Below are 45,566 nucleotides of genomic sequence, written 5' to 3'. Positions count from 1 at the left end.
CACGCGCGCCGCCGCGGCGCGGGTGGTCGACGCCGTCCTGCATCACGGCCGCTCCCTGCGCGCCGAACTCGGCCCGGCGCTGGCGGGGATCGCCGATCCCCGCGACCGCGCGCTCGTGGAGGCGATGGTGTTTGCCGTGCTGCGTGCGCCCGCGCGTCCGGCGACGGCGCTGGAGGCCTGGATGCCGCGCGCATTGCCGCGCCGCGACTCGCGCGTGCGCGCGCTGCTGATGGTGGGCCTGGCGCAGCTGGACCCGCTGGGCCTGCCCGCGCATGCGGCGGTCGCCGCCACGGTCGACGCCGCGCGCGCGCTCGATGCGCCGCATCACGCCAGGCTGGTCAATGCGCTTCTGCGGCGTGCAGTGCGCGAGGGCCTGCCGGAGACCGACCCCGGCGCGCACTGGCCGCCGTGGCTGCGCACGCGCCTGGCCGCCGACTGGCCCGGCGAGGCCGACGCGATCGTCGCCGCGCACGCGCAGCCGCCGCCGCTGTGGCTGCGCGTCAATCGCCTGCGCGGCACGCGCGAGGCGTATCGGCAGCGCCTGTCGGAGGCGGGGCTCGAGGCCCATGCCGACCTCGATGCACCCGATGCCCTGCGCCTGGACACGCCCGTGCCGGTGGCCACGCTGCCGGGCTTCCCCGAGGGCGACGTCTCGGTGCAGGACGCCTCCGCGCAGGCCGTGGCCGACGCGCTCGCCCCGCCGCCGGCCGCGCGCATCCTCGATGCCTGCGCCGCGCCGGGCGGCAAGGCCGCGCACCTGCTCGAGCGTGACGCCGGCGCGCACGTCACCGCGCTGGACATCGATCCCGCGCGCCTGGCGCAGGTGGACGCCTCGCTGCGCCGCCTGCGGCTGCGCGAACGGGCGGAACTGCACGCCGCCGACGCCGCGGACCTCGATGCCTGGTGGGACGGCACGCGCTTTGACGCCGTGCTGCTCGATGCGCCGTGCTCGGCCACCGGCATCGTGCGCCGGCAGCCGGACGTCGTGCTGCATCGTCGCGAATCCGACCTCGTCGCGCTCGTCGCCCTGCAGGCGCGCCTGCTCGACGCGCTGTGGACGACGCTCGCGCCGGGCGGGGTGCTCGTCTACGCCACCTGCTCGGTGCTGCGCGAGGAGAACGAGCGCCAGGTCGATGCCTTTCTCCTGCGCACGCCGGACGCGGTCGCCGAGCCGCTGGATGCGCGCTTCGGCCGCGAAAGCGGAGCCGGCCGCCAGGTGCTGCCCGGCGAGCGCGGGCGCGACGGGTTCTTCTACGCGCGGCTGCGCAAGGCGTAGCGGCCAGGCGCGGCGCGCCATCGCACGCGGGACACGGGCTGCCGCGACGCGACGGCGTGCGACCGCAAGGCCGCCTGCATTGCGTGTCCCTCCGGGTGTGGCACCCACGGCTGCCCGCGGCGTCGACGCCGGGCCTGGGCCGTCGGGCGCGTCGCTATCATCGCGCGATGCTTCCCACCGCACCGTCCCGCGAGCGCTGGCTGTTCTGGCTCGTCGCCGTCCTCGTGCTGGCCACCGGCCTGGGCCTGCGTGATCCCTGGCCCGCCGACGAGCCGCGCTTCGCGCTGGTGGCGAGGCAGATGGTCGAAAGCGGGCAGTGGCTTTTCCCGATGCGCGGCGACGAGCTGTACTCGGACAAGCCGCCGCTCTTCATGTGGCTGCAGGCCATCGCCATCGCGCTCACCGGCCACCTGCGCGTGGGCTTCCTGCTGCCCTCGCTGCTGGCATCGCTGGGCACGCTGTGGCTGGTGCGCGACCTCGGCACGCGGCTGTTCTCGCGCGAGGCCGGCGCGCACGCGGGCTGGGCGCTGCTGTTCGCCGTGCAGTTCACCTTCCAGGCGCGGCGGGCGCAGATCGATCCGGTGCTCGTCTTCTTCGTCACGCTCTCGGCCTATGGCCTGCTGCGCCACGTGCTGCGCGGGCCGGACTGGCGCCTGTGGATGCTGGGCTGGTTCGCCGCCGGGCTGGGCGTGATCAGCAAGGGCGTGGGCGTGATCGCGCTGCTGGTGCTGGTGCCGGCGGGCGTCGCGATCGTGCGTGGCTGGCCGGGCGCGGGCGGCATGCACTGGCGCGACGCGCGCGCCTGGCTCGGCCCCGTCGCGCTGTTCGTGCCGGTGCTGGCCTGGCTCGTGCCCATGCTGCTCGCGGTGCGCGCCAGCGCCGATCCGGCCCTGCAGGCCTATGCCGACGACATCCTGCTGCGGCAGACCGCCAAGCGCTATGCCGACCCCTGGCACCACCACCAGCCGGCCTGGTACTTCCTCGAAGTCATCGCCACGCAGTGGCTGCCGACGTCGCTGGCACTGCTCTGGGCCTGGCGGCCCTGGCGCGATGCGCTGCGCGCCCGTGACGCCCGCCTGCTCGTGCTGCTCGGCAGCGTGGTGCTGATCGTGCTGTTCTTCAGCCTGAGCGCGGGCAAGCGCGAGGTCTACATCCTGCCCGCGCTGCCGCTGCTGTGCCTCGCACTGGGCCCGTGGCTGCCGGCGATCCTCGAGCGGCGCAGCGCGCGCGCGCTGGCTTTGGGCTTGGCCGCGCTGCTGGCCGGCGCGTGCCTGCTGGCCGGCGCGCTGCTGTTGCTGGGCGAGCCGGGCTTCGAGCGCCGCCTGGCCGAGGCGCGCGGGCTCGCGGACGCCGATGCGCTGGGCGCGCTCCTGCTGGCGATCGGAAGCGGTGGCGCCGGCCTGCTGGCGCTATGCGGGCCGCGCCGCGGTGTCGCCGCGCTCGCAGGCACCCTCGCGACGTTCTGGGTGCTGGTCGGACTGGTCGGCGCGCCGTTGCTCAACGACGCCAGCTCCGCGCGTGGGCTGATGCAGCGCGTCGGCCGGCACCTGCCGCCGGGCGACGAACTCGCGCTGGTCGCCTGGAAGGAACAGCTCGCGCTCATGGCCGACCGCCCTGTGCGCACGTTCGGCTTCCGCCGCGAGCCGGCATCGCAGTGGCGCGACGCACTGGCCTGGCAGGCGGCCGATCCGGCGCGGCGCTGGATCCTGGTGGAGGACGTGGCCATGCCCGCCTGCGTCGATCGCCGCCTGGCGCTGGACATGGGGCGCAGCAACCGCCGCGGCTGGTGGCTGCTGCCGGCGCGGGCGGTGCGCTGCGGACCGGCGGCCGCTCTCCGCTAGACTGGCGACCGCCGCCTCAACGCACCGGTCGACCGCATGGACGAGACCCCCTGGCTGAGCCTGCTGCTGCCGGTCTACAACGTCGATGGCTACGTCGAGGACTGCGTGTCCTCGATCCTCGCCCAAGAGGCCGCGGGCATCGAGATCCTCCTGCTCGACGATGCCTCCACCGACAGCTCCGCGCAGGCCATCGAGCGCTGCGTGGCCGCCGATCCCGGTCGGGTGCGCGCGTTCCGTCATCCGCACAACCGTGGCCTGTCGGCTGCGCGCAACACGCTGCTGGAGCAGGCGCGCGGTCGCCATGTCTGGTTCGTCGACTCCGACGACCTGGTCCTGCCCGGCGCGCTCGCCGCGTTGCGCGCCGTGATCGATGCCGGCCAGCCGGACCTGGTGCTCTGCGATTTCGCGGTCGTGCGCGAACGGTTCGGCCTCAAGCACCGGCTGCGCGGCGAGCTGCACCGCCGCACCTTCCGCGGGCCGGCGGGGCGCGTGCTCGACGATCGCTCGACGCTGGTCGAAGGCCTGCTGCTCGGCGGTCAGCTGCACACGTGGTCGAAGATCGCGCGGCGCGAGGTCTGGGCCGCGGCACCCTTTCCCGAGGGGCGCTACTACGAGGACATCGCGGTGATAGCGCCGCTGGTGGCGGCCACCCGCAGCTGGACCTACCTGCCGCGTCCGATGGTGGGCTACCGCCAGCGCGAGGGCAGCATCATGCGCACCGTCGCGCCGGGGCGGCACCTGCACCTGCAGCGCTCGATCGCCGAGCTGCACGACGGGCTGATGGCGATGCGCGCGCAGCTCACGCCCGCCGCACTGTTCGCGATCGACTACTTCTGCCTGCGCACGTACGCGTCCACCGCGCGTCGGCTGGTTCGCGCGCGCGACGCCGCCGCCGGCACGCACGAGGACTGGCGCCAGGGCCTGCTCGGGCTGTTCCCGGGCGGCGTGGACGGCGTGATCAACGGCTGCCGTCGGCGCGGATGGCCATTGCGCGCCTGGCGCGCGCGCTACTACCTGCGCCGCGCCGGCTGGACCGGGGCGTGACCGCGGCCCCGCGGCCGCGCGTCCTGCATTTCGTCACCGGCGGGTTCTCCGGCGGCGCCACGCAGGTGGCGATCGCGCTGGTCAATGCCGCACGCGAGGGCGGGCGCATGGAGCCGCTGCTGGTGCTGCGCCGCAAGCGGCGCACCGATCCGGCGCGCATCGACGAGCTGCGCGCGGCCGGCGTGCCATTGGAAGTCGTTCCGGGCTGGTCGCATGCGGCGACCATCTTCGCGCTCGCGCGCCTGTGCCGGCGCTGGAAGCCCGACGTGCTGGTGGCGCACGGCTTCTCCGAACATCTCTGGGGGCGCTACGCCGGCCTGCTCGCGCGCGTGCCCGCGCTGGTGCACGTGGAGCACAACACGCGCGAGCGCTACACGCGCTGGCGTCTCGCGCAGACGCGCTGGCTGTCGCGGCGCACCGCGCGCGTCGTCGGCTGCTCGGAGGGCGTGCGGCAGGTGCTGCTCGACATGGGCATGCCGGCCGCGCGCACGATCGCCATCTCCAACGGCATCCGCACCGCGCCCTTCGCGGACGCGCCGCTGCACCCGCTGGCCGGGCGCGAGGCCGGCATCGTCATGGTGGCGCGCCTGTCGCGGCAGAAGGACCACGCCACCCTGCTGCACGCGCTCGCGCTGCTGCGCGAGCGTGGCCTGACGCCACCGCTGCTGCTGGCCGGCGCGGGCAAGTCCATGCATCGTCGGCCGCTGGAGCGGCTGGTCGAGCAGCTCGGCCTGCAGGCGCAGGTGCGCTTCCTCGGCCTGCACCGCGACGTGCCCGGCCTGCTGCTGCGTCATCGCATCGGCGTGCTGAGCACGCATTACGAAGGCATGCCGCTGGCGCTGATCGAGGCCATGGCCGCCGGCTGCGCGGTGGTCGGCACTGCGGTGCCGGGCGTGCGGGAAGTGATCCGCGACGGCGAGGACGGCCTGCTGGTGCCGGAGAACGATGCGCACGCCCTGGCCGACGCGCTCGAGCGCCTGCTGCGCGACGACGCCCTCGCCGCGCGCCTGGGCGCGGCCGCGCATGCCCGCGCGACCACGCACTTCAGCCGCGAGCGCATGAACGCCGACTACGAACGCCTGCTGCTCGACGTCGCGGCCGAGGCCGCGGGCCCGACCTCAGCCGCGTAGCGGACGCCGCGCGATCTCGGCCGCCAGCAGCGCGTGCAGCGCCTGCGCCTTCGCGAGCGGAAGGAAGGGAATGCGCAGCGGCGGCGAGCCCATCGCGCCGCCGGCGGTATCGAGCAGCAGCGAAGCGGTGCCGCAGTGGCGGTCCAGCGGCGAGCGCTGCAGCGCGAGCACGTGCACCTTGGCGATCTCGGCGAAGCGCCAGCGACGCGACCACCAGCCGTCGCGCACCGCCACCAGCACGTCGTTGCGCGCATGCGCCGCCGCGGCGATGCGTCGCCGCGCGAGCCAGGCCGCCCAGGGCAGCCAGAGCAGCGCCAGCAGCCCCGGCGGGCCGAAGCGCACCGTCAGCACGACGCTGGCGAGCGTTGCGAAGGCGACGTCCGACAGCATCAGGCGCCACCACGCGCCGCGCGGAAAGGGGATCCAGTCCAGCGTCGACCAGCCCCCGCGCGGCAGCAGGTGCTCGACCAGCGCATCGCAGGCGGCCGGCGTCGCCACCGGCGCGAGCTCGTGGACGGGCCGCTGGCCCGAGGACGGGTCGGCGCCGGTGGCGATGTCGACCTGCAGCGTGCGTCGGCGGAACAGGCGATGCAGCACGCCCTCGCGCAGCGTCCAGGCCTGGATGCGCCGGCGCGGCACGCTGGTGCGCCAGCGCGCGGCCAGCCCGCGCTCGACGGTGAGGCGGCGGCCCTGCTCGGTCAGCGTGAAGTCCCAGCACTGCAGCAGCGCCAGCGCGACCGACAGCAGGCGCAGCGCCAGGGCGGCCAGCCCGAGCAATGCGAGCGCCGCGACGACGTAGTCGGTGCGGTCGAAGCCGTGGGCGCCGCCGTAGCCGACAAGCCGCTCGCCGGCCGCGCTCATCATGCTCTGCATGAAGCCCGGCCCCTTGTCCTGCGGCCCGACCTGCATGAGGCCGGCGAAACCGGCCGCGACCACGACCAGCCCGCGGTTGGAGATCAGGCCCAGCCGTACGACCTCGCCGGGCGGCAGGTGGAGCAGGCGCTGCGGCTCGGGCACGGCGTCCACGGCGTCGATGCCGGCGGCGCCGGGCGCAGGCTGGCCGCGGCGGCGCACCAGGGCTTCGAGCGCCAGTGCATCGTCGAGCGCGAGCACGCGCATCTCGGCCTCGGGCCGCTTGCCGCCGGCCGATTCGAGCTTGACCTCGGCCACGCGGAACAGGCGGTGCAGCAGCGACTGCTGCAGGGCCACGTTGTGGATGCGCGCGAACGGGATGATGCGCGCACTGCGCTCCAGCAGCCCGCTGCGCACCACGATGCGGTCGTCCTGCACCGCGTAGCGGTAGGTGAAGTAGCGCCAGATGGAAGTGACGACCAGCACGCCGACGCCGATCAGCGGCCAGAGCTCGTTGCGGTCGCCCTGGCCGAAGAAGACCAGCGCGATCAGCGGCAGGATGAACTGCTTGAGCTGCTGCAGCAGCACGAACAGCCAGGACATCGGGTGCAGCCGGCGCTCGGCCGTGCCCGTGCCGGGCAGCGCGGCGGGATCAGTCGTCGACATCGTGGATCTGCCGCGAGAGCGTGTCGCGCAGGCGTTCGGCATCGCCCGCGTCCAGGTGCGGCACGGTGACCGTGGACAGGCGCGTGCCGGCGGTGTGCACCACCAGCGTGGCGAGGTCGCGCCCGCGCTGCAGCGGGCCGCGGCGGATGTCGAGGTGCTGCACGCGCGAGGCGGGTACGCGCGTCTCGCTCTGCCAGAGCGTGCCGCGGCGCACCGCCAGCCCCTCGCCGTCCAGCCGCCAGGCGAAGCAGGCGTGCTGGCGCGCGCCCCGCCAGGCACCGAAGGCCAGCGCGGCCAGCAGTGCCGCCGCGCCCGCGGCCATCCCCGGCAGGAGGTCGGTGGCGGTGGCGAGGATCGCCGCCGCCGGCACCGCCGGCAGGCCGAGCGAGGCCGTGCCCAGCATCATCAGCGCGCGCGCGCGGCGGGGCAGCGGCTGCCAGCCGGCCTCGGGCGGCATGGGGGCGGGCGGGGCGCCGTCCAGCGCGTCGGTCTGCATGCGGGATCCTTCAGTAGCAGTCGGGCCAGTAGGGATTCTGCCCGTCGGGCTGGATGGAGAAGCGCTTGTACGTCCACTGGTACTGCGCCGGGTCGCGGCGCGCCACGTGCTCCACGGCGCGGTTGAGCGCGGTGGCCGCGGCCACCGGGTCGGCGTCGGCCACGCCCTCCGGCGCGGGCTCCACGTGCAGGGCGAAGCGCGGGCCGGTGGGGGTATCGGCGATGCGCTCGCACCAGGCCACCAGCACGGTCGCGCCGGTGCGCGCGGCCAGCCGGCCGAGCAGGCTCATGGTGAGCGCGGGGCGGCCGAAGAACGGGGCGAAGTCGCCGTCGCCCTGCTTGGGCTGCTGGTCGGGCAGGATGCCGACCACCCCGCCGCGCTGCAGCCACTTGAGCAGCTGCCGCACGCCGGCGGCCTCGGCGCGGATCTGCGTGACGCGCCCGGCCCGGTCCTGCGTGGCGCGCACGCGGTTGAGGAAGGCATCGCCGACTTTCGATTCCGGTGGCGCGTAGAGGATCGCGATGTCGGTGCGCGAGGCCAGCCACTGGTTGAGGAGCTCCCAGTTGCCGTGGTGGGGCGCGGCGACGATGACCCCGCGCCCGGCCGCGATCGCCTCGTCGAGCCGCCCGGCGCCGATCACCTCGTCGATCGCCGCGAGGTTCTCCGACGAGGGCCGCGTCCACAGCCGCAGGGTTTCCAGGGTCTGCCGCGCGGCGCTGCGCAGGATGGCGCGTAGGGTCTCGTCGCGCTCGGCGGGGAGCAGGTCGGGGTAGGCCAGCTCGAGGTTGCGGCGCGCCACGCGGGCCATGCGCCCGTTGCGGCGCAGTGCGCGCGCGGCCAGCAGGTCGGCGATGGCACGCAGCCAGGGCCAGGGCAGCCGCGTGGCGACGGCGGCGAGCATCACGAGCAGGCGGGCGAGCAGGGCGTGCATCGCGGCAGTCTAGCCGCAGGGCTCTGCTAGGCTCGCCGACATGCCCTGCGCCCGCCGTCCATGCTCGCCCTGATCCAGCGCGTCACGACCGCGCGGGTCGACGTGGCCGGCGAAACCGTGGGCGCGATCGGCCCCGGCCTGCTGGCCCTGGTGGGCATCGAGCCGGCGGACGGCGAGCCCCAGGTGGCGCGCATGGCGCAGCGCCTGCTGGGCTACCGCGTGTTCGACGACGGCCAGGGGCGGATGAACCTCTCCCTGGCGCAGACCGGCGGCGGGCTGCTGCTGGTCAGCCAGTTCACCCTGGCCGCGGACACGTCGAGCGGCATGCGCGCCGGCTTCCAGACCGCGGCGCCGCCGGAGCGGGCTGAACCGCTTTTCAACCGCCTCGTCGAGGCCTGCCGCGCGGCGCATCCGGCGGTGGAAACGGGCCGTTTCGGCGCCCATATGGTGGTCAGCCTGGCCAACGACGGCCCGGTGACCTTCCTGCTGCGGGCCTGACCCGCCCGGCCCCCGCCCGGTCGCGACCGGCCGTGAGAGGGTCGCTGGTATAATAGAAGGTTCCCTTGATCCCCTTTTACCGGTGGCATAGCCCATGGCCAACGAACGTCAGACCCAGGTGTCGGACATCAAGCAACTCATCAGCAAGGGTCTGGAGCAGGGCTACCTCACCTATGCCGAGGTGAACGACCACCTGCCCGACGACGTCGTCGATCCCGAACAGATCGAAGACATCATCGGCATGATCAACGGCATGGGCATCCAGGTGCACGAGATCGCGCCGGATGCCGAGACCCTGCTGCTGGCCGGCGAGGCCAGCGGCAACCGCGAGGTCGACGAGACCGCCGCGGAGGAAGCCGCCGCCGCCCTGACCTCCCTCGACACCGAGGGTGGCCGCACCACCGACCCGGTGCGCATGTACATGCGCGAGATGGGCACGGTGGAGCTGCTCACCCGCGAGGGCGAGATCGCGATCGCCAAGCGCATCGAGGAGGGCCTGTCGCAGGTCCAGGCCTCGCTCGCCTCCTTCCCGGGCACGATCGCGCAGATCCTGGCCGACTACGAACTGCACAAGGCCGGCAAGAAGCGCCTGGCTGAAGTGGTGGTCGGCTTCAACGACCTCGTCGAGGAAGCCCCGCCGGAAGTGCCGGTGGTGGACGTCGACGCCGTGGCCGACGAGGAGGACGAGGAGGTCGAGGGCGAGGACGACGTCGCCGAGGAGGCCGGCCCGACCGGCCCGGATCCGGCCGAGGTCGCCAACCGTATGGGCGCGCTGGGCGAGCTCTACGCCAAGTTCGAGAAGAGCCACGCCAAGAACGGCCCCGACCACAAGATCACCAAGAAGCTGCGCGAGGAGATGGCGGAGATCTTCGTCACCCTCAAGCTGCCGCTGAACCTCACCGACGCGCTGGTGCGCAACCTGCGCGAGTCGGTGGCCAAGGTGAAGGAGCACGAGCGCCGCATCCTCGACCTGTCCGTGCGCGTGGCCAAGATGCCGCGCAAGGACTTCATCCGCGCCTGGGAAGGCAACCAGACCAACCTGGAGTGGGTGGACGAGCTGCTCAAGCGCAAGCAGAAGTGGTCCTCGGGCCTGCGCGAGGTCAAGGACCGCATCGTCTTCGAGCAGCAGGCCACGATCGACGAAGAGCAGCGCATGAAGATCACGCTGGCCGATCTCAAGGAGATCAGCCGCGCGATGGCCTACGGCGAGGCGAAGGCGCGCAAGGCGAAGAAGGAGATGGTCGAGGCCAACCTGCGCCTGGTGATCTCCATCGCCAAGAAGTACACCAACCGTGGCCTGCAGTTCCTCGACCTCATCCAGGAAGGCAACATCGGCCTGATGAAGGCGGTCGACAAGTTCGAGTACCGCCGCGGCTACAAGTTCTCGACCTACGCCACGTGGTGGATCCGCCAGGCCATCACGCGCTCGATCGCCGACCAGGCGCGCACCATCCGCATCCCGGTGCACATGATCGAGACGATCAACAAGCTCAACCGCATCTCCCGCCAGATGCTCCAGCAGTACGGCCGCGAGCCGACGCCGGAGGAGCTGGCCAAGGAGATGGACATGCCGGAGGACAAGATCCGGAAGGTCATGAAGATCGCCAAGGAGCCCATCTCGATGGAGACTCCGATCGGCGACGACGAGGACTCGCACCTCGGCGACTTCATCGAGGACACGAACGTGATGTCCCCGATCGACGCGACCACCGACATCAACCTCTCGGAGACGGTGCGCGACGTGCTCGCCAGCCTCACCCCGCGCGAGGCCAAGGTGCTGCGCATGCGCTTCGGCATCGACATGAACACCGACCACACGCTGGAAGAGGTCGGCAAGCAGTTCGACGTCACCCGCGAGCGCATCCGCCAGATCGAGGCCAAGGCGCTGCGCAAGCTGCGCCATCCCTCGCGCAGCGAGCAGCTGCGCTCGTTCCTCGACATCGACTGAGCGCCCGCGCCCTCGCGCAACGCACGGGCCCGCCTTCATGGCGGGCCCGTCGTTTGTGCAGTCGCTACAATCGCCCCGCTGCGGGCCTATAGCTCAACGGTTAGAGCAGGGGACTCATAATCCCTTGGTTCCAGGTTCGAATCCTGGTGGGCCCAGGCCGCTCCGCGGCGATGCGCTCCTGCATCGGGGGCGCGCCCCATGGCGGCGGTGCGCCGCCCGGGCGATCCGGTGGCATCGTCGCGACGCGGGCGGCGATGCCCGGGAGGGAATGCAGGCGCGTGCGGGGTTAGGCTCTGGCATGACCCCCCGCCGGGATTGCCGTGGCCCTGTCGCAAGCCGCCAAGCCGGACTGTCCGTCCGCACACCCAGGGCCGCTGCCGCGGCGGCTTGCCGGCCACGGACCGGCTTTCGCGCAGGCGCTGCGATGAAACCACGCGTGCTCTGCCTCAACGCCGGCTCGTCGAGCCTCAAGTTCGCGCTGTTCGAGGGCAGCCTGCAGCTGCTGAAAGGCAGTGTCGCGGGCCTGCCCGATGCCCCCCGCCTGGTCCGCGACGACGCGCGCGGGGCCGTCGAGCCGGCGCTGCTGCAGGGCCCGATGGAGGCGCGTGCCGCCGCGGACGTGGTGCTGGCCTGCCTGGCCGACGAGGGGCTGCTCGATACGCTCGATGCCGTCGCCCATCGCATCGTCCATGGCGGCGAGCGCTTCACCGGGGCCGCGCGCCTGGACGCCGCGGTCCTCGATGCGTTGCAGGCGCTGGCGCCGCTGGCGCCGCTGCACCAGCCCGCCAGCCTCGACATCGCCCGCACCACCGCCGCGCGCCTGCCGCGGGTGGCGCAGGTGGGCTGCTTCGACACCGCCTTCCACGCCACGCGGCCACGGCTCGACCGGATGTATGCGCTGCCGCGCGCGCTCACGCGCTCGGGGGTGATCGGCTACGGCTTTCATGGGCTCTCGTATGCGCACATCGCGCGCGAGCTTCGCCGCATCGACCAGGCGCGCGCGGGCGGACGCGCGGTGGTGGCGCACCTGGGCAGCGGCGCCAGCCTGTGCGCGATGCACGAAGGCCGCAGCGTCGCCACCACCATGGGGTTCTCCGCGCTCGACGGCCTGCCGATGGCCACGCGCTGCGGTGCGATCGACCCGGGCGTGCTGCTGCACCTCATGCAGGCCCGCGGCTTCGACGCCGGCGCTCTGGCCAGGCTGCTGCATCGCGAATCCGGGCTGCTCGGCGTCTCGGGGCTGTCGGGCGACATGCGCGTGCTGCTTGCCAGCGACGATCCGGCCGCGCGCGAGGCGGTCGACCTGTTCGTCTACCGCAGCGGCCAGGCGATCGCCGCCATGGCCGCGACGCTCGGCGGCCTGGATACGCTGGTGTTCACCGCCGGCGTCGGCGAGCACGCGCCCGCGATACGCGAACGCATCGGTATCGCCAGCGCGTGGATGGGCGTGGCAATCGATGGCGAGCGCAATGCGCGGGGCGATGCGCTGATCTCGTCGCCGCGCTCGGCGGTCGGCGTGCGCGTTATCGCGGCCGACGAGGAGCGTGAGATGGCGCTCGAAACCCGTGCGCTGCTGTCAGGCCCGGGTGCCTGAAGGCTGCGGGCCGACCCGGCTACGGCGCCAGAACAGGCGCAGCCGCAGCTGCTTCTCGATCTCGATGACCACGAGGAACAGGGCGCCCAGCGCGAGCACGCGCGCACCGTCCTGCAGGGGAACGGCGACGGTGCCGAACACGCGCTGCAGCGCCGGCAGGTAGGTGATCGCCAGCTGCGCGGCGGTCACCGCGACCACCGTCAGCCACACCACCCGCGTGCCGCGCACCGCGCGCCAGGTCAGGGACGTGCCGTGGATGTTGCGCACGTAGAACAGGTGCGCGATCTCCAGCACCACCAGCATGTTCAGTGCGAGCGTGCGCGCGAGCTCGACCCGGTGCCCGCGCGCGAGCGCATCGTGGAAGACCCAGGACACGATCGCCAGGAACAGCGTCGCCGCCAGCAGGATGTGCCAGGCCAGTTCGGCGCTCACCAGCGGTGCGTCGCGTGCCCGCGGCGGCCGGCGCATGCTGCCCGGCTCGGTGGGCTCGAAGGCCAGTGCCAACCCCAGCGTGATCGCGGTGACGAGGTTGACCCAGAGGATCTGCACCGGCGTGACCGGCAGCGCCCAGCCCGCCAGCAGCGCGAAGACGATGGTCATGGCCTCGCCCGCGTTGGTGGGCAGCGTCCAGCTCACGACCTTGCGGATGTTGTCGTAGACGGTGCGGCCTTCGCGCACGGCGGCGGCGATGGTGGCGAAGTTGTCGTCGGCCAGCACGAGGTCGGCGGCCTCCTTCGCGGCCTCGCTGCCCTTGCGGCCCATCGCGATGCCGACGTCGGCGCGCTTGAGGGCCGGCGCGTCGTTGACGCCGTCGCCCGTCATCGCGACGGTCAGGCCATGCGCCTGCAGGGCGCCCACCAGGCGCAGCTTGTGTTCGGGGCTGGTGCGCGCGAACACGTGGCAGTCGAGCACGGCCCGGGCCAGGGCATCGTCATCGAGCGCGTCGAGGTCCTGCCCGGTGAGCACCGGGCCATCGGGCAGCCCGACCCGGTGGCCGATCGCCGCGGCGGTCCGCGCGTGGTCGCCGGTGATCATCTTCACCTGGATGCCGGCACGCCGGCACTCCTCGACGGCCGCCACGGCTTCCTCGCGCGGCGGGTCGATCAGGCCGACCAGCCCGAGCAGCACCAGCCCGCCATCCACGTCGGCATGTGCAAGCGCCGCGTCCGCGGCCTGGTGGTGCCGGGTGGCGATGGCGAGCACCCGCTGGCCGTCCCCGGCGATGGCATCGGCCTGCGCGTGCCACCACGCGGCGTCCAGCGGCAGGTCGCCGTTCGCGCCGCGTTGCCATGCGCACATGGCCAGAACCCGCTCGGGTGCGCCCTTGACGAACACGTGCCGCTGCGCGGCCTCGCCGGCATCGTCGGCGTGCAGCGTGGCCATGTAGCGGTGGCGCGCGTCGAAGGGCAGGGTGTGCAGGCGCGGCCAATGGCCGTCATGCCCGACGCGGGCGGCGAAGGCCAGCAGCGCGCCCTCCATCGGGTCGCCCTCCACGCACCAGTCGCCCTCGCGCTCGCACAGGGCCGCGTCGTTGCACAGGGCGGCCGCGCGCGCGAGCTCGCGCAGCACCGGCTGGCCGGCAGGATCGACGTCGCGGTCGCCATCGAGCAGCGTGCCCGCCGGGCCATAGCCCAGGCCCTCCACGCGATAGCGCGCGTCCGCGGTGAGGGCGGTCGCCACCGCCATCTCGTTGCGGGTGAGGGTGCCGGTCTTGTCGGTGCAGATCACCGAGACCGCGCCCACCGTCTCGATCGCCGGCAGCCGCCGCACGATGGCATTGCGCCGCGCCATCGCCTGCACGCCGATCGCCAGCGCGATCGTCAACACCGCCGGCAGGCCTTCCGGGATGGCCGCGACGGACAAGCCCACGACCGCCATGAACATGGTGGGGAAGGGCTCGCCACGCGCCAGGACGCCATAGGCGAGCAGTACGCCGGCGGCCAGCAGGATCAGGCCGGTGAGCCAGCGCGCGAATCGGTCCATCTGCCGCAGCAGCGGCGTCTGCAGCTGCTCCACGCCCGCGAGCAGGCCGCTGATGCGCCCCACCTCGGTGGCCGCGCCGGTGGCCACGACCACGCCCGTGGCCTGGCCCGCGGCGACCAGCGTGCCGCCGAACGCCATGCCGCTGCGATCGCCCAGCGGCGCATCGGCGGCCACCGCGGCGACGTCCTTTTCCACCGGCACCGACTCGCCGGTCAGCACCGCTTCCTGGATCGCCAGCCCGAACGCCGCGAGCAGGCGCAGGTCGGCGGGCACCCGGTCGCCCGCCTCCAGCAGCACGACGTCGCCCGGCACCAGATCGCCGGCGTCCACCGTGCAACGCTGCCCGTCGCGCAGCACGTGCGCCTGCGGCGCGAGCATGGCGCGGATGGCGTCCATCGCGCGCTCGGCCTTGCCTTCCTGCAGGAAGCCGACGATCGCATTGGCGACCACGACCGCGAGGATCACGCCGGTGTCGATCCAGTGCCCCAGCAGCGCGGTCACCGCCGCCGAGCCGATCAGCACGTAGATCAGCACGTTGTGGAACTGCAGTGCGAAGCGCCGCAGCGGGCCGCGCCGTGGCGCCTCGGGAAGCCGGTTGGGGCCGTGCCGTGCGCGCCGCGCGCGGGCTTGCGCCGCGTCCAGGCCAGCCGGCGTGGTCTCCAGGCGCTGCAGCACGTCGCCGACAGGGCAGGCGTGCCAGGGCACCGGTGGCGTGTCGGCTGGGCCGGGGGCTGTCGGTCGCATGCGTCCTGGTCCTCAGGCCCGGCCCAGGATCGCGGCCGGATCCCCGGCAGCGTCCACCGCGGCGAGCTCCGCGGGAGTCAGCAGGGCCTCGCGCGGCAGTGCCAGTACGCGTGCGGCCGCATCCAGCGCATGCGCCCAGGTGCAGCGGTTGGCGAACATCAGGCCGTCGACGTCGAGCGTGCCGCCCCGGTTGATGTAGCCCAGCGCGACCGTGCGCGCCGGGCCTTCGTCGATACGCCGCAGCGCGCCCAGCAGCGGTTCGGGCCGCGTATGCACGAGCAGCACGCGCGGCAGCCCCGGCGGGAAGTGCGCGGCGACGGTGGCGTCATCGTGCACGTAAGACGCCTCGCCCGCGTCGCGGGGCGTGCGGAAGCGGGCGGGTTCGGCCAGAACGGTAAGCAGCGCATCGACGCCGCGCTCCGTCAGCCGCGCGTGCGCCCGCTGCATCGCATGCAGCTGGTAGGTGCCGAGCGCGACCAGCTGCACCCGCGCGCGGCGCGCGTCGCCGGCCAGGTGCGCAGCGCCCTCGCGCGACAGCCGGCGCGCGCCGGCGGCATTGAGCACGTGCGGCACGGGCCGCTTGGGCACGACCATCGCGACGATGCGCCCGTGGCTGCCGTAGACCTGCGCGAGCGCGGCGGCGGCGGCATTGGCATCCGGGGGGAAGACCACGCCCGCCACGTCGGCCATCTCGCCGAGCATCGCCTCGGCCAGCGCGGGATCCTGGTGCGACTGCTCGTTCTTCGCGTTCTCCCACGTATGCGACGTCAGCACGACCGGCACGCCGAGCCATCCGGGCGGCCGACCCGCCTCGCGCAGGTGTCGCGCGAAGATGAGCTCCTGCCGAATGGCGCCCAGCATCTTCGGGGCGAATGCCTCGTAGGTGACCACGAGGTTGAGCCCGCCCTTGTTGGCCAGTGCGGCGCAGACCACGGCCTCCTCGTTGAGCGCGGTGATCACGCCGCCGGTGACGCTCTCGGCGACGCCCGGCTCGGGCACGTGCACGCGGTGCATGAGCCGATCGAGCGTGCGGTCGAGCCGGTTGCTGCGCAGCTCGTCGGGATTGCCCACGCGCGGACGCAGCTGCGGGTTGGCGTCGACGATCGCCACGAACTGCTCGTCGAGCGCCTGCATCGGCGAGGCCTCGCCGCCCGGGGGGCGCTCGGCGGCCGGCGGTACCTGCGGAAGGGGGACGTCGCGCGTGGCGAGCGGATGGTCGCGTTCCAGCGGGCGGCCGTCGTCGGCATGCGTCGCGAGTGCGGCCACCGCTTCGGCAAGCTCGGCCGGCGGCACGTGCAGCGCCGCGCAGCCGGCATTGAACTGCGCGCGGGCGTCGGCGTCGAAGGCCGGGTTTCCCGCCAGCGGCAGGTTGTGCGCGGCATTGGTGCCGGCGCCGGGAAAGCCGTAGCCCTTGACGGTGCTGGCGATGCCGTACGGCAGAGGCGGCGGCCCACCGTCGGCGGCGGCGCGCTGCAGGCGCTCCTCCATCGCATGGATGCCCCAGGCGATCGACGCGGGATCGCGGCCGTCGAGGTCGATCGGATCGAAGCCGTTGAGCCGGAGGTGCGCGTCGAGCCAGCGCCCGCCGCCCTGCTGGTCGATCTGGCAGCGCTGCTCGATGCGGCGGCCGTTGAGGATCATGATGGGTGCCACCAGCCCGCAGTCCTGCGCACGCCACCAGCGCGGTGCCCAGTCGCCTCCGCGCTGCTCCTCGAAGGCGCCGTCGCTCAGGAAGGCGACCAGCCGCTCGCCCGGCAACGGCGCATGCACGTACTGCAGCTCGGCGAACCCCAGGTAGCCGCCCTCCAGCACCCCGCCCGCGGTGTGCTCGTTGACGTGCGAGCCCAGCGGCGAGGCCGGCGTCCCGTCGGGCCGCACGTCATAGCGGTAGAAGTCGGACACGAAGCGAGACAGGCCGGCGTCGTCGACGCCGTAGCGTTCGGCGTGCGCGGCATGCAGGTTGCTCACCAGCAGGTTCAGCGCGTCCACCGCGGCCACGCAATGGCCCTGGCCCATCATCCACGCACGCGTGCGCCCGTCGAGCGCGTTCGCGAGCAGGTAACCGGCGTATGCGGGAACCATGTTGAGCGCGCCCCCGGTATGGCCCTCGGGCGTGCGCTTGAAGTCCGCGGCATCGAGCGGCGCCCCGTCGGTGCGCACGCGGCGTGCGTACGTCATGTGGACGACGAGCCACAGCCCCGCGCTGGCAAGGCGGTCCGCAGCCGCCAGCCGCGTGTAGCCGGTGGCCGCATCGGGCAGCCGGCCGGCGGTCACGAGCGATTGGATCCAGGCATGCACGCGAAGCTGGGTGAGCGACGCATGGCGGATCACGCCATGGCCCGCCGCCCAGCGGGCGAACGCCGGATCGGCATCGCGCAGCCCTGCCGCCTCGGCCTCGATGCGCGTGATGTCGTGGGTCGACACGGTTTCGTAGGCCACTGTCCAGGCTCCCGCGAAGGCTTCGTGCAGCGTAGCGCCGCACCGGTTGCCGGCAGGTGGCGACCGCGTCGCCTGAACCGGGCAGGCATGGGCCGGGCCGGCCGTGCGGCCGCCGCGCGGCAAGGCGGTAAAGTACACCGGTGCGACCGGTAGCCTTCCTCCTGCGGCTTGTGCTGTGCCTGGCCTTCCTCGCGAACGGCGCGGCATCGGCTGCCGGGTTCGCGCATGCCGCGGCCGGTGCCATGTCACCCGTCATGGAAGGCTGCCACGATGCCGACCGGGCGCTGTCTGCGCCCGGCACGGACCGCAACGAAGCCGCCGCGGACGAGGATGGCGCGCCGGCCCTGCCCGGTTGCTGCAGCGCGGATGCCTGTGCCTGCGGCTGCGTGCCGCAAGCGGCCGTCCGGCCGCCGGTGGCCGCCCCGCTGGCCGGATGCGCGCCTGGATGCGGTCCTGCGGCGGTCGGCGCGGAGGCCTGGCCCTCGCCGCGCCTGCCCCACCGGCTGCGACCTCCCATCGGCTGAGGCTGTGCCGTGTCCGTGGACGCCCGCCGTCCGCGCCCGCCATCGCCCACCCCGGAGCCTTCCATGTCATCCCGCTTCTCCCGCGCCCCGCATCCCGGCGTGGCCCTCCCCTCGCGGCGCCGCTTCGTGCAGGGCCTGGCCGCCGGCGGCGCCGTCGCCGCACTCGGCCTGCCTTCCCTCGCCCAGCCCCGCCGCGGCGACGCACCGGTGCTGCGTGGCACCGACTTCGACCTGGTGATCGGCGAGACGCCGGTGAACTTCACCGGGCGCGTACGGCCGGCCGTCACCGTCAACGGCAGCCTTCCCGCACCGACCCTTCGCTGGAAGGAAGGCACCACCGTGGAGCTGCGCGTGCGCAATGCACTGCCGCGCGGGTCGATCCACGGCGACCAGGCGTCGATCCACTGGCATGGCATCCTGCTGCCCGCGAACATGGACGGCGTGCCGGGCATCTCGTTCGACGGCATCGCACGCGGGGAGACGTACCGCTACCGCTTCGACGTCGTGCAGTCCGGCACCTACTGGTACCACTCGCACTCGGCCTTCCAGGAACAGGCCGGCCTCTACGGCGCGCTCATCGTCGACCCTGCCGGCAGCGAGCCCTTCGCCTACGACCGCGAGCACGTCGTGCTGCTCAGCGACTGGACCGACCTCGATCCGGCGCGGTTGTTCGCCCGGCTCAAGAAGATGTCGGACCACGACAACCTCTACAAGCGCACCGTCGCCGATTTCATGCGCGATGCGCAGCGCCACGGCCTCGCCGCGACGCTCGCCGACCGGAAGATGTGGGGGCAGATGCGGATGACGCCGACCGACCTGTCCGACGTCAACGCGAACACCTACACCTACCTGATGAACGGGACGACCACGCCCGGCAACTGGACGGGCCTGTTCCGTACCGGCGAGAAGGTGCGGCTGCGCTTCATCAACGGCTCGGCCATGACGTACTTCGACGTGCGCATCCCGGGGCTGAAGATGACGGTGGTCGCGGCCGATGGGCTGCCCGTGCATCCGGTCACCGTGGACGAGTTCCGCATCGCCACTGCGGAGACGTTCGACGTCATCGTCGAGCCCAGCGGGCAGGACGCGTTCGCGATCTTCGCGCAGGACTCGGGCCGCACCGGTTACGTCTCGGGGACGCTGGCCGTGCGCGAGGGTCTGCGCGCGCCCGTTCCGCCGCTGGACCCGCGGCCCATCCTCACCATGCGCGACATGGCGATGGACCACGGCGCGCACGGCGGCCACGGGGCGATGGAGCACGTGCCGGCCTCGGGGTCGAACGCGCACGCGGGGCATGACATGGCGCCCGCGGACCATGCCGCGCACGGCGACATCGGCAGCGCCGGCATGGACCACGCCGGCATGGGCCATGGCACGCAGGCGGCGGCGGCCGATCCGCATGCGCGCCACGCCACGGCCGGCGCGGCCCACGGCGCACCGGCGGCCATGCAGGCGCATCCGGCGAGCGAGCGTGGCAATCCGCTGGTGGAAAGCCAGGCCATGACGCCCGCCTCGCGCCTGGACGATCCCGGCAACGGCATGGGCACGGACGGTCGCAAGGCCCTGAGCTACTCGATGCTGCGCAGCCTGTTCGCCGACCCGGACGGCCGCGAGCCGGGCCGCACGCTGGAGATGCACCTCACCGGGCACATGGAGAAGTTCGCCTGGTCCTTCGACGGTATCAAGCATTCGGGCTCGGGCCCGATCCGCCTGAAATACGGTGAGCGCATGCGCATCACGCTGGTCAACGACACGATGATGTCCCACCCCATCCACCTGCACGGGATGTGGAGCGACCTCGAGGACGACGAGGGCAACTTCCAGGTGCGCAAGCACACGATCGACATGCCGCCCGGCAGCAAGCGCAGTTACCGCGTGCGCGCCGATGCGCTCGGACGCTGGGCCTTCCACTGCCACCTGCTCTACCACATGGAGTCGGGAATGATGCGCGACGTGGAGGTGCACGAATGAGCGCGCGCCTGCTGTTGCTTCCGATCGCGCTGATGGCCGTTCCGGCGTTCGCGCAGCACGCCGCGCATGGCGCCGATGCCGGCGCAGGGGCGGTGCACGCACAGCCTTCGCCTGCCGGCGCGGCAGCCCAGTGCGCGCAGCACTCCGCACCGGCCGGCGCGGCCCATCCCGGGCATGCAGCCTGCCCGCGCATGGCGCGGCACGGATCCGCGCACGGCGCGCACGCGCACGATCCAGCGGCCCATCCGGGACCAGGCGCCGCCGGCGTTTGCGCGCAGCATGCCGGGCATCGCACGGAGAGCGCCGAGCGGCATTCCCATGCGCATGGCGCCGCCCATGCCGATGCGTCCGGCGACGGGCAGGCCGCCCATCATGCGCACGGCCCCGGCGCGCAGGCACCGCATGCCGCGCACGCCGGCCACTGCCCGCACCATGACGCGGATGAAAACGCGGATGCGGATGCGCATCCTCACGCCTCGCACGCCTCGCACGCCTCGCACGCCTCGCACGCGAGTCACGGTGGTCACGCCGATCAAGCCGATCACACCTCGCACGTGGGTCGCGCCGATCACGCCTCGCACGCCTCGCACGCGAGTCACGCGAGTCACGAGGGTCACGCCGATCACGCCCCGCACGCGGATCACGCCGATCACGCGGATCACGCCGATAACGCCGATCACGCCGCGCATGGTCCGCACGCGGAGCACGGCGCCCATGCGCATGCCGTCGGCCCCGTGCATCCCGGCCACCCGGGCCACGCGCACCACACCGGAAGCGGCGCGGAGCATGCGCCCGCACACGCCGGGACGTCGGGGCATGACGGCGCCGTTTCGCCGCAGGCGGGCCAGGGCGGTCATGCCGGGCATGCCGCAGGTGGCATGCCCCATGGGCACGCGCTGCCGGCGGCGGAGAAACCTTCGCCGCATGCCCAGGGCACGCCGTCCCACGCCGGGCACGCAGCCGCGCAGGAGCAGGGCGCGCACGCCGGCCACGCCATGCACGGCACGCCAGCGTCCGGCGCCGCGGCCCCTGGGCAGGGCACGTCCGTCGATCTGCCCGCCGATGCCGCCCCGCGTACGCCGGTTCCCGCCCTCACCGCCGCAGACCGCGCCGCCGCGTTCCCCGCGGTGCGGCATGGGCACGCCTCGCACGACCGCAGCCTGCATGCCTACTGGCTGGCCGACCGCCTGGAATGGCGGGACGACGGCTCGGGCCCGGCCTGGGAGGGCCTGGCATGGATCGGCGGCGACCTCGACCGCCTCTGGCTGCGCAGCGAAGGCGAGGCGGGCGACGACGGGATCGAACATGGCGAAGTGGAGGTCTTCTACGGCCGCAGCCTGACGCCCTGGTGGGACCTGCTCGCCGGCCTGCGCCACGACATCGGCGAAGGCCCGTCGCGCACCTGGCTCGCGCTGGGCGTCCAGGGCCTTGCGCCCTACAAGTTCGAGGTCGACGCCACGCTCTACCTCGGCCGCGGTGGCCGCAGCGCGGCGGTGCTCGAGGCCGAGTACGACACGCTGCTCACCGGCCGGCTCGTGCTGCAGTGGCAGGCGGCCGCGAGCCTGCATGGCCGCGATGACGCCGCGGCCGGCATCGGGTCCGGGCTGTCGACCGTCGAGGCCGGCGCGCGCCTGCGTTACGAGATCACGCGACGTTTCGCGCCCTACGTGGGCGTGCAGTTCGAGCGCGCCTTCGGCGACACCGCGCAGCTGCGGCGCGCGCACGGCGAAGCGGACTCGGGCCGGCGCGTGGTGGCCGGCGTCCGCTTCTGGTTCTGAGCGCGCCACGCCCGTCCTGCCGGCCAGGCACTGCCGGCAAGGCGGCCGCGGCGCATACTGCCCGCCCGGTGCCGGGCCTGTTGTCCCGCACCGCGGCGCGCGCGTTTCCTATCGAGGTGAAGCCATGAACCGTTACCACTGGATACTCGCCCTCGCCGGCATGGCGACCAGCGTCGGCGCCTGCGCCAGGACGCCGGAGCCGCCGCGTCCGGTTGCCGCCGCCAGCCGCGCCGCGCCGCAGCCCGCTTCCGCGGCGACATCCCCGCTCGCGCCGGCCGCGGTGCCCGCCGCCGCTGCGGCCACGCCGCTGCCGAAGGTGCTCGTGCACCGCAGCCCGTCCTGCGGCTGTTGCGGTGGCTGGGTGGAGCACATGCGCCGGCACGGCTTCGAGGTCGAGGTGAACATGACCGACGACCTGGAGCCGATCAAGAAGCGCCTCGGCGTGCCGCTCGGCAAGGGCTCCTGCCATACCGCGGAGGTCGGCGGGCTCGTGGTCGAGGGACATGTGCCCGCCGGCGACATCCGGCGCCTTCTCGCGATGCGCGACGGCTCGCGCGGACTGGTGCTGCCGGGCATGCCCCTGGGCTCGCCGGGCATGGAGTCGCCTGATGGCAGCGTCCAGCGCTATACGGTGGAGAAGGTCGGTGCCGACGGCCGCACCACGCCTTTCGCCACGCACGGCGACTGAGTCCGGCGCGCGCCGATGAAGGGTTCAGGCGCGGCCCCGGGCGGCCGCGCGCGGGCTGGCCGTTCTTCACGCGGTCTGTCACCCTCCGGCTCCAGCGTTGCGCGCTCGCGCCCGCCCTCCAGTCCAGGCCTGCCCGCATGCTGATCTACGACCGACGCCGCTGCCGACCTCCCGCGGACCACGAGATGCGTCGCCGCCTGTCCATCGCGCAGCGCGCACGCCTGGGTGAGCTCGAGCGCGAGGGCTGGCGGTTGCTGTTCGTGCGTGGCGAACACGCGGTCGCCTTCGTCGCACACGAGCAGCGCGGCTACGGCATGCTCCCCCGCGAGGGTCGCCTGCTGGCGGTGCGGTCGCTGCCGGTGCGCACGGAGGATGCATCGGCGTCCTCGGGCGTGGACGAGCCGGCACCGGCCCACGCGGCCGGCGCCTGAACGGCCGCCAGCGGCCTTCGCTCCGCCTCCACGGCCGCTGCGGATCCTTGCCCGCGACGACCGCTCCGGCGTCCCCATCATCCAGAGGATCCAACCCATGAGCATGCAGAAGGTGCTGTTCGCCCTCGCCATCGCGCTGAGCCTCGGCGCCTGCAACCGCGACCAGGCCTCCGACTCCGCACGCGAGGCCGCCGAGGCCGCGGGCGAGGCGCAGGAAGCCGCCAGCAACGCCGCCGCCACGGGCGATGCGGCCGCTGCCGACACCGCTCAGGCTGCGGCCGACGCTGCCTCCGCCGCCGCCGATGCCGCCGCCACTGCGGCTGCCGCCACGCCGGCGGGCCAGGGCGAGACCGGCCGCGACGACCTCGCCGATGCCGCCGAGCAGGCCGCCGATGCGGCCGAGCAGGCGCAGGAGTCGGCCGAGGAGGCCAATGCCGCGGCCGACGGCAAGAACAACACGAACGGCCAGTAAGCCGCTCGCGTGTCGACGAAGCCGCCGGCCCGCGCCGGCGGCTTTTTCGTGTGCGCTCGCCGGCGGGCGCAGGCATGCGCCGGCGCGATTTCGCCCCGCGCCAGCAACCACGCGAGGGGCGGTACGGTCCGCCCGTGCCTCGGTGCGCGCTGCGCGATCCTCGCGAAGGCAGGGCATGAGGCGAGTCCCGCAGCCGCGGATGGGCACGGATTCGCAGGGATGACGGCCTCTGCCGGATGCAACCCGGTGACCCGCCGCGTTCGACGCCGTCCGCACGCCATGCGGCCGTCAACGATGGCGACCGTGCACGCGCCGAGGCGGCCGCGCGCGGGCTCGGCTATCGTGTCGGCCGACCACGAGGAACCCGCATGGCCCGTTTCCTGCGCGCTCTGCTGGCCACCGCGCTGCTGTTCGCGGCGCAGTGCGCCCTTGCCGCGCCCCTCACCGTCTTCGCCGCGGCCAGCCTCAAGGAATCGCTGGACGAGGCCGCACGCGCCTACCGGCGCGAGACGGGAACGCCGGTGCGCGTCTCGTGTGCCGCGAGCTCGGCGCTCGCGCGCCAGCTCGCGCAGGGTGCGCCGGCCGACGTCGTGCTGCTTGCCGATCGCGACTGGATGGATCATCTGGGCGAACGCGGCCTGCTGCGCGGCCGCACGCGCCATGACCTGCTCGGCAATGCGCTGGTGCTCATCGCCCCGCGCGATGCGCGGCCGGCGCGCCTGAGCCTCGCGCAGCCGTCCACGGTGCTGGCCGCGCTGGGCGACGGGCGCCTTGCGCTCGCGCTCACCGCCAGCGTGCCCGCGGGCCGCTACGCGCGGGCCGCGCTCGCCTCGCACGGGCTGTGGGCCCCGCTTCGGCCGCGCGTGGTCGAGGCCGAGAACGTCCGCGCGGCGCTGCTGCTGGTGGCGCGCGGCGAGGCGCGCATGGGCGTGGTCTACCGCACCGATGCGCTGGCCGAGCCGCGCGTGCGGGTGCTGGCCACGTTTCCCGGGCGCAGCCATCCGCCCATCGTGTACCCGGTGGCGGTGGTGGCCGCCAGCCGGCATCCGCGCGCGGAGGCATTTGCGCAGTGGCTGCGCACGCCGCCGGCGCGCGCGATCTTCCGGCGCCACGGTTTCGTGGCGCCGCGCTGAGCGATGCTGACGGTCGAGGAGCAGGCGGTCGTCCTGCTGAGCCTGAAGGTGGCCGTGGTGGCGGTGGCCGCGAGCCTGCCGCTGGCCGTCGCGGCGGGCTGGCTGCTCGCACGTCGGCGCTTTCCGGGGCGGCTCGTGCTGGATGCGTTGATCCACCTGCCGCTGGTGCTGCCGCCGGTGGTCACCGGCTATGCATTGCTGGAACTGTTCGGCCACAACGGCGCGATCGGCCGTGCGCTGATGGATGCGACCGGCTTCGGCTTCGCCTTCCGCTGGACCGGTGCCGCACTGGCCAGCGCGGTGATGGGCTTTCCGCTGATGGTGCGCGCGATCCGGCTGGCCATCGAGGCCGTCGACCCGCGCCTGGAGAATGCCGCCGCCACGCTGGGCGCGCCGCCTGTACGGGTGTTCTTCGGGCTCACGCTGCGGCTGGCCTGGCCCGGCGTGGTCGCCGGGGCCGTGCTGGGCTTCGCCAAGGCGCTGGGCGAGTTCGGCGCCACCATCACGTTCGTCTCCAGCATCCCCGGCGAAACGCAGACGCTGGCCTCCGCGATCTACGGCCTCCTGCAGGTGCCGGGCGGGGAGGGCGGCGTGCTGCGCCTGTGCCTGGTCGCGGTCGTGCTGTCCTTCGTCGCGCTGCTGGCCTCCGAATGGCTGCTGCAGCGCCAGCGCGCCGAGCGTGCCACGTGAGCGCGCCGGTGTTCGACATCGACCTGCAGCTGCGCCGCGGCACGTTCGCCTGCCGCCTGGCGCTGCGCAGCCCGGCGCGCGTGGTCGCGCTGACGGGGCCTTCGGGCAGCGGCAAGTCCTCCGTGCTGCACGCGATCGCCGGGCTGCTGCGCCCCCTCGATGGCCGCATCGCCATCGCCGGACGCGTGCTGTTCGACCATGCCGCGTGCATCGACCTGCCCGCGCACCGCCGCCGCATCGGCTACGTGTTCCAGGATGCGCGCCTGTTCCCGCACCTGGACGTGCGCGGCAACCTCGGTTACGCCATGCCGCGCGATGCAGGCGGGTTCGGCTTCGACGACGTGGTCGACCTGCTCGGCCTCGGCGGCCTGCTCGCGCGCCGCACCGCCGGCCTCTCGGGCGGCGAGGCGCAGCGCGTCGCGCTCGGCCGCGCGCTGCTTTCGCAGCCGCAGGCGCTGCTGCTCGACGAGCCGTTGTCCATGCTCGACCTCGACCGCCGCGACGAACTGCTGGCCTGGCTGGTGCGCGTGCGCGATGCCGTCGCGCTGCCGATGGTCTACGTCAGCCACCTGCCCGACGAGGTCGCGCGCATCGCGGACGAGGTCTACCGCCTGCCGGCGCTGCAGGACCGGCCCGCGCGGCAGGGCGGTTCGTGAGCCCGCGCGTACCCGCAGCGCCGCGGCCCGCGCCATCGACCGCCACGCGGTGCGGGCCGGCCGCCGGCTTGCACATCCCTCGCCCCGAAGCCGACCATTGGCGACCGCCCGCCTCCCTCCACCGTCGAAAGGACTCCCGTCCATGACCGAATGCAGCACCCGCGACCTCTACGCCCAGTTGTCGCGCAAGTACGAAGGCGACGAGCGCATTTCCCTCGAGCTCGTGGACTCGGCCGACCCGGCCATCAACGTGACCATGCACGAATACGGCGACATGCAGATCGTGGTGGCCGCCTCGGGCTCGCAGATCTTCGTGTCCACGATCCTGGTGGACGCCGCGCAGGTGAACGACCGCGCCGGCTTCAACGACGCCTGCATGCGCATCAACCCGATCAACCCGCTGTCGAACCTCGGCCTGACGCAGATCGACGGGCGTGATACCTACATCGTCTTCGGCGAGCTCTCGGCCTCGTCCTGTGCCGACGACGTCGACGAGGAACTGCAGGCGCTCGCGGTCAACACGATCGACGCCGCCGAATCGCTCAAGTCCTACTTCACCGGAGCCTGATCGCCATGGGCATGCTCAGCAAGCTGTTCACCCTGTTCCGCGGCGTCTCGCACGAGGCCGGACAGGCCGTCGTCGACAAGAACGCGATCACCATCCTCGACCAGGAGATCCGCGACACCAGCACGCAGCTGAACCAGTCGCGGCAGGAACTGGCCAAGCTGATGGCGCAGGGCAAGCTCTCCGAGCAGAAGATGCAGGCGCGCCAGCAGAAGATCGCCGAGTACACGCGCTACATCGAAGGCGCGCTGGCCAAGGGCGACGAAGCGTTGGCGCGCGAAGTCGCCGGCAAGCTCGCGCCGCTGGAAACCGAGCAGCAGGCCGACCAGGCCGCCAAGGCGCACCTGGACCGGTCGATCGCCACGCTCAAGGCCACGATCCACAAGGCCGAGGCGCAGGTGAAGGCGCTGCGCACGCAGGTCGACACGGTCAAGGCCACCGCCTCGGTGCAGAAGGCGCAGATGGCGATCGCCTCGCGCACGGCGGGCGCCACCGGCGGCATGAGCAATGCGCTCGAATCGCTGGAGCGCATCAAGCAGCGCCAGGCGGAGACGGCCGCGCGGCTGGAGGCCTCCGAGGAGCTCGATGCCAGCACCGGCGACAGCGAACTCAACCGCAAGCTCGCCGCCGCCGGGCTGCTGGAGGACAGCTCCAGCGCCGATGCCGTGCTGGCGCGCTTCAAGCGCCCGGCGCAGCTCGGCCACGAGGTGCCGACGATCCATGCCACGCTCTCGCCCGAGCGGGAGCAGGCCGGCGTACCCGGCAGCGGCAGCGCGACCTGAGGCGGCGCGGCGCGCATGTGGGTCCTGGGGCGCCTGGGCCGGGCACTGGGCCGGCACATCCGGCGCGTGAGCTGGCTGGCGGTGGTGCTGGCGCTCCTCGCGCACATGCTGCTGACCTGGGCGCTGCTCGCGATCGCCGGCGAGGAAAAGCTGATCCCGGCGAACGCGTTCCCGTACTACTACATGACCACGGCCACCACGATCGGCTACGGCGACCTCTCGCCGCAGACCACGCCCGGTCGCATGGTGGTGGCTTTCCTGCTGATGCCGGGCGCGGTGGCGTTCTTCGCCGCCGTGCTCACCAAGACCAGCGTGGGGCTGGCGAGCTACTGGCGCCGCCACCGGGAGGGACGCATGAGCTATGAGGGGATGGAAGGCCATACCGTGCTGGTGGGCTGGCGCGGGGCCGAGTCCGACCGGCTGGTCGACCTGCTGCTGGCCGACACGGCCACCGACGACGAGGGGCTGGTGGTGGTCGCCGAGGAGCTGAAGGAGAACCACCGGCCCGAGCAGATGCGCTTCGTCGCCATCGGCACCTATGCCGACGTGCCGGCGCTGCGCCGCGCGGGGATCGCCCGCGCGCGCCGGGTCATCGTCAATCCGCCCACTGACGACCAGACGCTGGCGGCGGTGCTGGCGGTGATGGCGCACCGGCCCTCGGCGCACGTGGTGGCGCATTTCGAATGCGGGTCGGCACTGGAACTGGTCAGGAGCCACTACCCGCAGGTCGAATGCACGCGGCCCATGTCGGCCGAGGTCATCGCGCGCGCGGCGCAGGACCCGGGCAGTTCCACGCTCACCCAGGACCTGCTCTCGGCCGGCGACGGGCAGACGCAGTTCAGCCTCGTGGTGCCCGAGGGCGTGGCGTCCACGGTGCAGCAGGTGGCCGCCTGCCTGAAGGGCCATGGCGGCATGTTCCTCGGCCTGCGCGAGGGAGGCGGCGCGCTGCGCCTGAACCCGGGCGATGCCGAGCGCGTGCAGGCCGGCGCGGTCGCGTACTACCTGGCGGCGCGCCGGATCGACGCCTCCGTGCTGCGCTGCCTGGCGGGGGTACCGGCATGAGCTGGTTCGACCGCATGCTGGGGCGCGGAGGCCGCCAGCCACCTCCGGTGCCCCCGGCGACCGGCGACGTGCGCCATGCCTTGCCGCTCGGCATCCGCATCGGCGGGCGCATCCAGTTCGACCGCACGATGTACCAGGTGGCGCCCGGCGCGATGAGCGCGGAACTGCCGGCCGGGCACCAGGGCGTGGCGTGCTACGGCCACATCGACCTGGGCGACGGCTACGCGATGCACCGCTTCTACCTGGAGGACGATGCCTACCTGCAGGTGATGACCTGCGGCGAGCTGATCGAATCGATCAAGGCCTTCGTCTTCCACGACACGGTCAACCCGCCGACCAAGGCCCACTTCCAGCAGTTCGTCACCTCGCATCCGCACCTGGGCGCGCAGGAGATCGACTACGCCGGCCGCCGCTGGCAGCGCGTCACCAGCCCCGAGGGCGGCGCGCGGATCCCGCCGATGGCCTTCGACGAGGTGCTCTACCGCGGCACGCCGCCCCGGCGCGACGACGACCTGACGCACTACGCCATGGTCTACGGGCGGCAGGTGGAGGAACTGGCGCGCGAGGAGTTCCTGCTGGTCACCGGCGAGGACTCGGGCCCCAACGACTTCTGCGTGACCTACGCCATCGGCCTGGACCTGACCGAGGCCGACCTCGACATCACCTGAAAGACTCCACCGCCGCACGGGTCGCGCGGCACACGCCTTTCCTTTCCAACAAGGACGCATGCATGAACGCTGTCATCACCGCACAGAGCTTCACCGCCTTCCTCGCCTACTTCGGCGCGGGGCTGGGCATCCTCATCATCGCCGTGATCCTGGTGGCGCTCATCACGCCGCACCGCGACTTCACCCTGATCCGCCAGGGCAACGTCGCGGCGTCGACGGCGTTCGGCGGCACGCTGATCGGCCTCGCGCTGCCCCTGCATGCGGCGATCACGCATTCGGTGAGCCTGGCCGACGCCGCCATCTGGGGCGCGGTCGCCGCCGTCGTGCAGATCCTCGCCTACCTGCTGGCGCGCGCGGTGGTCGGCGGGATCTCGCGGCAGATCACCGACAACGTCAGCGCGGCCGGCATCTTCGCGGCCAGCACGTCGATCGCGGTGGGCCTGATCAACGCGGCCGCGATGACGCCGTGAGCCGCAGGACGGCCCGCAAGACGAGTGCGCGGCTGCACCGGCCCGACCTGGGCGGCCTGCGTGCGCCGCACGAGCAGCTGGCGGGCCGGCTGCTCTGGGGCGGGGTGATCGCAGGCGGCCTGGTCTGGCTGGCCTGGCCCGCGGAGGAAACCGGCGCCGTGCTGCTCAGCCGCGGCGACTGCGCGACCATCGGCAAGGTCAGCCAGGCCGAATGCGAGGCCGGCTACGACCAGGCCGTTGCCGACCACCAGCGCCTGGCGCCGCGTTTCGACAGCCTGGCCCAGTGCCAGGAGCAGTTCGGCGCCTGCTACGCCGACCCGGCCAATGCGCTCTACTGGATCCCGCCCTTCGGCGGCGTCCTGCTCGGCTATCGCCAGCGCGACGACGATGCAGGCGGCGGGCAGGGCGGCGGCTACCGGTACACCGGCACCTTGCCGCTCTACCGCGAGCGCGGCGGCGACTTCCTCAACCCGCGCGGCGACTACGTCGGCTCCCGCGTCGGCCGCGTCACCGGCAAGGCCGGCTCGACCGCTCCGCCGGCGCGCGCGATCACCATCTCCCGCTCCGGCTTCGGCTCCAGCGCGGGCGCGCGCAGCTCGTTCGGCGGCTGATCCCCCTTTCGCAAGGACATGCCCATGAAGCGTTCCTCCAAGCTCCATCTCGCGCTGATGGCCTCGCTGCCGGCCGCGCTGTCGGGCTGCGACAACCCGGCCATCACCGGCGAGCAGAACCCGGACTGGCAGTCGGCCCAGGTCGCGCAGGCGGCGGTGGACTGCTCCACCGCCGAGCTCATGCAGACCGATGCCTGCCGGGCCCAGCTCGAACAGCTGCTGGCCACGTCGGCCCGTTACGGCTCGCAGCAGGACTGCGAGCAGGCCAACGGCGAGTGCGCGCGGATCGACGACAACGGCCAGTCGGCCTGGATCGGCCCGGTCACCGGCTTCGTCGGCGGCTACCTGCTGGCCGAGGCGCTCGACGAGGTGGGCGACGCCTTCGAGCGCAAGCGCCGGTACGGCGGCGGCTATCGCGGCGGCTACCGCTCCGGCGGCACCTACCCGGCGACCACGGGCCGCGGCTCGTACCCGGCAACGACCGCGCCGCCGCCGCCGACCCGCGCGATCACGCAGTCGCGCTCCGGCTTCGGCTCGACGGCCTCGGCGCGCAGCTCCTTCGGCGGCTGACCGGGCTGCATCCCGCTCCGCCTGGAGCCCACCGCAACAGGGCGGCCACCACCGCCCGCAGGCCGTGCATGAAGCGCACCGCGATCCCCGAACGCCCCGACTGGAAGGCCCAGGCCGAGCAGCTGGGCTTTCGCTTCCACACCATCGACGGCGAGCGCTACTGGGACGAGCGCGCCTACTACGCCTTCACCCTGCGCCAGGTGGAGGACGACATCGAGCAGGCGACGCGGCAGGTCCACGACATGGCCATGCACCTCGTCGACGAGGCCGTGAACTCCGAGCAGCTGCTCGAGCGGCTCGCCATCCCGCCCGCGTACTGGGACTGGATCCGCGACTCGTGGAAGAGCGGCCAGCCGCACGTCTACGGGCGCATGGACCTGGCCTACGACGGAACCGGCCCCGCCAAGCTCTACGAACTCAACTACGACACGCCGACCGCGCTCTACGAGGCCGCGTACTTCCAGTGGCTCTGGCTGGAGCAGCAGATCGCATCCGGCGGCCTGCCCGGCGGCGCGGACCAGTACAACCGCATCCAGGAAGCGCTGTGCGAGGCCTTCGCGCACCTGGCGCGCGAAAAGCGCATCGGCAGCGGCATCCACTTCTCCGCGGTGAAGGGCTCGGAGGAGGACCGCGCGACGGTCTCCTACCTGCGCGACTGCGCCCACCAGGTCGGCATCCGCACCGACTACGTGGCCATCGAGGACATCGGCATCAGCGCGGAGGGCTGGTTCACCGACGAGCGCGACAATGTCATCCAGACGCTCTTCAAGCTCTACCCATTGGAGTTCATGATGGTCGAGCGCTTCGGGCCGGACCTGGTGCGCGGCACCATGCAGCTCCTCGAGCCTCCGTGGAAGGCGGTGCTGTCGAACAAGGCCGTGCTGCCCCTGCTGTGGGAACGCCATGCCGGCCACCCGAACCTGCTGCCGGCCTACTTCGAGGGCGAGGGGCATGCGCTGCGCGAGGGCTGGGTCCGCAAGCCGCTGTTCTCGCGCGAGGGCGCCAACATCGAACTCGTCACCCCGGCCGGCGAGCGCCTCAGCTCGCCCGGCCCGTACGACGACTGCGCGGCGATCCTGCAGGCCTACCACCCGCTGCCGGAGTTCGACGGCGGCTACCCGCTGATCGGCAGCTGGGTGGTCGCCGACGAACCGGTGGGCATGGGCCTGCGCGAGGACGATGGCCTGATCACCCGCAACACCTCGCGCTTCGTGCCCCACGCGATCATCGGCTGACCGGGCGCCCGGCGTGGAGGCCGTGTCGGCCCCATGACCTCCGGGCCTCCCGGCCGGGCGCCGCGGCCGCTACGCTCGGCGCTTCCGACCGGAACGAGGAAGTCCGAATGCGTCGTCTCATCCTGCCCGCGCTGCTCGGCGGGCTGCTCTCGCTGACCGCGCAGGCCGCGGAACCTGATCGCTGGCAGGTGCCGGTGGCGGTGAAGAAGCTCGACAACGGCCTCACCGTCGTCGTCTCCGAGGACCGCAGCTCGCCCACCGTGGGCGTGAGCGTGGTCTACCACGTGGGCATGCGGCTGGAGCCGCGCAACCGCACGGGCTTTGCGCACCTGTTCGAGCACCTGATGTTCGAGGGCACGCCGAACGCGAAGGAAGGCGTGTTCGACCAGGTGATCACCGGCGGCGGCGGCCGCAACAACGGCTCCACGCGGCCGGACTTCACCAACTACATCGAGGTCGCCCCGGTCACGGCGCTCGAGCCCATCCTGTGGCTCGAGGCCGACCGCATGAAGACGCTCGACTTCAATCCCGCCACGCTCAAGAACCAGCAGGACGTGGTCAAGGAAGAGATCCGCGTCAACGTGAAGAATCAGCCGTATGGCGGCTTCATGTGGATCGACATCGGCCAGCACGCCTTCCAGAAGTGGGAGAACAACCACGACGGCTACGGCAGCTTCGAGGACCTCGAAGGCGCCAGCCTCGAGGACGTCGCCGCCTTCCATCGCGACTACTACGGCCCCAACAACGCGGTGCTCGGCATCGCCGGCGACATCTCGCCGGAGGAAGGCTTCAAGCTGGCCGAGAAGTACTTCGCCTCCATCCCCGCGCGCCCCACGCCCAAGGCGCCGGATTTCCGCGAAGGCCTGAACACGCAGGAAAAGCGCATCCAGCAGACCGATGCGCTGGCGCAGGTGCCGGCGATCGCGGCGGCGTGGAAGATGCCGGACCGTGGCAGCAAGGACCAGGCGGCCATGGCGGTGCTCGGCGACGTGCTCGCCGGTGGCGACGCCTCGCGCTTCTATCAGGGTCTGGTCAAGGGCCGCGAGCTCGCGCTCAACGTCGAATCGCTCTACGGCCTGACCAGCCCGTGGGAATACGACGGCCCGACGCTGTTCACCGTCTTCGCGCTGTACAAGCCGAACACGAATGCCGATGCCGTGCTCGCCGCGCTGGACGAGGAGATCGCGAAGGTCGCCAATGAAGGCGTGACCGAAGCGGAGCTTTCGCGCGTCAAGACGCGCATGCTGGCCGACTGGTACAACGGCCTGGAAGCCTTCATCAACCGCGCCGACACGCTGGCCAAGCTGCAGACGCTGTGGGGCGATGCGAACGTGGTCAACGAGATCCCCAAGTGGATCGAGGGCGTGACCAGCGCCGACCTGCAGCGCGTGGCCAGGACGTACCTCACGCGCCCCAACCGCACCGCGATCGACCGCGTGCCCGCCGCCATGGCCAAGGCCGCGCCGGCCGCCACCGCGCCGAAGCAGTAAGGAGACGACGATGAAGAAGATCAGCGTTCTCGCATTCGCCGTCGCCACGCTGCTGGCCGGCTCCGCGATCGCAGGTCCCAAGGCCGAGCTGCCGAAAGACCTGCCGCCGTTCGCGCCGGACCGCCCGCTGCCGGTGCCGAAGATCGAGAAGAAGACGCTCGCCAACGGGCTGGAGGTCTGGGTGGTGCCGCGCGACGGCCTGCCGCGCGTGGACGCGGTGCTGGCCGTGCGCGGTGCCGGCCTGACCGCCGACGCTCCGGATGCCTCGGGCTTCGCCGGCCTGCTCGCCGGGCTGCTCAGCGAAGGCACGCAGAAGCGCAGCTCGCGCGAGATCGCCGAGACCGCGCAGGGCCTCGGCGGCTCGGTGGGCGCCGGGGCGAGTGCCGACGGCATCAGCGTCTACGGCAACGCGCTGGCCTCGCGCGCCTCGGACATGCTCGCGCTGCTGGCCGAGATCGCGCGCATGCCCAGCTTCCCGGAGAACGAGGTGCGGCTGGCGCAGGCCAATGCCGCGCAGGGCCTGAAGGCGCAGGAGGCGCAGCCGGGCTTCAAGGCCGAGCGTGCGCTGTCGCAGGCGATCTTCGGCGAGCATCCCTATGCGCGTACCACGCTGTCGGAAGGGGGCATCGCCGCCCTCACGCCGGCCGCGCTCAAGGCCGCGCATGCGGCGCGCTTCCGTCCGGACCGTTCGCTGCTGGTGGTGACCGGGCGCATCGCGCCGGCCGAGGCCTTCCGCGCCGTTGAAGCCGCCTTCGGCGACTGGCGCGCCAGCGGCGCATCGCTGGGCGAGACCGCGCCTGCGCCCCGCAGCGCCGCGCCGAAGTTCGTGCTGATCGACCGCCCGGGCAGCGTGCAGTCGGCGATCCGCCTGGGCCGCCCGGCCGTGCCGGCGACCGATGCGGACTACATCCCGCTGCAGCTGGCCGGCACCGTGCTCGGCGGCTCCTTCAGCTCGCGCCTGATGCAGAACCTGCGCGAGGACAAGGGCTACACCTACGGCGCGCGCGGCGGGCTCAGCGCCATGCGCGCGGGCGGGCGCGTGACGGCATCGGCCGACGTGCGCAACGAGGTGACGGGCGCGGCGCTGAAGGAGTTCGTCGCCGAGTTCGCGCGCATGGGCAGCGAACCGGTGCCGGCGAAGGAGCTCGACGACACCAAGCGCTACGTCGCCGGCGGCTACCTCATCAACAACCAGATGCAGGGCGCGGTGGCGGCCACGCTGGCCTCGAACTGGCTGGCGGGCCTGCCGGCGGAGTTCCTCGGCCAGTACGTGCCGAAGATCCGCGCGGTGCAGGCCGCGCAGGTGCAGGCGATGGGCGCGAAGTACTTCGACCCGAAGGCGATGTCCATCGTCGTCGTCGGCGACCCGAAGGCGGTGGCCGAGCAGCTGAAGGCGTTCGGCACGTTCGAGCAGCGCGACCGCTGACCGCAGGCGGCACGCGTGCACGAAGGGCGACGGGCGATCCGTCGCCCTTCGCGTTTTCGGCGCGGCGGCGCCCGGCTGAACGCCGGCACGACCGCCGTCCCGCGCATGGACCGGACCGTAGCGCAGGTCGCCATCGCGCGCGCCGCACCCGGCCCGATCTCGGGGGAAAGGAGGTTTCCATGTCCCGTGCCCCCGTGCTGTTCGTCTCCCATGGCTCGCCCATGTTCGCCGTCGAGCCCGGCCGCCTCGGCCCGCTGCTGGCGGCCGTCGGCCCGCGCTTTTCCGCTGCCCGCGCGGTGCTGGTGGTCTCGCCGCACTGGCGCAGCGCGGGCTTCGAGATCACCGCGGCGCCCGCGCCGGCGACGATCCACGACTTCGGCGGCTTTCCCGACGCGCTCTACCGGCTGTCCTACGACGCCCCCGGTGCACCGGACATCGCCGACGAGGTGGCCGTGCACCTGCGCGCCGCCGGTCTGGAGGCCCGCCCGAACCCGCGGCAGGGCCGCGACCACGGCGCCTGGGTGCCGATGCGCCATCTGTTGCCGGAGGCGTCCACGCCCGTTCTGCAGCTGTCGATGCCGCACGCGCTCGACCCCGCCGGCGCGCATGCGCTGGGCCGCGCGCTCGCGCCGCTGCGTGGGGCGGGCATCGCGCTCGTCGGCTCCGGCAGCCTCACCCACAACCTCTTCGAGTTCCGCCGCACGCCCGCCGATGCCGGCTACGCGCAGGCCTTCGCCGACTGGGCACGCGAGGCCGTGCTCTCGCGCGACGACGCGGCGCTGGTGGACTACCTCGCGCGCGCGCCGCATGCCCGGCGCGCGCATCCCACCGACGAGCATTACCTGCCACTGCTGGTCGCCGCCGGTGCGGCGCGCCCCGACGACGTGCCCACGCATCTGGAAGGCGGCATGACGCATGGCGTGCTCTCGATGGATTCGTACCTCTGGGACGCCACGGCCGCCGACACGCCGCGTTGACCCTGCGCGGTGCAGACTGCATGGCCCGTCCACCGCGAGGAGACCGGCCATGCCGCATCACGACCATGCCGCCATGCGCGACTGCATCGACGCCTGCACGCGCTGTCACGCCGTGTGCGTGGAGACGATCCGCTACTGCCTGGAACAGGGCGGCGCCCATGCCGACCCCGCGCATCTGTCGCTGATGCAGACCTGTGCCGACATCTGCCGCACCAGCGCCGACGCGATGCTGCGCGGCGACGCGGCGCACGTGCACACCTGCCGTGCCTGCGCCGAGGTCTGCCGCCTGTGCGCGGACGCCTGCGCGGACATGGCCGAGGATGCGCGCATGCGCGAATGCGCCGAAGCCTGCCGCCGCTGCGCGGAAAGCTGCGCGCGCATGGCCGCCTGAACATCGCGCAGGTCCGTATGATCGCGGCTCCATCCCCGGAAAGAGCCTGCGCGTGAGCCTGCTGGACTGCATCGAGAAGGAAACCGGCGCGAACCCGCGCTGGAGCGTGATCTGGCTGCACGGCCTGGGCGCGGACGGCCACGACTTCGCGCCGCTCGTGCCCGAACTGGTGCGCCGCGACTGGCCGGCGATCCGCTTCGTTTTCCCGCATGCCCCCGTGCAGCCGGTGACCATCAATGGCGGCATGCGCATGCGCTCCTGGTACGACATCGTCAGCTTCGACCTGGCCGGGCGCGCCGATTCCAGGGGCGTGGACGAATCGGTGGCGCGCGTGGAGGCGCTGATCGCGCGCGAGGTCGAGCGTGGCACGCCGGCCTCGCGCATCGTGCTGGCCGGCTTCTCGCAGGGCGGTGCGGTGACCCTGGCGGCCGGGCTGCGCCGCGCCGAGCCGCTGGCCGGCCTGGTCGCGCTGTCGACCTACCTCCCGCTGGGGACGGAGGCACTGGCGCGGTTGGGCGAAACCCCGGAGCCCGCGCGCCGCCAGCCCGTGTTCCTCGCGCATGGCCGCCAGGATCCCGTCGTTCCCTTCTCCGCGGGCCAGGACGCCGCGCAGCGCCTGCGCGCCCTGGGCATGGAGGTGGACTGGCGCGAGTACCCGATGGCCCACCAGGTCTGCCTGGAGGAGATCGACGACCTGCGCCGCTGGTTCCAGGCGCGCCTGGCGCCCCATTCAGGCTGATCCCCTTACGCCGGCCCCGGCTGCGGCTAATATCGGCCCCGGGGGGTATCGGCGGAGGGGAACGTGGATACGCTGAAGGTCGTGATCGCCGACGACGAGCCGCTGGCCCGCGACCGGCTGCGGGTGCTCGTCGAAGAACAGGGGGGAACGCGCGTCGTCGCCGTCGCCGCTGACGGCGAGCAGGCGCTGCGTGCCTGTGCCGAACACCATCCGGACGTGGTGCTGCTGGACATCTCGATGCCCGGCATGGACGGGCTGGAAACCGCGCGCCATCTGGCGGCCACCGAGCCGCGGCCGGCCGTCATCTTCTGCACGGCGTTCGATGCGCATGCACTGTCGGCCTTCGAGGCCGAGGCCATCGACTACCTGGTCAAGCCCGTGCGCCCCGAGCGCCTGGCCGCCGCGCTCGAGCGCGTGCGCCGGCTGGCCGCCGTGCGCACGAACGGTGCCGGCCGCTCCAGGCGCACGCACCTGTGCGCGCGCCTGCGCGGCTCGCTGCGGCTGATCCCCATCGACGACATCCACTACCTGCAGGCCGAGGAGAAGTACGTCGTCGTCCACCATGCCCGCGGCGAGGACCTCATCGAGGAATCTTTGAAGTCGCTGGAGGAGGAATTCGGCGACCGCTTCGTGCGCATCCACCGCAACTGCCTGGTGGCGCGCCACGAGCTCATCGAGCTCAAGCGCAGCCCCGACGGCCACGTCCAGGCGGTCCTGCGCCATGGCCGGCAGCCGCTGGAGGTCAGCCGACGCTGCGTTTCGTCGCTCAAGGAGCGGCTGGCGCATCTGTGATTTGGGATTCGGGATTCGGGATTCGGAGCCTGGGATTCGGACTTGATGGTGGCGGTGGCGTCCGCCGCGGATGAAAAGCCCGGCGTGCGCGGGCCGCTAGAATTGCCGCAGGCCTTCACGAACGCGCGCAGTGTCGAATCCCGAATCCCGAGTCCCGGCTCCCGGCCTCCTCCGCATCGCCACCCGCAAGAGCCCGCTTGCGCTCTGGCAGAGCGAACACGTGGCCGACCGCCTGCGCCGCGCGCATCCGGGGCTGGTGGTCGAGCTGGTGCCCATGAGCACGCGCGGCGACGAGGTGCTCGATCGTTCGCTCGCGGCCATCGGCGGCAAGGGGCTGTTCCTGAAGGAGCTGGAGCTCGCGATGCTGCGCGGGGAAGCCGACTGCGCGGTGCATTCGCTCAAGGACGTGCCCATGGAGCTCGAGCCCGGCTTTGCGATGCCGGCGATCCTGGCGCGGGCCGACCATGCCGACGCGTTCGTCAGCAATCGCTACGACAGCCTGGATGCGCTGCCCGAGGGCGCCGTCGTCGGTACGTCATCGCTGCGCCGGCAGGCACAGCTGCGTGCGCGCCGCCCGGACCTCGTGCTGCGCGACCTGCGCGGCAACGTGAACACGCGCCTGGCCCGGCTGGATGCCGGCGACTACGACGCGATCGTGCTGGCCTGTGCCGGCCTGCAGCGCCTGGGCCTGGACGGTCGCATCCGCGCACGTCTGGACGCGCCGGCCTGGCTGCCGGCGCCGGCGCAGGGTGCGATCGCGGTGGAATGCCGCGACAGGGATGCGGCGACGATCGCGCTGTTCGCTCCGCTGGACGATGCCGACACCCGCCTGCGCGTGACGGCCGAGCGCGCGATGAACCGTGCCCTGCACGGCAGTTGCCATGTGCCGGTGGCGGCCTTCGCCATGCTCGACGGCGCGCGCCTGCACCTGCAGGGGCTGGTCGGCTCCGCGCACGACGGGCGCGCGGTGCGCGCCGAGGCGACGTGCGGCCGCGAGATGCCGGAGCAGCTTGGCGAGCAGGTCGCGCGCGAGCTGCTCGCCCAAGGCGCCGGGGAGATCATCGCCGGCTCGTCGGAGCCGGACACGGGGCCGTTCCGCTCCTGAAGCCGCGCACCGCCCCGCGCGCGCGCGCAGGGCGCCACCGGCGCGCTTCTCAGTAGTACAGCGAGACCAGGTGCCGCGCCTGGGCGAAGAACAGCCAGCGCTCGACGAACGCGCCCGCCAGCGCCGACAGCGAGGCGACGGCCAGAGGCCACGTGGCCTCCACGTGCGGCAGCGCGAGCGACAGCGCGCACAGCGCGGGCACCAGCGCGAACAGCACGAGCGCGATGCGACGCAGCCGGTCGGCATGGCGCCGCGCGAGCACGAAGACCATTTCGCGCGTGACGAAATTGCCTTCCGTATGCGGACGCTCGAACACGCCGACCGTGCGGCCCGGCAGCCCCACCGCGTCGCCGCGCTGCACCGGCAGGGGCTCGCGCAGGTCGCGCCAGTAGCGGTGCTTGAGCAGTGCCAGCGCCAGTGCGCCCGCCAGCAGCGGCAGGGCGCCGACGTGCGGCGTGGCGGCGAGCGCCGCGTGCAGGAAGGCCGTGGCCAGCCCGCCCGTGAACAGCGCGAACAGCAGGTAGCCGGGGACCACCAGGCGATGCCGCCACGCCGGGATCGGCGGCAGCGAGGCATAGATCATCGCCGTGCAGCCCACGGTCGCCAGCGCGAGCAGCGCGAGCGCGACCGCGGCCACCCGCCCGCCCGGCCCGAGCACCGCCGGCGTGCCCGCTGCATCGCCCGACACCATGCCCGGCAGCAGGGCCGCGCCCAGCGCCAGGGCCGGCACGTAGGTCGCCACCGCCGCCACGCCCTCGCGTGAGAGCCAGGACGTGCGCCACTGCGAGAACGCGCGCCAGGCCCGCGCCGGCTTGCCGAGGTGGCCGAGCGAGCTGAGCAGGCCGGCCGTGGCGCAGACGATGCCCAGCGCCACGCCGGCAAGCAGTGGGCGGGGCGATGCGCCGGCGAGGGCGCCGATCGCGGCCCAGAACATCAGGCCGTAACCCATGCCGGAGGCGACGGTGAAGAAGATGACGGACAGGGCGGGATGCATCGGCGGCTAGCGTCGGCTGGTGCAGGTGACACAAGGAAGCGACAGGGCCCCGCGCGGCATGCGCATGCGGCCGCGCCTGCATCCGGCGCGCGCCAGGCGCGCCCGGTGCGCGGACCGGTCAAGCACGCCGCGTCCCATGCTCATCGCCCCAGCACGCGGTCGAGCCAGCGCAGCACCGGCGGCAGGGCCTGCGCGTCGAGCGGCTCCTCGACGCTTGCGGCGGAGGCGTCGCCCGCGCGGCGCGGACGCGGCGGCAGGTATTTGTTGGTCGGCCTGTAGCCGAGCTCGGGCATCAGGTCCACGCCGCCGCGCGCGGCGACGAGCTGCGAGACCTTCGACCCGGGATCGGCCAGGTCGCCGAAGTGCCGTGCGCGCGTCGGGCAGGCCTGCACGCAGGCCGGCTGGCGCTCGGCCTCGGCGAGGTTCTCGTTGTAGATGCGGTCGATGCACAGCGTGCACTTCTTCATGACGCCCTCGACCGGGCTGTATTCGCGCGCGCCGTAGGGGCAGGCCCAGGAGCAGAGCTTGCAGCCGATGCACTTGGACTCGTCGACCAGCACGATGCCGTCCTCGGCGCGCTTGTAGCTCGCGCCCGTGGGGCAGACGGTGACGCAGGCCGGCTGCTCGCAGTGCAGGCACGAGCGCGGGAAGTGCAGCGTCATGGCCGGATGCGTGACGACCGCCTCGCCCGACGTGCCGCAGCCGCCCGGTGCGGGGCGCCCGGGTTGGGCGACTTCATTGCCTGCTTCGCCTCCAGGTGGTGTCGTGGCGGCGGATGCGCGCAACACGTCGGCCGATGACATCGCCACGGCGTTCGCGTCGGCGCCCGCGTCGTCCACGAGCACCGCCGCGATCTCGTAGCTGTGCACGCGGTTGAACCACACGCCCGTCGGCGCCTTGCCGTAGGGCTGCTCGTCGGGCAGCGGCGCGGCGAAGCCGCCGGCGTTCCACTCCTTGCAGGCCACCGCGCAGGCATGGCAGCCCACGCAGGTGTCGAGGTCGATCACCAGCCCGAGCTTCTTCGGGGTGGGCGGCGGCAGCGCGGTCATTTGCGGCGCGCGCCCTTCACCAGCCACAGGCCGACGAGGAAGATCGCGAAGGGCAGCAGCAGACTCGGCGCGGCGGCGGCGAGCAGGCTGGGCATGTCGTCGGCCTCCGCGATGGAGCCGAAGGGCTCGATCAGGCCGTAGCCCAGCAGCAGGATCAGCAGGAAGCCGGCGGCGATCAGCGCATAGCCGGCGAGAAGGCGAGGGCTCATGCCTGGCGTTCCGTCTTGAAGTCCGCGCCGTAGCGCAGGGGGCCTTCGACACGCTCGCCGGGCGGCAGCGGCGCGAAGGCGGGTTGCACGGCATCGCGCGCGTCGGCGCGGCGGATGCGCACGCGCAGGTCGAACCACGCCGCCTGCCCGGTGACGGGATCGGCATTGGCGTAGTCGCCGCGCGGCGTGAGGTCGGAGATCAGGTGGTTCATCAGGAAGCCCTTCGTGCCTTCGGGGGCGTCCTTGCGCAGGGCCCACGCGCCACGGCGCTTGCCGATCGCGTTCCAGGTCCAGACCGTGTCGGGCTGCACGTTGGCCGCGAGCTTGGCTTGCACGGTGATCGCGCCGTGGTGGGATTCCACCACCACCCAGTCCTCGTCGGCGATGCCGTGACGCGCGGCGGTGTCCGGATGCAGGTACAGCCAGTTGCGCGTGGCGATCTGCCTCAGCCAGGCGTTCTGCGCATGCCAGGCGTGGTACATGAACATCGGCCGCTGGGTGATGGCCGACAGCGGGAAGTCGTCGTCGCGCGCGCCCATCCGGGTTGGATCCGGCTCCTCATGCGCGCGGATGCGGGCATCCATGGGCGGTGCTTCGCTGCCGATGGGCCGCGAAGTCCGTGGATCCGCGCTTTCGCGGGGATGACGGGACGGAGCATGGCCTGCCCCGTGCATGGACCGCACCTGCGAATGCTCGAAGGGCTCGTACCAGATCGGCAGCGGATCGAAGTAGGTCGCCACGCGCTCGCGGTGCTCCGGCGGCGGCACCTGCGCGCCATGGCCCTGCGCGGCGAGGCGGAACTTCTGCAGCGTTTCCGAATACAGCTGCAGCACGATGGGCTGCGGGCTGGCGAGAAAGCCCATCTTCTGCGCCCAGTCGAGATAGCCGCGGTTGGCCATCTTGCAGTAGCGCGCGTGCGCCGGGATCTCGCTGCGCCAGAAATTGCCGTTCTCGATGTAGCGCTGCAGCTGCTCGGGATTGGGGGCGCCCTTGGCTTCCAGTGTGCCGTCCGCGCCGCGCCAGCCGGCCAGCAGGCCGACGCCCGGCGCGCGTTCGTGGCGGACGATGTAGTCGGCGTAATCGCGGTAGGCGGGGGAGCCGTCCTCGTTCGCCATGCCCGGCAGGCCCAGCCGCGCGCCCAGCTCCAGCAGCACGCTCTGGAAGCCGCGCACGTCGCGCGGGCGGCCCTCGGCATCGGGCTGGGTGGCGGGGTCGAACAACGGGTGGCGGATCGCGTCGGCGGCGCCGTCGGCGTCGGAGATCGGGCGGTCGAGCAGGCTGATGGCGTCGAATCGCTCGAGGTAGGTGGTGTCGGGAAAGACGAGGTCGGCGTAGGCCACCATCTCCGAGGTGAACGCGTCGGCATAGATGACGTGCGGGATGCGGTAGCGGCCCTCCGCGTCCTTGTCGGTGAGCCAGCCGATGGTCTCGGCGGTGTTCATGGCCGAATTCCAGCTCATGTTCGCCATGAACATCATCAGCGTGTCGATCCGGTAGGGATCGCCCTTCCAGGCATTGCGGATGACCGTGTGCATCATCCCGTGCGCGGCGAGCGGGTAGCTCCAGGAGAAGGCGTGGTCGATGCGGCGCGGCCGGCCTTCGGCATCGACCACCAGGTCCTCGGGGCCGTGCACGAAGCCCAGTGGTGGCGCGTCGAGCGCGCCATTGGCCTGGCGCGCGCGTCCCGGGCGGTTGGGCGGCGGGATCGGCTTGGGGAAGGGCGGCTGGTAGCGGAAGGAGCCCGGCGTGTCGACCGCGCCCAGAAGCAGCTGCAGTACGTGCAGCGCACGGCAGGTGTGGAAGCCGTTGGAATGCGCGGAAATCCCGCGCATGGCGTGCATCGCGACGGGGCGGCCCACCATCTCGGCATGCTCGCGCCCCCAGGCGTCCGTCCATTTCACCGGCAGGCGCAGGGCATGGTCGAAGGCGTTCTCGGCCAGCTCGCGCGCGATGCGGCGGATGGTGTCGGCGGGGATGCCGCAGCGTTCGCTCACCGCGTCGGGCGAATACTGCGGATCGAGATAGCGCTCGGCGACCAGGTGGAAGGCCGGTCGGGCGATGCGGCCGTCGGGGAGGGTGTATTCGCCGACGATGGCGGGATGGATGCCGATGGCGTCCGCGCGGCTCAAGCGCGCCTGCGGGCGCGGCGGGGGCTCGGCGGTCGACGAGGCCGCGGCGTGCTCCGTCGCCCCGCCGGCGGCTCCTCTCCCGGTGGGCGATGGGTGCACGGCGCAGAGCGGGTTGCCGGCCTCGTCGCGCGCGAACAGGCCGTCGTCCGCCGCCCCCGGATCATGGATCACCAGCCAGTGCGCATTGGTGTAGCGCACCAGGTAGTCCAGGTCGATGCGGTCGGTGCGCAGCAGCTCGTGGATCAGCGCGAAGGCGAACAGCCCGTCGGTGCCGGGGCGGATGCCGATCCACTCGTCGGCGATCGCCCCGTAGCCGGTGCGCACCGGGTTCACCGAGACGATCTTCGCCCCGCGCGCCTTGAGCTGGCCCAGGCCCAGCTTGATCGGATTGGAGTCGTGGTCCTCGGCCACGCCCCACAGCATCAGGTAGCGCGTGTGCTCCCAGTCCGGCTCGCCGAATTCCCAGAAGCTGCCGCCCAGCGTGTAGAGCCCGCCGGCGGCCATATTGACCGAGCAGAAACCGCCATGCGCCGCGTAGTTCACCGTGCCGAACTGCTGCGCCCACCAGCCGGTGAGCGCCTGGCTCTGGTCGCGGCCGGTGAAGAAGGCCAGCTCGTCCGGATTGCGCTCGCGGATGGGGGCGAGCCAGGAGGTGGCGATGTCCAGCGCCTCGTCCCACTCGATCTCGCGGAACTCGCCCTTGCCGCGTTCGCCCGTGCGCAGCAGCGGCTTGGACAGCCGTGCCGGTGAGTAGTGCTGCATGATCCCGGCCGACCCCTTGGCGCAGAGCACGCCGCGGTTGACCGGGTGCTCGGGATTGCCCTGGATGTAGCGGATCCGGCCGTCCTGCAGCCAGACCTTGATTCCGCAGCGGCAGGCGCACATGTAGCAGGTCGTGGTGCGCGCCTCGTCGCCCGGGGTCGGGGAGGTGTCGATGACCGGTTCGTGGGGCGCGCGCATCGCGCCATTGTGCCCGAGCCCACCGGCCGGCCCGCGCCGCGCAGCCCCGCCATCGTTCACGGATCCCCCCAGCGGCCGCGGCGACACTGCCGGCAGGCCCGTTCCCGCCCGGCCCTAGCGGCTGGCGCGAGGGCGGTGCCATGCTTGCGCAGGACCGGCCCTCCGACTTCCCGAGCCCGAATGGAACGCATCGAACGCATCCACGCGCTGCACCGCATCCTCACCGCCTCGCGCTATCCGGTCACGGTCCAGCGCCTGCAGGAGGAGCTGCAGTGCTCGCGGGCGACGGTCTACCGCGACCTCGCCTACCTGCGCGACTACCTGATGGCCCCGGTGGTCGGCAACGGCGAAGCCGGCTTCCGCTACGACCACCGCGACGGCAACCGCTTCGAGCTACCGGGCCTGTGGCTGTCGTCGGAGGAACTGTATTCGCTGATGGCCGCGCAGCAGTTGCTGATCCGCTCCGGCGGCGGCGTGCTATCCAATGCCCTGGCCCCGCTGCAGCAGCGCATCGAGAAGCTGCTGGGCGAGCACGTGGGCGGCCGGCGCGTGCCGGTCGAGCGCATCCGCGTCATTCCCCACCGGCGCCGCCGGCTCGACGAGGCCAGCTTCCGCAACGTCGCCACGGCGGTGCTCGACCGCAAGGCGCTGGTCTTCGACTACCGCGCCCGCTCCACCGACGAGAAGACGCGCCGCACGGTGTCCCCGCAGCGCCTCACCCATTACCGCGAGAACTGGTACCTCGACGCCTGGGACCACGAGCGCGAGGCGCTGCGCAGCTTCTCGGTGGACCGCATCGTCAACGCCCGCGTGCAGGACCAGGCCGCGCGCGATGTCCCCGACGAGGAGCTCGACCGCCAGCTCTCGTCCAGCTACGGGATCTTCAGCGGCGCGCCGCGCGGCTGGGCGACCATCCTGTTCTCACCCAAGGCCGCGCGCTGGGTGGCCGACGAGCACTGGCATTCGCAGCAGCAGGGGCGCTTCCTGCCCGACGGGCGCTACGAGCTCAAGGTGCCCTACAGCAACGAGCGCGAGCTGCTCATGGACGTCATGCACTACGGGGCGGACGCCGAGATCGTCGAGCCGGCCGCGCTGCGCAGCCAGGCCATCGCGCACCTGCAGCTGGCCCTGGGCAGCTACGACAAGTAGGCGGGGCGGCGGCCCGTGCGGTCCCGGCGGGAGGCGTCATGCCGGCGCCGGGCGCGTCCACGCGCGGCATTGCGCCCGGTCGCAACCTCTGCGACCGCGGCTGGCGAAGGTGGCCTCCCACCCCTCCAGGCCCGCCGCCATGAACCACGAAGCCCGCTCCCTGCTCGACGAGATCCTCTGCGCCGCGCTCGTGGCCGGGCTGCTGCTGGTAATGCTGGTGCCCGGCGCCCGCGCCAGCGTGGCCATCGGCTGGCTGCCCCTGTGGCTGGTGGGCATGCCTGCGGTCGCCTGGTGGGCCTTGCGGGGCTTTCCGCTGCCGCAGGGGGCGCAGGCCGCAGCGGCCGCACCCGCTCGCGCGGCGGCTGCACGCCGCGTGGCGCCGTCGCAGGCCGAGGCGCTGGCGCTGCT

At 72.8% G+C, this 45,566-nt stretch carries 42 protein-coding genes, 1 tRNA gene and 1 pseudogene; 34 read left to right on the top strand and 10 right to left on the bottom strand.

The genetic code is table 11. The features are described 5' to 3' along the window. From rsmB to EYQ95_RS20470, 4 genes are all read left to right on the top strand, one after another. The coding region (gene rsmB, locus EYQ95_RS20485; RefSeq protein WP_132329963.1) for a 16S rRNA (cytosine(967)-C(5))-methyltransferase RsmB at positions 1-1,276 on the top strand (1,276 nt) is incomplete at its 5' end. A gap of 167 nt (positions 1,277-1,443) precedes the next feature. Beyond that, entirely contained in the window at positions 1,444-3,117 is a 1,674-nt protein-coding gene (locus EYQ95_RS20480) for a glycosyltransferase family 39 protein (RefSeq protein WP_132329961.1), read from the top strand. Between the two features lie 36 nt (positions 3,118-3,153). After that, positions 3,154-4,161 (top strand): glycosyltransferase family 2 protein, encoded by a 1,008-nt coding sequence (locus EYQ95_RS20475; RefSeq protein ID WP_132329959.1) that lies wholly within the window; start codon positions 3,154-3,156, stop codon positions 4,159-4,161. After that, positions 4,158-5,291, top strand: coding sequence for a glycosyltransferase (locus EYQ95_RS20470; RefSeq protein ID WP_207916562.1), 1,134 nt, complete (start codon positions 4,158-4,160; stop codon positions 5,289-5,291). Before EYQ95_RS20475 ends, EYQ95_RS20470 begins: the two co-directional genes overlap by 4 nt. Here EYQ95_RS20470 and EYQ95_RS20465 read toward each other — a convergent pair. Genes EYQ95_RS20465 through EYQ95_RS20455 form a run of 3 tightly spaced genes read right to left on the bottom strand, consistent with a single transcriptional unit; the run spans position 5,280 to position 8,236 of the window. Next, complete coding sequence (locus EYQ95_RS20465) at positions 5,280-6,809, bottom strand: PH domain-containing protein (RefSeq protein ID WP_132329955.1); 1,530 nt, start codon at positions 6,807-6,809, stop codon at positions 5,280-5,282. The two genes, EYQ95_RS20470 and EYQ95_RS20465, sit on opposite strands and share 12 nt — an antisense overlap. Then, complete coding sequence (locus EYQ95_RS20460; RefSeq protein WP_243700011.1) at positions 6,796-7,305, bottom strand: PH domain-containing protein; 510 nt, start codon at positions 7,303-7,305, stop codon at positions 6,796-6,798. The genes EYQ95_RS20465 and EYQ95_RS20460 overlap by 14 nt, the downstream gene beginning before the upstream one ends. A gap of 10 nt (positions 7,306-7,315) precedes the next feature. Beyond that, the gene (locus tag EYQ95_RS20455; RefSeq protein ID WP_132329953.1) at positions 7,316-8,236 is read right to left on the bottom strand and encodes a lauroyl acyltransferase; all 921 of its coding nucleotides are present in this window, start codon (positions 8,234-8,236) and stop codon (positions 7,316-7,318) included. Between the two features lie 60 nt (positions 8,237-8,296). Here EYQ95_RS20455 and dtd point away from each other — a divergent pair, with 60 nt between their 5' ends. From dtd to EYQ95_RS20435, 4 genes are all read left to right on the top strand, one after another. Further along, positions 8,297-8,734, top strand: coding sequence for a D-aminoacyl-tRNA deacylase (gene dtd / locus EYQ95_RS20450; protein ID WP_132329951.1), 438 nt, complete (start codon positions 8,297-8,299; stop codon positions 8,732-8,734). A 94-nt stretch (positions 8,735-8,828) separates the two neighbouring features. Then, positions 8,829-10,682 (top strand): RNA polymerase sigma factor RpoD, encoded by a 1,854-nt coding sequence (gene rpoD, locus EYQ95_RS20445; RefSeq protein ID WP_132329949.1) that lies wholly within the window; start codon positions 8,829-8,831, stop codon positions 10,680-10,682. A gap of 82 nt (positions 10,683-10,764) precedes the next feature. Next, positions 10,765-10,837 (top strand) — tRNA-Ile (locus EYQ95_RS20440). Positions 10,838-11,106: 269 nt separating this feature from the next. Further along, positions 11,107-12,276: an acetate/propionate family kinase gene (locus EYQ95_RS20435; protein ID WP_132329947.1), complete on the top strand. Its 1,170-nt coding sequence runs from the start codon at positions 11,107-11,109 to the stop codon at positions 12,274-12,276. On the opposite strand, the gene EYQ95_RS20430 is transcribed toward EYQ95_RS20435, so the two are convergent. Further along, complete coding sequence (locus tag EYQ95_RS20430; protein ID WP_132329945.1) at positions 12,259-15,003, bottom strand: HAD-IC family P-type ATPase; 2,745 nt, start codon at positions 15,001-15,003, stop codon at positions 12,259-12,261. The genes EYQ95_RS20435 and EYQ95_RS20430 overlap by 18 nt on opposite strands. Before the next feature lie 12 nt (positions 15,004-15,015). Next, a complete protein-coding gene (locus EYQ95_RS20425; protein WP_243700013.1) occupies positions 15,016-17,403 on the bottom strand; it encodes a xylulose 5-phosphate 3-epimerase in 2,388 nt (795 codons plus the stop codon). Between the two features lie 179 nt (positions 17,404-17,582). On the opposite strand from EYQ95_RS20425, the gene EYQ95_RS20420 reads away from it, so the two are divergent. Both EYQ95_RS20420 and EYQ95_RS20415 read left to right on the top strand, forming a co-directional pair. Continuing rightward, a complete protein-coding gene (locus tag EYQ95_RS20420) occupies positions 17,583-17,966 on the top strand; it encodes a CopL family metal-binding regulatory protein (RefSeq protein WP_132329940.1) in 384 nt (127 codons plus the stop codon). A gap of 63 nt (positions 17,967-18,029) precedes the next feature. Then, positions 18,030-19,937, top strand: coding sequence for a copper resistance system multicopper oxidase (locus tag EYQ95_RS20415; protein ID WP_132329938.1), 1,908 nt, complete (start codon positions 18,030-18,032; stop codon positions 19,935-19,937). On the opposite strand, the gene EYQ95_RS20410 is transcribed toward EYQ95_RS20415, so the two are convergent. Next, positions 19,889-20,794: a hypothetical protein gene (locus tag EYQ95_RS20410; RefSeq protein WP_132329936.1), complete on the bottom strand. Its 906-nt coding sequence runs from the start codon at positions 20,792-20,794 to the stop codon at positions 19,889-19,891. The genes EYQ95_RS20415 and EYQ95_RS20410 overlap by 49 nt on opposite strands. Positions 20,795-20,815: 21 nt before the next feature. Here EYQ95_RS20410 and EYQ95_RS20405 point away from each other — a divergent pair, with 21 nt between their 5' ends. From EYQ95_RS20405 to hemC, 22 genes are all read left to right on the top strand, one after another. Continuing rightward, the gene (locus EYQ95_RS20405) at positions 20,816-21,715 is read left to right on the top strand and encodes a copper resistance protein B (RefSeq protein WP_132329934.1); all 900 of its coding nucleotides are present in this window, start codon (positions 20,816-20,818) and stop codon (positions 21,713-21,715) included. A gap of 124 nt (positions 21,716-21,839) precedes the next feature. Next, entirely contained in the window at positions 21,840-22,403 is a 564-nt protein-coding gene (locus EYQ95_RS20400; protein ID WP_243700010.1) for a DUF411 domain-containing protein, read from the top strand. Positions 22,404-22,540: 137 nt separating this feature from the next. Continuing rightward, the gene (locus EYQ95_RS20395; RefSeq protein ID WP_132329932.1) at positions 22,541-22,834 is read left to right on the top strand and encodes a hypothetical protein; all 294 of its coding nucleotides are present in this window, start codon (positions 22,541-22,543) and stop codon (positions 22,832-22,834) included. A 97-nt stretch (positions 22,835-22,931) separates the two neighbouring features. Then, positions 22,932-23,306 carry a hypothetical protein gene (locus EYQ95_RS20390; RefSeq protein WP_132329930.1) on the top strand — a complete coding sequence of 125 codons (375 nt, stop codon included), beginning with the start codon at positions 22,932-22,934 and terminating at the stop codon, positions 23,304-23,306. Positions 23,307-23,674: 368 nt separating this feature from the next. After that, on the top strand, positions 23,675-24,439 hold the full coding sequence (gene modA / locus EYQ95_RS20385) for a molybdate ABC transporter substrate-binding protein (protein ID WP_132329928.1): 765 nt from the start codon (positions 23,675-23,677) through the stop codon (positions 24,437-24,439). A gap of 3 nt (positions 24,440-24,442) precedes the next feature. Next, positions 24,443-25,129 (top strand): molybdate ABC transporter permease subunit, encoded by a 687-nt coding sequence (gene modB, locus EYQ95_RS20380; RefSeq protein ID WP_132329926.1) that lies wholly within the window; start codon positions 24,443-24,445, stop codon positions 25,127-25,129. Positions 25,130-25,137: 8 nt separating this feature from the next. Next, positions 25,138-25,785 (top strand): ATP-binding cassette domain-containing protein, encoded by a 648-nt coding sequence (locus tag EYQ95_RS20375; RefSeq protein WP_132329924.1) that lies wholly within the window; start codon positions 25,138-25,140, stop codon positions 25,783-25,785. Between the two features lie 142 nt (positions 25,786-25,927). Beyond that, positions 25,928-26,353 carry a YjfI family protein gene (locus tag EYQ95_RS20370; RefSeq protein ID WP_132329921.1) on the top strand — a complete coding sequence of 142 codons (426 nt, stop codon included), beginning with the start codon at positions 25,928-25,930 and terminating at the stop codon, positions 26,351-26,353. A gap of 5 nt (positions 26,354-26,358) precedes the next feature. Then, a complete protein-coding gene (locus tag EYQ95_RS20365) occupies positions 26,359-27,132 on the top strand; it encodes a PspA/IM30 family protein (protein WP_132329919.1) in 774 nt (257 codons plus the stop codon). Between the two features lie 15 nt (positions 27,133-27,147). Then, on the top strand, positions 27,148-28,194 hold the full coding sequence (locus tag EYQ95_RS20360) for a potassium channel family protein (RefSeq protein ID WP_132329917.1): 1,047 nt from the start codon (positions 27,148-27,150) through the stop codon (positions 28,192-28,194). Further along, positions 28,191-28,862 (top strand): YjfK family protein, encoded by a 672-nt coding sequence (locus EYQ95_RS20355; RefSeq protein WP_132329915.1) that lies wholly within the window; start codon positions 28,191-28,193, stop codon positions 28,860-28,862. The genes EYQ95_RS20360 and EYQ95_RS20355 overlap by 4 nt, the downstream gene beginning before the upstream one ends. Before the next feature lie 62 nt (positions 28,863-28,924). Then, entirely contained in the window at positions 28,925-29,332 is a 408-nt protein-coding gene (locus tag EYQ95_RS20350) for a DUF350 domain-containing protein (protein WP_132329913.1), read from the top strand. Further along, on the top strand, positions 29,329-29,943 hold the full coding sequence (locus tag EYQ95_RS20345) for a DUF1190 domain-containing protein (protein WP_132329911.1): 615 nt from the start codon (positions 29,329-29,331) through the stop codon (positions 29,941-29,943). The genes EYQ95_RS20350 and EYQ95_RS20345 overlap by 4 nt, the downstream gene beginning before the upstream one ends. 24 nt (positions 29,944-29,967) lie before the next feature. Then, the gene (locus tag EYQ95_RS20340; RefSeq protein ID WP_165924802.1) at positions 29,968-30,513 is read left to right on the top strand and encodes a DUF1190 domain-containing protein; all 546 of its coding nucleotides are present in this window, start codon (positions 29,968-29,970) and stop codon (positions 30,511-30,513) included. Between the two features lie 68 nt (positions 30,514-30,581). Then, positions 30,582-31,748, top strand: a complete 1,167-nt coding sequence (locus EYQ95_RS20335; protein WP_132329907.1) for a glutathionylspermidine synthase family protein — start codon at positions 30,582-30,584, stop codon at positions 31,746-31,748. Positions 31,749-31,855: 107 nt separating this feature from the next. Next, on the top strand, positions 31,856-33,238 hold the full coding sequence (locus EYQ95_RS20330) for a pitrilysin family protein (protein WP_132329905.1): 1,383 nt from the start codon (positions 31,856-31,858) through the stop codon (positions 33,236-33,238). 10 nt (positions 33,239-33,248) lie between these two features. Continuing rightward, positions 33,249-34,664, top strand: a complete 1,416-nt coding sequence (locus tag EYQ95_RS20325; RefSeq protein ID WP_132329903.1) for a pitrilysin family protein — start codon at positions 33,249-33,251, stop codon at positions 34,662-34,664. A gap of 179 nt (positions 34,665-34,843) precedes the next feature. Beyond that, positions 34,844-35,641, top strand: coding sequence for a dioxygenase (locus tag EYQ95_RS20320; RefSeq protein ID WP_132329901.1), 798 nt, complete (start codon positions 34,844-34,846; stop codon positions 35,639-35,641). 49 nt (positions 35,642-35,690) lie between these two features. Further along, positions 35,691-36,032 carry a four-helix bundle copper-binding protein gene (locus EYQ95_RS20315; RefSeq protein ID WP_243700008.1) on the top strand — a complete coding sequence of 114 codons (342 nt, stop codon included), beginning with the start codon at positions 35,691-35,693 and terminating at the stop codon, positions 36,030-36,032. Positions 36,033-36,090: 58 nt separating this feature from the next. Further along, on the top strand, positions 36,091-36,771 hold the full coding sequence (locus EYQ95_RS20310) for an alpha/beta hydrolase (protein ID WP_243700012.1): 681 nt from the start codon (positions 36,091-36,093) through the stop codon (positions 36,769-36,771). Positions 36,772-36,843: 72 nt separating this feature from the next. Further along, the gene (locus EYQ95_RS20305; RefSeq protein WP_132329965.1) at positions 36,844-37,563 is read left to right on the top strand and encodes a LytTR family DNA-binding domain-containing protein; all 720 of its coding nucleotides are present in this window, start codon (positions 36,844-36,846) and stop codon (positions 37,561-37,563) included. A gap of 130 nt (positions 37,564-37,693) precedes the next feature. After that, positions 37,694-38,668 carry a hydroxymethylbilane synthase gene (gene hemC, locus EYQ95_RS20300; RefSeq protein ID WP_132329897.1) on the top strand — a complete coding sequence of 325 codons (975 nt, stop codon included), beginning with the start codon at positions 37,694-37,696 and terminating at the stop codon, positions 38,666-38,668. Between the two features lie 49 nt (positions 38,669-38,717). Here the strand turns inward: hemC and EYQ95_RS20295 are convergent, their stop codons facing one another. The 4 genes from EYQ95_RS20295 to EYQ95_RS20280 form a co-directional block, all read right to left on the bottom strand. Next, positions 38,718-39,662: a DmsC/YnfH family molybdoenzyme membrane anchor subunit gene (locus tag EYQ95_RS20295; protein ID WP_132329895.1), complete on the bottom strand. Its 945-nt coding sequence runs from the start codon at positions 39,660-39,662 to the stop codon at positions 38,718-38,720. Between the two features lie 140 nt (positions 39,663-39,802). Further along, on the bottom strand, positions 39,803-40,711 hold the full coding sequence (locus EYQ95_RS20290) for a 4Fe-4S dicluster domain-containing protein (RefSeq protein ID WP_132329893.1): 909 nt from the start codon (positions 40,709-40,711) through the stop codon (positions 39,803-39,805). After that, a complete protein-coding gene (locus EYQ95_RS20285; protein ID WP_132329891.1) occupies positions 40,708-40,920 on the bottom strand; it encodes a hypothetical protein in 213 nt (70 codons plus the stop codon). The genes EYQ95_RS20290 and EYQ95_RS20285 overlap by 4 nt, the downstream gene beginning before the upstream one ends. Further along, positions 40,917-44,069 carry a molybdopterin oxidoreductase family protein gene (locus EYQ95_RS20280; protein WP_207916559.1) on the bottom strand — a complete coding sequence of 1,051 codons (3,153 nt, stop codon included), beginning with the start codon at positions 44,067-44,069 and terminating at the stop codon, positions 40,917-40,919. Before EYQ95_RS20280 ends, EYQ95_RS20285 begins: the two co-directional genes overlap by 4 nt. A 120-nt stretch (positions 44,070-44,189) precedes the next feature. On the opposite strand from EYQ95_RS20280, the gene EYQ95_RS20275 reads away from it, so the two are divergent. Further along, positions 44,190-45,158: a YafY family protein gene (locus EYQ95_RS20275; protein WP_132329887.1), complete on the top strand. Its 969-nt coding sequence runs from the start codon at positions 44,190-44,192 to the stop codon at positions 45,156-45,158. Positions 45,159-45,297: 139 nt separating this feature from the next. Beyond that, positions 45,298-45,566 (top strand): annotated as a pseudogene (locus tag EYQ95_RS20270) (hypothetical protein); the annotation flags it as partial.

Source organism: Lysobacter sp. N42 (assembly GCF_004344885.1).
This window is presented reverse-complemented; position numbering and strand designations above follow the sequence as displayed.

Excerpts from the sequence above, each read along its gene's own strand:
- modA (WP_132329928.1), top strand. The coding sequence starts at position 23,675 with ATGGCCCGTTTCCTGCGCGCTCTGCTGGCCACCGCGCTGCTGTTCGCG.
- EYQ95_RS20295 (WP_132329895.1), bottom strand. The coding sequence starts at position 39,662 with ATGCATCCCGCCCTGTCCGTCATCTTCTTCACCGTCGCCTCCGGCATG.
- EYQ95_RS20455 (WP_132329953.1), bottom strand. The coding sequence starts at position 8,236 with ATGCACGCCCTGCTCGCCCGCCTGCTCGTGATGCTCGCCGCCGTCGCC.
- EYQ95_RS20435 (WP_132329947.1), top strand. The coding sequence starts at position 11,107 with ATGAAACCACGCGTGCTCTGCCTCAACGCCGGCTCGTCGAGCCTCAAG.
- EYQ95_RS20430 (WP_132329945.1), bottom strand. The coding sequence starts at position 15,003 with ATGCGACCGACAGCCCCCGGCCCAGCCGACACGCCACCGGTGCCCTGG.
- EYQ95_RS20330 (WP_132329905.1), top strand. The coding sequence starts at position 31,856 with ATGCGTCGTCTCATCCTGCCCGCGCTGCTCGGCGGGCTGCTCTCGCTG.
- EYQ95_RS20350 (WP_132329913.1), top strand. The coding sequence starts at position 28,925 with ATGAACGCTGTCATCACCGCACAGAGCTTCACCGCCTTCCTCGCCTAC.
- EYQ95_RS20475 (WP_132329959.1), top strand. The coding sequence starts at position 3,154 with ATGGACGAGACCCCCTGGCTGAGCCTGCTGCTGCCGGTCTACAACGTC.
- modB (WP_132329926.1), top strand. The coding sequence starts at position 24,443 with ATGCTGACGGTCGAGGAGCAGGCGGTCGTCCTGCTGAGCCTGAAGGTG.
- EYQ95_RS20325 (WP_132329903.1), top strand. The coding sequence starts at position 33,249 with ATGAAGAAGATCAGCGTTCTCGCATTCGCCGTCGCCACGCTGCTGGCC.
- EYQ95_RS20370 (WP_132329921.1), top strand. The coding sequence starts at position 25,928 with ATGACCGAATGCAGCACCCGCGACCTCTACGCCCAGTTGTCGCGCAAG.
- EYQ95_RS20340 (WP_165924802.1), top strand. The coding sequence starts at position 29,968 with ATGAAGCGTTCCTCCAAGCTCCATCTCGCGCTGATGGCCTCGCTGCCG.
- dtd (WP_132329951.1), top strand. The coding sequence starts at position 8,297 with ATGCTCGCCCTGATCCAGCGCGTCACGACCGCGCGGGTCGACGTGGCC.
- EYQ95_RS20390 (WP_132329930.1), top strand. The coding sequence starts at position 22,932 with ATGAGCATGCAGAAGGTGCTGTTCGCCCTCGCCATCGCGCTGAGCCTC.
- EYQ95_RS20335 (WP_132329907.1), top strand. The coding sequence starts at position 30,582 with ATGAAGCGCACCGCGATCCCCGAACGCCCCGACTGGAAGGCCCAGGCC.
- EYQ95_RS20290 (WP_132329893.1), bottom strand. The coding sequence starts at position 40,711 with ATGACCGCGCTGCCGCCGCCCACCCCGAAGAAGCTCGGGCTGGTGATC.
- EYQ95_RS20365 (WP_132329919.1), top strand. The coding sequence starts at position 26,359 with ATGGGCATGCTCAGCAAGCTGTTCACCCTGTTCCGCGGCGTCTCGCAC.
- EYQ95_RS20460 (WP_243700011.1), bottom strand. The coding sequence starts at position 7,305 with ATGCAGACCGACGCGCTGGACGGCGCCCCGCCCGCCCCCATGCCGCCC.
- EYQ95_RS20395 (WP_132329932.1), top strand. The coding sequence starts at position 22,541 with ATGCTGATCTACGACCGACGCCGCTGCCGACCTCCCGCGGACCACGAG.
- EYQ95_RS20410 (WP_132329936.1), bottom strand. The coding sequence starts at position 20,794 with ATGACCGCCCTGGCCCGCCTGCGGCGAAACGGCGCCGTCATGCCCCGA.
- EYQ95_RS20285 (WP_132329891.1), bottom strand. The coding sequence starts at position 40,920 with ATGAGCCCTCGCCTTCTCGCCGGCTATGCGCTGATCGCCGCCGGCTTC.
- EYQ95_RS20360 (WP_132329917.1), top strand. The coding sequence starts at position 27,148 with ATGTGGGTCCTGGGGCGCCTGGGCCGGGCACTGGGCCGGCACATCCGG.
- EYQ95_RS20415 (WP_132329938.1), top strand. The coding sequence starts at position 18,030 with ATGTCATCCCGCTTCTCCCGCGCCCCGCATCCCGGCGTGGCCCTCCCC.
- EYQ95_RS20405 (WP_132329934.1), top strand. The coding sequence starts at position 20,816 with ATGCCCCATGGGCACGCGCTGCCGGCGGCGGAGAAACCTTCGCCGCAT.
- EYQ95_RS20480 (WP_132329961.1), top strand. The coding sequence starts at position 1,444 with ATGCTTCCCACCGCACCGTCCCGCGAGCGCTGGCTGTTCTGGCTCGTC.
- EYQ95_RS20355 (WP_132329915.1), top strand. The coding sequence starts at position 28,191 with ATGAGCTGGTTCGACCGCATGCTGGGGCGCGGAGGCCGCCAGCCACCT.
- EYQ95_RS20315 (WP_243700008.1), top strand. The coding sequence starts at position 35,691 with ATGCCGCATCACGACCATGCCGCCATGCGCGACTGCATCGACGCCTGC.
- EYQ95_RS20320 (WP_132329901.1), top strand. The coding sequence starts at position 34,844 with ATGTCCCGTGCCCCCGTGCTGTTCGTCTCCCATGGCTCGCCCATGTTC.
- EYQ95_RS20275 (WP_132329887.1), top strand. The coding sequence starts at position 44,190 with ATGGAACGCATCGAACGCATCCACGCGCTGCACCGCATCCTCACCGCC.
- EYQ95_RS20400 (WP_243700010.1), top strand. The coding sequence starts at position 21,840 with ATGAACCGTTACCACTGGATACTCGCCCTCGCCGGCATGGCGACCAGC.
- EYQ95_RS20465 (WP_132329955.1), bottom strand. The coding sequence starts at position 6,809 with ATGTCGACGACTGATCCCGCCGCGCTGCCCGGCACGGGCACGGCCGAG.
- rpoD (WP_132329949.1), top strand. The coding sequence starts at position 8,829 with ATGGCCAACGAACGTCAGACCCAGGTGTCGGACATCAAGCAACTCATC.